At 56.0% G+C, this 54,732-nt stretch carries 56 protein-coding genes and 1 tRNA gene (1 of these 57 cut by a window edge); 19 read left to right on the top strand and 38 right to left on the bottom strand.

Annotated elements, in window-relative coordinates; all coding sequences use genetic code 11:
* Nucleotides 1–60 precede the first annotated feature (60 nt).
* From ACTG3X_RS03445 to ACTG3X_RS03435, 3 genes are read right to left on the bottom strand one after another with little or no spacing between them, the layout of a single operon-like run.
* Nucleotides 61–1,431 carry a glutamate--cysteine ligase gene (locus ACTG3X_RS03445; protein WP_439109837.1) on the bottom strand — a complete coding sequence of 457 codons (1,371 nt, stop codon included), beginning with the start codon at nucleotides 1,429–1,431 and terminating at the stop codon, nucleotides 61–63.
* A gap of 30 nt (nucleotides 1,432–1,461) precedes the next feature.
* Nucleotides 1,462–2,001 carry a hypothetical protein gene (locus tag ACTG3X_RS03440; protein WP_439109836.1) on the bottom strand — a complete coding sequence of 180 codons (540 nt, stop codon included), beginning with the start codon at nucleotides 1,999–2,001 and terminating at the stop codon, nucleotides 1,462–1,464.
* Nucleotides 1,998–2,732 carry a 16S rRNA (uracil(1498)-N(3))-methyltransferase gene (locus ACTG3X_RS03435; RefSeq protein ID WP_439109835.1) on the bottom strand — a complete coding sequence of 245 codons (735 nt, stop codon included), beginning with the start codon at nucleotides 2,730–2,732 and terminating at the stop codon, nucleotides 1,998–2,000. Before ACTG3X_RS03435 ends, ACTG3X_RS03440 begins: the two co-directional genes overlap by 4 nt.
* Nucleotides 2,733–2,744: 12 nt before the next feature.
* Between ACTG3X_RS03435 and ubiA the strand changes: the two genes are divergently transcribed.
* Genes ubiA through ACTG3X_RS03420 form a run of 3 tightly spaced genes read left to right on the top strand, consistent with a single transcriptional unit; the run spans nucleotide 2,745 to nucleotide 6,023 of the window.
* Nucleotides 2,745–3,716 carry a 4-hydroxybenzoate octaprenyltransferase gene (gene ubiA / locus ACTG3X_RS03430; protein ID WP_439109834.1) on the top strand — a complete coding sequence of 324 codons (972 nt, stop codon included), beginning with the start codon at nucleotides 2,745–2,747 and terminating at the stop codon, nucleotides 3,714–3,716.
* A gap of 58 nt (nucleotides 3,717–3,774) precedes the next feature.
* Nucleotides 3,775–5,694 carry an OmpA family protein gene (locus ACTG3X_RS03425; RefSeq protein ID WP_439109833.1) on the top strand — a complete coding sequence of 640 codons (1,920 nt, stop codon included), beginning with the start codon at nucleotides 3,775–3,777 and terminating at the stop codon, nucleotides 5,692–5,694.
* On the top strand, nucleotides 5,691–6,023 hold the full coding sequence (locus ACTG3X_RS03420) for a hypothetical protein (protein ID WP_439109832.1): 333 nt from the start codon (nucleotides 5,691–5,693) through the stop codon (nucleotides 6,021–6,023). The genes ACTG3X_RS03425 and ACTG3X_RS03420 overlap by 4 nt, the downstream gene beginning before the upstream one ends.
* Here ACTG3X_RS03420 and ACTG3X_RS03415 read toward each other — a convergent pair.
* The 4 genes from ACTG3X_RS03415 to pgsA are packed head-to-tail and all read right to left on the bottom strand — an operon-like array spanning nucleotide 6,020 to nucleotide 8,538.
* Entirely contained in the window at nucleotides 6,020–7,177 is a 1,158-nt protein-coding gene (locus tag ACTG3X_RS03415; protein WP_439109905.1) for a winged helix-turn-helix domain-containing protein, read from the bottom strand. The two genes, ACTG3X_RS03420 and ACTG3X_RS03415, sit on opposite strands and share 4 nt — an antisense overlap.
* A complete protein-coding gene (locus ACTG3X_RS03410) occupies nucleotides 7,174–7,623 on the bottom strand; it encodes a molybdenum cofactor biosynthesis protein MoaE (protein WP_439109831.1) in 450 nt (149 codons plus the stop codon). The genes ACTG3X_RS03415 and ACTG3X_RS03410 overlap by 4 nt, the downstream gene beginning before the upstream one ends.
* Nucleotides 7,624–7,869 carry a molybdopterin converting factor subunit 1 gene (moaD, locus tag ACTG3X_RS03405; protein WP_439109830.1) on the bottom strand — a complete coding sequence of 82 codons (246 nt, stop codon included), beginning with the start codon at nucleotides 7,867–7,869 and terminating at the stop codon, nucleotides 7,624–7,626.
* Nucleotides 7,870–7,872: 3 nt separating this feature from the next.
* Entirely contained in the window at nucleotides 7,873–8,538 is a 666-nt protein-coding gene (pgsA, locus tag ACTG3X_RS03400; RefSeq protein ID WP_439109829.1) for a CDP-diacylglycerol--glycerol-3-phosphate 3-phosphatidyltransferase, read from the bottom strand.
* 184 nt (nucleotides 8,539–8,722) lie between these two features.
* On the opposite strand from pgsA, the gene ACTG3X_RS03395 reads away from it, so the two are divergent.
* Nucleotides 8,723–9,115 carry a BrnA antitoxin family protein gene (locus ACTG3X_RS03395; protein WP_439109828.1) on the top strand — a complete coding sequence of 131 codons (393 nt, stop codon included), beginning with the start codon at nucleotides 8,723–8,725 and terminating at the stop codon, nucleotides 9,113–9,115.
* Here ACTG3X_RS03395 and uvrC read toward each other — a convergent pair.
* From uvrC to ACTG3X_RS03360, 7 genes are all read right to left on the bottom strand, one after another.
* On the bottom strand, nucleotides 9,112–10,980 hold the full coding sequence (gene uvrC, locus ACTG3X_RS03390) for an excinuclease ABC subunit UvrC (protein ID WP_439109827.1): 1,869 nt from the start codon (nucleotides 10,978–10,980) through the stop codon (nucleotides 9,112–9,114). The two genes, ACTG3X_RS03395 and uvrC, sit on opposite strands and share 4 nt — an antisense overlap.
* 301 nt (nucleotides 10,981–11,281) lie before the next feature.
* A complete protein-coding gene (locus ACTG3X_RS03385) occupies nucleotides 11,282–12,061 on the bottom strand; it encodes an SDR family oxidoreductase (protein ID WP_439109826.1) in 780 nt (259 codons plus the stop codon).
* Entirely contained in the window at nucleotides 12,058–13,026 is a 969-nt protein-coding gene (locus ACTG3X_RS03380) for a calcium/sodium antiporter (protein ID WP_439109825.1), read from the bottom strand. The genes ACTG3X_RS03385 and ACTG3X_RS03380 overlap by 4 nt, the downstream gene beginning before the upstream one ends.
* A gap of 3 nt (nucleotides 13,027–13,029) precedes the next feature.
* Nucleotides 13,030–13,194 (bottom strand): hypothetical protein, encoded by a 165-nt coding sequence (locus tag ACTG3X_RS03375; protein ID WP_439109824.1) that lies wholly within the window; start codon nucleotides 13,192–13,194, stop codon nucleotides 13,030–13,032.
* Between the two features lie 4 nt (nucleotides 13,195–13,198).
* Nucleotides 13,199–13,996, bottom strand: a complete 798-nt coding sequence (locus ACTG3X_RS03370; protein WP_439109823.1) for a S49 family peptidase — start codon at nucleotides 13,994–13,996, stop codon at nucleotides 13,199–13,201.
* A gap of 100 nt (nucleotides 13,997–14,096) precedes the next feature.
* Nucleotides 14,097–14,858 carry an ABC transporter permease gene (locus ACTG3X_RS03365; RefSeq protein WP_439109822.1) on the bottom strand — a complete coding sequence of 254 codons (762 nt, stop codon included), beginning with the start codon at nucleotides 14,856–14,858 and terminating at the stop codon, nucleotides 14,097–14,099.
* Entirely contained in the window at nucleotides 14,855–15,793 is a 939-nt protein-coding gene (locus tag ACTG3X_RS03360; protein WP_439109821.1) for an ABC transporter ATP-binding protein, read from the bottom strand. Before ACTG3X_RS03360 ends, ACTG3X_RS03365 begins: the two co-directional genes overlap by 4 nt.
* A 132-nt stretch (nucleotides 15,794–15,925) precedes the next feature.
* Between ACTG3X_RS03360 and ACTG3X_RS03355 the strand changes: the two genes are divergently transcribed.
* On the top strand, nucleotides 15,926–16,906 hold the full coding sequence (locus ACTG3X_RS03355; RefSeq protein WP_439109820.1) for a DMT family transporter: 981 nt from the start codon (nucleotides 15,926–15,928) through the stop codon (nucleotides 16,904–16,906).
* A gap of 12 nt (nucleotides 16,907–16,918) precedes the next feature.
* Here ACTG3X_RS03355 and yidD read toward each other — a convergent pair whose 3' ends face one another.
* From yidD to rpmH, 3 genes are all read right to left on the bottom strand, one after another.
* Entirely contained in the window at nucleotides 16,919–17,140 is a 222-nt protein-coding gene (gene yidD / locus ACTG3X_RS03350; protein ID WP_439109819.1) for a membrane protein insertion efficiency factor YidD, read from the bottom strand.
* Complete coding sequence (gene rnpA / locus ACTG3X_RS03345; RefSeq protein ID WP_439109818.1) at nucleotides 17,137–17,490, bottom strand: ribonuclease P protein component; 354 nt, start codon at nucleotides 17,488–17,490, stop codon at nucleotides 17,137–17,139. The genes yidD and rnpA overlap by 4 nt, the downstream gene beginning before the upstream one ends.
* Nucleotides 17,491–17,590: 100 nt before the next feature.
* Entirely contained in the window at nucleotides 17,591–17,725 is a 135-nt protein-coding gene (gene rpmH / locus ACTG3X_RS03340; protein ID WP_048599009.1) for a 50S ribosomal protein L34, read from the bottom strand.
* A 291-nt stretch (nucleotides 17,726–18,016) separates the two neighbouring features.
* On the opposite strand from rpmH, the gene ACTG3X_RS03335 reads away from it, so the two are divergent.
* From ACTG3X_RS03335 to ACTG3X_RS03320, 4 genes are all read left to right on the top strand, one after another.
* Nucleotides 18,017–18,757 carry a TVP38/TMEM64 family protein gene (locus tag ACTG3X_RS03335; RefSeq protein ID WP_439109817.1) on the top strand — a complete coding sequence of 247 codons (741 nt, stop codon included), beginning with the start codon at nucleotides 18,017–18,019 and terminating at the stop codon, nucleotides 18,755–18,757.
* A gap of 26 nt (nucleotides 18,758–18,783) precedes the next feature.
* On the top strand, nucleotides 18,784–20,175 hold the full coding sequence (locus ACTG3X_RS03330) for a dihydrolipoyl dehydrogenase family protein (protein WP_439109816.1): 1,392 nt from the start codon (nucleotides 18,784–18,786) through the stop codon (nucleotides 20,173–20,175).
* A 15-nt stretch (nucleotides 20,176–20,190) separates the two neighbouring features.
* Nucleotides 20,191–21,561 (top strand): sensor histidine kinase, encoded by a 1,371-nt coding sequence (locus ACTG3X_RS03325; protein WP_439109815.1) that lies wholly within the window; start codon nucleotides 20,191–20,193, stop codon nucleotides 21,559–21,561.
* Between the two features lie 80 nt (nucleotides 21,562–21,641).
* Nucleotides 21,642–21,718: transfer RNA gene (locus ACTG3X_RS03320), tRNA-Arg, on the top strand.
* Between the two features lie 457 nt (nucleotides 21,719–22,175).
* Here the strand turns inward: ACTG3X_RS03320 and ACTG3X_RS03315 are convergent.
* The 5 genes from ACTG3X_RS03315 to ACTG3X_RS03295 form a co-directional block, all read right to left on the bottom strand.
* Nucleotides 22,176–22,709: a hypothetical protein gene (locus tag ACTG3X_RS03315; RefSeq protein WP_439109814.1), complete on the bottom strand. Its 534-nt coding sequence runs from the start codon at nucleotides 22,707–22,709 to the stop codon at nucleotides 22,176–22,178.
* Between the two features lie 468 nt (nucleotides 22,710–23,177).
* A complete protein-coding gene (locus ACTG3X_RS03310; protein ID WP_439109813.1) occupies nucleotides 23,178–23,597 on the bottom strand; it encodes a helix-turn-helix domain-containing protein in 420 nt (139 codons plus the stop codon).
* 129 nt (nucleotides 23,598–23,726) lie between these two features.
* Nucleotides 23,727–24,017: a winged helix domain-containing protein gene (locus ACTG3X_RS03305; protein ID WP_439109812.1), complete on the bottom strand. Its 291-nt coding sequence runs from the start codon at nucleotides 24,015–24,017 to the stop codon at nucleotides 23,727–23,729.
* Between the two features lie 99 nt (nucleotides 24,018–24,116).
* Nucleotides 24,117–24,302 (bottom strand): helix-turn-helix transcriptional regulator, encoded by a 186-nt coding sequence (locus tag ACTG3X_RS03300; RefSeq protein ID WP_439109811.1) that lies wholly within the window; start codon nucleotides 24,300–24,302, stop codon nucleotides 24,117–24,119.
* A 298-nt stretch (nucleotides 24,303–24,600) separates the two neighbouring features.
* Nucleotides 24,601–25,839 carry a tyrosine-type recombinase/integrase gene (locus ACTG3X_RS03295; RefSeq protein WP_439109810.1) on the bottom strand — a complete coding sequence of 413 codons (1,239 nt, stop codon included), beginning with the start codon at nucleotides 25,837–25,839 and terminating at the stop codon, nucleotides 24,601–24,603.
* Nucleotides 25,840–26,142: 303 nt separating this feature from the next.
* Between ACTG3X_RS03295 and ACTG3X_RS03290 the strand changes: the two genes are divergently transcribed.
* The 3 genes from ACTG3X_RS03290 to ACTG3X_RS03280 all read left to right on the top strand — a co-directional run bounded on the left by ACTG3X_RS03290 (nucleotide 26,143) and on the right by ACTG3X_RS03280 (nucleotide 29,931).
* Nucleotides 26,143–27,807, top strand: coding sequence for a phosphoethanolamine transferase (locus ACTG3X_RS03290; RefSeq protein WP_439109809.1), 1,665 nt, complete (start codon nucleotides 26,143–26,145; stop codon nucleotides 27,805–27,807).
* 109 nt (nucleotides 27,808–27,916) lie between these two features.
* Nucleotides 27,917–28,573 (top strand): response regulator transcription factor, encoded by a 657-nt coding sequence (locus tag ACTG3X_RS03285; RefSeq protein WP_439109808.1) that lies wholly within the window; start codon nucleotides 27,917–27,919, stop codon nucleotides 28,571–28,573.
* Entirely contained in the window at nucleotides 28,570–29,931 is a 1,362-nt protein-coding gene (locus tag ACTG3X_RS03280; protein ID WP_439109807.1) for a sensor histidine kinase, read from the top strand. Before ACTG3X_RS03285 ends, ACTG3X_RS03280 begins: the two co-directional genes overlap by 4 nt.
* A gap of 22 nt (nucleotides 29,932–29,953) precedes the next feature.
* On the opposite strand, the gene ACTG3X_RS03275 is transcribed toward ACTG3X_RS03280, so the two are convergent.
* On the bottom strand, nucleotides 29,954–30,550 hold the full coding sequence (locus ACTG3X_RS03275; RefSeq protein WP_439109806.1) for a TetR/AcrR family transcriptional regulator: 597 nt from the start codon (nucleotides 30,548–30,550) through the stop codon (nucleotides 29,954–29,956).
* A gap of 115 nt (nucleotides 30,551–30,665) precedes the next feature.
* Between ACTG3X_RS03275 and ACTG3X_RS03270 the strand changes: the two genes are divergently transcribed.
* A complete protein-coding gene (locus ACTG3X_RS03270; protein WP_439109805.1) occupies nucleotides 30,666–31,742 on the top strand; it encodes an efflux RND transporter periplasmic adaptor subunit in 1,077 nt (358 codons plus the stop codon).
* A 4-nt stretch (nucleotides 31,743–31,746) separates the two neighbouring features.
* Complete coding sequence (locus tag ACTG3X_RS03265) at nucleotides 31,747–34,818, top strand: efflux RND transporter permease subunit (RefSeq protein WP_439109804.1); 3,072 nt, start codon at nucleotides 31,747–31,749, stop codon at nucleotides 34,816–34,818.
* 41 nt (nucleotides 34,819–34,859) lie between these two features.
* Here the strand turns inward: ACTG3X_RS03265 and ACTG3X_RS03260 are convergent, their stop codons facing one another.
* From ACTG3X_RS03260 to ACTG3X_RS03210, 11 genes are all read right to left on the bottom strand, one after another.
* Nucleotides 34,860–37,982, bottom strand: coding sequence for an efflux RND transporter permease subunit (locus tag ACTG3X_RS03260; RefSeq protein WP_439109803.1), 3,123 nt, complete (start codon nucleotides 37,980–37,982; stop codon nucleotides 34,860–34,862).
* Nucleotides 37,979–39,088, bottom strand: a complete 1,110-nt coding sequence (locus ACTG3X_RS03255) for an efflux RND transporter periplasmic adaptor subunit (RefSeq protein ID WP_439109802.1) — start codon at nucleotides 39,086–39,088, stop codon at nucleotides 37,979–37,981. Before ACTG3X_RS03255 ends, ACTG3X_RS03260 begins: the two co-directional genes overlap by 4 nt.
* On the bottom strand, nucleotides 39,085–39,597 hold the full coding sequence (locus tag ACTG3X_RS03250) for a GbsR/MarR family transcriptional regulator (protein WP_439109801.1): 513 nt from the start codon (nucleotides 39,595–39,597) through the stop codon (nucleotides 39,085–39,087). The genes ACTG3X_RS03255 and ACTG3X_RS03250 overlap by 4 nt, the downstream gene beginning before the upstream one ends.
* Before the next feature lie 103 nt (nucleotides 39,598–39,700).
* Entirely contained in the window at nucleotides 39,701–40,726 is a 1,026-nt protein-coding gene (locus ACTG3X_RS03245; protein WP_439109800.1) for a histone deacetylase family protein, read from the bottom strand.
* A gap of 51 nt (nucleotides 40,727–40,777) precedes the next feature.
* A complete protein-coding gene (locus tag ACTG3X_RS03240; RefSeq protein ID WP_439109799.1) occupies nucleotides 40,778–41,704 on the bottom strand; it encodes a 3-keto-5-aminohexanoate cleavage protein in 927 nt (308 codons plus the stop codon).
* Between the two features lie 9 nt (nucleotides 41,705–41,713).
* Nucleotides 41,714–43,051, bottom strand: coding sequence for an aminotransferase family protein (locus ACTG3X_RS03235; protein WP_439109798.1), 1,338 nt, complete (start codon nucleotides 43,049–43,051; stop codon nucleotides 41,714–41,716).
* 11 nt (nucleotides 43,052–43,062) lie between these two features.
* Complete coding sequence (locus tag ACTG3X_RS03230; RefSeq protein WP_439109797.1) at nucleotides 43,063–43,824, bottom strand: amino acid ABC transporter ATP-binding protein; 762 nt, start codon at nucleotides 43,822–43,824, stop codon at nucleotides 43,063–43,065.
* 16 nt (nucleotides 43,825–43,840) lie between these two features.
* Nucleotides 43,841–44,497, bottom strand: a complete 657-nt coding sequence (locus ACTG3X_RS03225; RefSeq protein WP_439109796.1) for an amino acid ABC transporter permease — start codon at nucleotides 44,495–44,497, stop codon at nucleotides 43,841–43,843.
* Nucleotides 44,498–44,527: 30 nt separating this feature from the next.
* Entirely contained in the window at nucleotides 44,528–45,175 is a 648-nt protein-coding gene (locus ACTG3X_RS03220) for an amino acid ABC transporter permease (protein WP_439109795.1), read from the bottom strand.
* Nucleotides 45,176–45,187: 12 nt separating this feature from the next.
* Nucleotides 45,188–45,979, bottom strand: coding sequence for a creatininase family protein (locus tag ACTG3X_RS03215; RefSeq protein WP_439109794.1), 792 nt, complete (start codon nucleotides 45,977–45,979; stop codon nucleotides 45,188–45,190).
* A gap of 65 nt (nucleotides 45,980–46,044) precedes the next feature.
* Entirely contained in the window at nucleotides 46,045–46,833 is a 789-nt protein-coding gene (locus ACTG3X_RS03210) for a transporter substrate-binding domain-containing protein (RefSeq protein ID WP_439109793.1), read from the bottom strand.
* 140 nt (nucleotides 46,834–46,973) lie between these two features.
* On the opposite strand from ACTG3X_RS03210, the gene ACTG3X_RS03205 reads away from it, so the two are divergent.
* The gene (locus ACTG3X_RS03205; RefSeq protein WP_439109792.1) at nucleotides 46,974–47,933 is read left to right on the top strand and encodes a LysR family transcriptional regulator; all 960 of its coding nucleotides are present in this window, start codon (nucleotides 46,974–46,976) and stop codon (nucleotides 47,931–47,933) included.
* A gap of 7 nt (nucleotides 47,934–47,940) precedes the next feature.
* On the opposite strand, the gene ACTG3X_RS03200 is transcribed toward ACTG3X_RS03205, so the two are convergent.
* Complete coding sequence (locus ACTG3X_RS03200) at nucleotides 47,941–49,266, bottom strand: sulfatase-like hydrolase/transferase (RefSeq protein WP_439109791.1); 1,326 nt, start codon at nucleotides 49,264–49,266, stop codon at nucleotides 47,941–47,943.
* A gap of 160 nt (nucleotides 49,267–49,426) precedes the next feature.
* Here ACTG3X_RS03200 and ACTG3X_RS03195 point away from each other — a divergent pair, with 160 nt between their 5' ends.
* The 3 genes from ACTG3X_RS03195 to ACTG3X_RS03185 all read left to right on the top strand — a co-directional run bounded on the left by ACTG3X_RS03195 (nucleotide 49,427) and on the right by ACTG3X_RS03185 (nucleotide 52,430).
* Nucleotides 49,427–50,641 carry an anaerobic sulfatase maturase gene (locus ACTG3X_RS03195; protein ID WP_439109790.1) on the top strand — a complete coding sequence of 405 codons (1,215 nt, stop codon included), beginning with the start codon at nucleotides 49,427–49,429 and terminating at the stop codon, nucleotides 50,639–50,641.
* A gap of 105 nt (nucleotides 50,642–50,746) precedes the next feature.
* Nucleotides 50,747–52,063: an NAD(P)/FAD-dependent oxidoreductase gene (locus tag ACTG3X_RS03190; protein ID WP_439109789.1), complete on the top strand. Its 1,317-nt coding sequence runs from the start codon at nucleotides 50,747–50,749 to the stop codon at nucleotides 52,061–52,063.
* 10 nt (nucleotides 52,064–52,073) lie between these two features.
* A complete protein-coding gene (locus ACTG3X_RS03185) occupies nucleotides 52,074–52,430 on the top strand; it encodes a DUF5368 domain-containing protein (protein ID WP_439109788.1) in 357 nt (118 codons plus the stop codon).
* Between the two features lie 5 nt (nucleotides 52,431–52,435).
* On the opposite strand, the gene comE is transcribed toward ACTG3X_RS03185, so the two are convergent.
* From comE to ACTG3X_RS03170, 3 genes are all read right to left on the bottom strand, one after another.
* Nucleotides 52,436–52,990, bottom strand: coding sequence for a sulfopyruvate decarboxylase subunit beta (gene comE / locus ACTG3X_RS03180; RefSeq protein WP_439109787.1), 555 nt, complete (start codon nucleotides 52,988–52,990; stop codon nucleotides 52,436–52,438).
* Complete coding sequence (comD, locus tag ACTG3X_RS03175) at nucleotides 52,987–53,493, bottom strand: sulfopyruvate decarboxylase subunit alpha (RefSeq protein WP_439109786.1); 507 nt, start codon at nucleotides 53,491–53,493, stop codon at nucleotides 52,987–52,989. The genes comE and comD overlap by 4 nt, the downstream gene beginning before the upstream one ends.
* A gap of 103 nt (nucleotides 53,494–53,596) precedes the next feature.
* Complete coding sequence (locus ACTG3X_RS03170) at nucleotides 53,597–54,127, bottom strand: DUF3833 domain-containing protein (RefSeq protein ID WP_439109785.1); 531 nt, start codon at nucleotides 54,125–54,127, stop codon at nucleotides 53,597–53,599.
* A 138-nt stretch (nucleotides 54,128–54,265) separates the two neighbouring features.
* On the opposite strand from ACTG3X_RS03170, the gene ACTG3X_RS03165 reads away from it, so the two are divergent.
* Nucleotides 54,266–54,732, top strand: partial view of an aromatic ring-hydroxylating oxygenase subunit alpha gene (locus tag ACTG3X_RS03165; RefSeq protein ID WP_439109784.1) — the 5' end (the start) only. It continues 682 nt past the right edge of the window; the window shows 467 of its 1,149 coding nt (coding positions 1–467); it begins with the start codon at nucleotides 54,266–54,268; its stop codon lies beyond the right edge, outside the window.

Here is a 54,732-nt window from a genome sequence, read left to right as displayed (position 1 = left end):
CTGTGCACGCATGTCACCCCCCTGTTTCGGGTGGCCAAAAGCCGTTAACCCAAGCGTACGCTAGTAGGAGTAATCCGCATAAATGCGGCTCACATCACCACCCCAATCGCTCTTGTAGCGGCGCAAAAGCTCGTCTGCAGGCACTTCTCCGCTTTCCAGAGATTCCTTCAAAGCACTCAGGAAATGGGTTTCATCTGGAATCATCCCGCCCGCGCCCTCTTGCGCACGCGCCTTCAGTCCCGCCTCGGAAAGCGCCACAACTTCGCGGGCCAGATCATACATTTTGACGCCATGGGTTTCAGCCTGCAAACCCTGCTCAGACGCGGCAACACGCAGCGCCTCACGCGTCTCTACATCCCAGCCTTTTGTCAGCTCAAGTGCAGCATCCAGAGCGCCTTGATCATACATAAGGCCGACCCAGAAAGCAGGCAGCGCACAGAGCCTGCGCCACGGGCCACCATCGGCCCCGCGCATCTCCATATATTGCTTGATCCGCGCCTCGGGAAACAGCGTTGTCAGGTGGTCAGCCCAGTCGCTCAACGTGGGCATTTCGCCAGGCATCGCGGGCAGCTCACCCTTGAGGAAATCACGGAAAGACTGGCCTAACGCATTGATATACTTACCATCGCGGTAGACAAAATACATCGGCACGTCGAGCGCATATTCCACCCAGCGCTCAAAGCCGAAGCCCTCTTCAAACACAAACGGCACCATGCCCGTGCGCGCCGCATCAAGATCACGCCAGACGCGGCTGCGCCAGCTCTTGTGGCCATTGGGCTTGCCCTCAAAAAACGGCGAGTTGGCAAAGAGCGCCGTGGCAACAGGCTGTAGCGCAATCGCGGCGCGCATTTTCTGCACCATGTCGGCCTCGGAGGCGAAATCAAGGTTCACCTGAACCGTACAGGTGCGCCGCATCATATCGCGCCCCATCGTGCCGACTTTTTGCATGTAGTCGTTCATCAGAGTGTAGCGGCCCTTGGGCATGAGCGGCATTTGCTCATGAGTCCAGATGGGCGCAGCCCCAAGCCCGATAAAGCCCACGCCAACGGCATCGGCGATGTCTTTCACTTCCTTGAGGTGGATGTTCACCTCGTCACATGTCTGGTGGATGTTTTCCAAAGGCGCACCCGAAAGCTCCAGCTGCCCCCCTGGTTCAAGGCTCACATTGGCCCCATCCTTCTGCAATCCAACGATATTGTCGCCTTCAAACACAGGCTGCCAACCGTGCTTTTGCTGCAAGCCTTCCAGCACGGCACGCACCGAACGCTCACCCTCGTAAGGAATGGGTAACAATGTATCCTTACAGTAGCCAAACTTCTCGTGCTCGGTGCCAATGCGCCATTCGCTCTTTGGTTTGCAGCCCTTGGCCATATATTCGGCCAATTGCGCGTAATGTTCGATCGGGCCGCCGCCGGACTGAGGAATAGACATATGTAAGCTCCGATATGTTCGCGTGAGGCGTTAGGAGTGCAGCCGCGGGCGCGGCGTGTCAATGCGCACCAGCGCATCTTTGCGCCAAATAACGCGCGCGTGATCCGCCGCGCCGCGTTGCGCCGTCAACAACCGGTCGCTCGACAGCCCCGGAAGAGCGGCAAAAGCGTCAAACAGCGCAGCTGCGCCTTTGGCATTGGCAGGAATAACAAGTTCGGGCAGCCCCGCTTGCTTGAGCACCCAGACAGGCGGGTTGGGCCGCGCATCATAGACCAGCTCTGAAAGCTCGCGCACAGCAACCATGCCACCGTTCTCTGGTGCGAAGTAGCTGATCTGGCCTTCGACCACCTCAACAACCCCGCGCCCGCCCTCGCCGCGCGCAAACCACGCCCGTTGCAGAAAGGAAAACAGCAAAAGCCCCGACACAGCGACAACAATCGCCCCCAGCCACGGCAGCAAGCCACGCCCCGCCAAAACCCAGTAAGCCCCGAGCGCCAGAAAAAGCGCCGCAAGCAATACTTCTTTGTATTTGCTCAGTATTTTCTCAACTTCGGGTCTCACAAAGCTCATGTCCAGTCTCCCAGCGCCTGCTGCCAGACCGTGAGCGCAGCCACAGCCGCCGTATCCGCGCGCAGAATGCGCGGCCCAAGGCTGACAGGCTGCGCAAAAGCCGCCGCATGGAGCCGAGCGCGCTCGGCCGCAGAGAAGCCCCCCTCAGGCCCGATAAGCACCGCCCATGGCCCTGCGCCTACGGCCTTCAGCAAGGCCTGCGCATCGGCCTGCCCTGCGATGCCTTCGTCGCAAAACATCAGCTTGCGCCCCTCTGGCCAGCTGGCAAGAAGTGCTGAAAGCTTGGTTAAGTCACTGACTTCAGGAACAAAAGTTCCACCGCATTGCTCTGCAGCTTCCAGAGCATGGGCTTGCAACCGGTCTTGCCGGATCCGCTCCGCATTGGTGAAATCGGTCTGAACAGGCACAATCCGCGCCGCGCCCATTTCGGCCGCTTTCTCCACAATAAAATCGGTACGCGCCTTTTTGATCGGCGCAAATAGGAGCCAGAGATCAGGCGGATTGACCTGCGGACCGCGCAGATCGACACAGCGCAAACTGCCACCGCGTTTTCCCGCCTCGGTCACTTCAGCCAGCCATTCGCCATCTTTGCCATTAAAAACAGCAAGATGCGCCCCTATCTGTTGGCGCATAACGCCAAAAAGGTAGTGCGCCTGCGCTTTATCCAGCACGAGCGATTGCCCCGCCCCCAGCGGGTGATCTACAAACAATCTGATTTTCACATCTGTCATGGGCCAAAACATATGAGCAGCGAAAAGAATACGCCAGAGCAGAACGGACAAGTCGCCGATGCAGTACAAGGCAACTGGGTCGACCGCTACGCGCCTGCCGCCACGCGCCCCTACCTGCGACTGTCTCGCGCCGATCGCCCCATCGGCACATGGCTTCTGCTCATACCGTGCTGGTGGGGCCTCTTGCTTGCCATGCTGCACGACCGCCTTGTCACATGGCATGACCTCTGGATCTTTGTGGGCAGCGCCGCAGGGGCATGGCTGATGCGGGGGGCTGGCTGCACATGGAACGACATCAGCGACCGCGACTTTGACGGTGCGGTAGAGCGTACACGCTCACGCCCCATTCCATCAGGGCAAGTGACCGCGTCACAGGCCGCAATCTGGATGTGTATTCAAGCGCTTATTGCGTTTTGCATCCTGCTGACATTTAACACAGCGGCGGTTTGGCTGGGTGTCTTGGCGCTTGTGCCTGTGGCCATCTACCCGTTTGCCAAACGGTTCACATGGTGGCCCCAGGTCTTCCTCGGGTTGGCATTTAACTGGGGCGCACTTCTGGCTTGGACGGCCCACCGTGGTGCTCTAGAGGCCCCTGCGCTTTACCTTTATGCAGCGGGGATCGCGTGGACATTGTTCTACGACACAATTTATGCCCACCAGGATACGGAAGATGACGCGCTCATCGGGATCAAATCAACGGCGCGTCTGTTTGGGAGCCAGAGCCCCATGTGGCTGAGCCGCTTTATGGCTGCGACCGTCTCGCTTTTGGGCCTTGCCGTGATTGGTGCTATGCTAAGCAGTGCAAGCGGCCCCTTCGCAATGCTCATCGCCCTTGCAGGAGCCTGTGCAATGGGCTGGCACATGCTCTGGCAGCTCCGCCATTTTGATGCTGACGACAGTGGCAAGCTGGTCAAACTGTTCCGCTCTAACCGCGACGCCGGGTTTATCCCCCTGCTGTTTTTCGCCGTCGCACTGTTAGTGTGATTGAAACCTCAGATTTGACACCGTAAGAGTATGCCAACAATCGCTGAAAATAGGTCATATGCGCGTATCATCCCTCCTCATTGTTACCGGCACGTTTTTGAGCGCAGCTTTCTTATCATTCATCGCGGCCAGCTTTGCTGTGACGCTGGTGGAAGAAACTTCAGAATACAGCGTTCGCCAAGCTCTTGATTCCAAACAGCTTACATGGGCCGAAGTCGAGGCCGATGGCCTGCAGGTTTTGCTTATTGGCGTCGCGCCCTCTGAGGCAAAGCGCTTTGTCGCCATCAGCACAGCCGGAAGCGTCGTAGATGCAGCCCGCGTGATTGACGCAATGGATGTAGAAGCTCTCGCAGCTCTGGCCGCACCGCGCTTTTCCATCGAAATTCTGCGCAACGGTGATGAAGTCTCCCTGATCGGGCTTATTCCAAAGGGTGCCGATCGCGACGATCTGCTCAAGCGGTTGGCGCGTATTTCCAGCGATGAAGAGATCGCCGACCTGCTTGAAAGTGCCGATTATGACATTCCCGAGGGCTGGGACAATGCCGTTGACTTTGGCCTTGAGGCCCTAGAAGCGCTGCCCCGCTCAAAAATTTCGATTGATGCCCGCCGCGTCATGATCACGGCTATGACCGAAAGCGAAGACCGGAAAGATCGCGTTGAAAGCCGCCTGAAACGCAATACGCCGTCAGGCCTGCGCGTCGGCTTTGACATTTCTTCGCCACGCCCGGTGATCACCCCGTTTTCATTGCGCTTTTTGCAAGATGAGGCAGGCTCGCGGTTTGACAATTGCTCCGCCGACACAGAAGAAGCCCGCTCCAAAATCATCGGAGCCGCGCGCAAAGCCGGCCTAGATGGCGAGACAAGCTGCCGTGTCGGCCTTGGAGTCCCCTCGCCAAGTTGGGCGGATGCCGCCGCGCTCTCTATCGCCGCTGTTGCGGAGCTCAAGGGCGGTTCTGTGACCTTCTCTGATGCAGATGTGACGCTGATCTCGCCTGCGGGCACAGACCAGCGCGAGTTTGACCGCGTGGTTGGCTCCCTTGAAAACAGTTTGCCCGATGTCTTCGCATTGCACGCGGTTCTCACGCCTGACCCCTCTGACCCAAGCCAAGGCCCCGCCGAGTTTGTGGCCACGCTCAGCCCCGAGGGGCTTATCCAGCTCAATGGCCGCCTGAACGATGAAATCGTGGCACAAACAGCAGAGAGCTTTGCAACCGCCCGATTTGGCAGCGCGACAGTCAGCAACCGCGCACGCACGGACGAAACCCTCCCGGGCGACTGGCCTCTGCGTGTTCTCTCAGGTCTGGAGGCACTCTCCCTCCTCTCAAACGGTTCGGCACGTGTCACAGCTGACGACATCACTGTGACAGGCAACACGGGTAGCACAGAAGCGCGCTCCGAAATTACCAAGCTGTTGTCAGACAAACTGGGCGAAGGTGCACGCTTCTCTGTTGATGTAACCTATCTTGAAAAACTTGACCCTATTGCCAGCATGCTTACGCCTGACGAATGCGAAGCGAAGATTGCTGATATCCTTGCCGTTCGTCAGATCAGCTTTGAGCCAGGCAGTGGCACCGTAGATGCGAGTTCAACAGGAACGCTTGACGAAATCGCCGATGTGCTTGGCAACTGTGTCGAGCTGCGCATGGTCGTCGCTGGCCACACCGATAGCCAAGGGCGCGAAGAAATGAACGAGGCGCTCTCCAAATCACGGGCGCTCGCTGTTCTGAACGCTATGCGTGACAGGCGTATCGTGACGAGCGGCTTTGAAGCCATCGGGTATGGCGAAACACAGCCGATAGCCACGAACGATACAGAAGAAGGCCGCGAAGCAAACCGACGTATCGAGTTTAAGCTGGTTCGGCCCGAGGCTATCGCAAGCGAAGAAACAACGCTTGAAAGCACAGAACAAACTGGTGCATCAGACACCGAAGAAAACGCCGCGGACGATGCGGCGACGCGCGAGGGCCAAGATCAATGACACGCACCGAGTTTATTGTCGCAACGGCGATCATCCTGTTCATCGCCTTCTGCATGGGTTGGTTTGTAAACTGGCTGGTTCACCGCTTCACGCGCGTGTCGCGGGGCGACATGGAAGAGCTAGAGAAAATGGCGCAAGAGCTTCACGAGGCTGAAGAAACGCGTGATCAGGCGATTACATATCTGCAGCAACGCGAGGCAGAGCTGACGAACCAGCTCTCCCAAACGGAAGCAGAGCTTTCCGCGGCGATGGAAGGGCTGCGCGACGCGCGCCATGAAGCCGAGGAAATGCGCGCCTATGTCGAGCGTGTGAGCGCAGGCAACACCTAATCAGGCGCCCATTCAAGGCTGGCGAAGCGCGCAAATCTTCTCAGCTCGCTTTCCCATTTGCTGTGCCGAACACGGCCCCATTTCACACCTGCTTCAGGCCAAAGATTGGCGACATGCAATGTGCCTGCTTTGCGATCAGCCTTTAGCTCGGCACGCCCGACAAAACGTGTCCCCTCAAGAATAGGGTAGACATAGTAGCCCCAGATCCGCCTGGCTTGAGGGACAAATATTTCATTGCGATAGTCAAACCCGAAAAGCTGCAAGCAGCGTTTCCTGTCCCTTATGGCGGGGTCAAAAGGGTTTAATATCCGTAGCTTAGCCTCAGGGCGACCGAGCGTATCAAGCCGCATTTCCAGCGACGGCAAAGCCCACTTTGACACCAAACTGCCATCCGCCAAGATGACCTCGACCTCCCTCAGAGAAGCCTTTGTTTGCGCGACCCAGTCCTTTACCTCTGCGGCGCTCAGAACGCCCCAGAACCGTTGAATCTCCCCCGTATTGGCAAAGCCCAAACGCTTGAGCGCAGCTCTGCAGAGGCGGTCAATTTGCTCGCTCTGGCTGAGGGGTGCCTCTCGAAAGCTGGGCGGAAAAACACGTTCGGCCAGATCATAATACTTCACAAAGTTCTCACGATGGCTGGTTGCAAGCTCGCCCGCGTACCACATGAAATCAAGCGCCAGTTTGTGGGGAGGCCGCTGCCACATCTGCGAGGGTTTTGGACCCTTGCTTTCAAAGTCTTTTGTACTGAGCGGGCCTTCTTGGGCGATACGCGCTTTGATTGCCGCCCGCCCCTCAGCGTCGGGCATGTTTTTCCACCAGTTGGCCTTCAAAATCTTCTCGGCGTGCCGCGCAAATTGCATTTGCCATATCGGTAAAAACTGCACTGGAATAAGGCTGGCATCATGCGTGAAATGTTCGAAAAAATAACGCTCTTTCAAATGGTTACCAAGGCATCCCGGGCGGTACGCTTGGTTGCGCGACCAAACAATATGGTCATGCGCGCGCTCTATGTGGCGGATTGAATCAAGCTGGACAAAGCCCAACTCCTCGCCAATTTTCAGAGTATCTCCAGTGCCTCGTTCTGCGTTTAACAGCCCATGATGATCGAGCCAAAGGCTGCGTGCGGTGGTGTTGTTCAGGCGCAGTGCCGTCACTGCTGCCAACGTGTGAGCGCGTCTTCGTCTTCCTCGCGGGCAGCAACCCACCCCGCCCCATCTCGAGAGACTTCCTTTTTCCAGAACGGCGCGCGCGATTTGAGAAAATCCATCAAAAACTCCGCCGCTTCAAAAGCATCTTTTCGATGACGTGCGGCTGTCGCAACCATCATAATCATTTCACCCACTCGGATTTTACCATAGCGGTGAATGATCATTGCGTCTTCAAGTGACCATTTGGTTAACGCATCAGTCGCAATCTGACCTAGCGCCGCTTCTGTCATGCCCGGGTAGTGCTCGATGTCCATATATTCAAGCGTCCCTTCAGGCGTGTTGCGCACGATACCTGTGAAGGTCACGACAGCGCCAGACGCGCTTGTTTTCTCTGCAAATCCAGCAGCTTCACACCCCAGATCAAACGGCTCCTGTTGAACACGAATGTCCATTTAGCCCCCCGTCATCGGCGGGAAAAAGGCAACCTCACGAGCGCCTGCCAGCGACGTATCAAAGCCAACAAGCTCTTGGTCTACGGCCACGCGGAGCGCCGATAAATCTGCGAATGCAGCCGCATAGCGCTCTTCGCGGGCGATGAGCTCGGCCACGAGGTCAGCAACCGTTTCAGCCTGTGTCTCAACCGTTTCACGAGGCAAGCCAATTCGCTCACGCACCCATGCAAAGTAAAGCACATCCATCGCTCAATCCTTTAGGTATGGCATTGATTTCTTGAAGTAATCCCAGCCAGTGATCAGCGTCAGAATAGCGGCAAGCCACAGCAACACCACGCCGGTTTGACCTGCAAGATACATGCCTTCGGCCTTCCAACGCAGGCCGAGCAGGTCTTCTTCATCGCCATTCAGGATGGCGTCAAACAAGGCATCGTCCATGCCCCAAGCGGCCATAACGAGGTAATGCTCGAAGATGCCTTTGGAAAAAAGCACAGCAATTGCAACCATTTGGAGGGTGGTTTTCCACTTGGCGAGCTTGGTGACCTTGAGGGTTCCGGCTGTGTCTCCGAGAAACTCGCGCAGGCCAGATACGAAAACCTCGCGGAAGAGAATAAAGGTGGCCGGCAACACAAGCCATGGTGTCCAACTGTTATCAGCATACCCTATGATGATCATAAGGGCGATGACGACCATGGCTTTGTCAGCAATCGGGTCAAGCATCGCGCCGAGCTTGGTTTCTTGCTTCCACGTACGGGCGAGATAGCCGTCAAACCAGTCGGTTATGGCCGCCGTGACAAACAGGATTAGCGCAAACCAATCTGCATAAGGTCTTGTAAAGTAAAGAAACATAACCGCCACCGAGGGGGCAGCAAGCAGGCGCAAGACCGTGAGGGTATTGGGTATGTTCCAGATCATTTCAATACGCTTTTACCGCGCTTTTTCGCGTGGTGAAAGCGCCAATCTTTGGGGTGTGGCTTACAGTGGGGCAAGCTGTGCATACGGCAGTATGGACAGGTCGTGAGGCCGCGCGCAGCACTATGGGCTTGTTAACGGCCCCTTGCCAGTCTGGCGACAAAGCAGATCACAGATGAGGCGCGCCATGGCACGTATGACGAAGGAAACCGCACGGCTGACTATGATGGAGGAGCTGAAGGCCCTACAGGAAGAGCTGCTGCGCGACTGGACGGACAGGTCTATTCCCAAAGACTGGAACGGCTCTATCAGCGCCTTTGGCCACACCGTGCGCAAAGAGAAGATTTCGATTCGTCTGGATGAAGATATGCTGCGCTGGTTTCGCGCGCTCGGGCCGGGCTATCAGGCCAAGATCAACATGGTGTTGCGGATATACTGGACAGGGATCATCAGCGGGATGGTGCGCGCGCACTATGAGGAGACGCAGGTAACACCCGTGTTCAGCGAGATGATCTTGCGAAAGGCAGAGCTGGGCCGCCTTGAGCGGGAGCGACGCGCAAAAGAAGGTTGGGGCGATTAGCCCTTTTCGTGAAAATAGTCATAGATCGTCTCGGCAATCGTATCCGAAATGCCCTCAACGGCCTTCAAATCGGCCAAGGCGGCGCGGCTGACGGCTTTGGCGCTGCCAAAATGTGTGAGCAGCGCGCGTTTGCGCGTGGCGCCCACGCCGGGCACATCATCAAGCGGCGTGCTGCTGATCGCCTTTGAGCGCTTGGCGCGGTGCGTTCCAATGGCAAAGCGGTGGGCCTCATCGCGCATCCGTTGCACAAAGTAGAGCACAGGGTCGTTGTGCCTGAGCGCGAAGGGTGGCTTGCCTGTGCGGTAGAACTCTTCTTTGCCAGCGTCGCGGTCTACGCCCTTGGCGACCCCGACCATGGGGATCTCGGACACACCCATCTTGTCCATGATCGCGCGCACGGCAGAGACCTGACCTATCCCACCGTCAATCAGCAAAAGGTCAGGCCAGAGGCCCTCCTTTTTTTGCGGGTCTTCTTTGATCAGGCGTTTAAAGCGGCGCTCCAGCACTTCTTTCATCATCCCGAAGTCATCTCCCGGGGTGATATCATCTCCCTTGATGTTGAACTTGCGGTAGTGATTTTTCATGAAGCCGTCAGGGCCCGCGACAATCATCGCGCCGACAGCATGTGCACCCTGGATGTGACTGTTGTCATAGACCTCGATACGCTGCGGCGTTGCGGGCAAGGAGAAGGCCTCGGCCACCCCTTTGAGCAGCTTGGCTTGTGTGGCGGTTTCGGCTGACTTGCGGGCAAGGCTTTGCTGGGCGTTGCGGGCAGCGCTTTCGACCAGCTCGGCTTTCTCGCCCCGTTGCGGCACCATGATCTCGACTTTGCGCTGCGCTTTTTCGCTGAGCGCTTCGGCCATCAGCTCGACGTTTTCCAACGGGTGCGACAGCAAGAGCAAACGTGGCGGCTCTTTGCTGTCATAAAACTGGCCGATGAACGCCTCCAGAACTTCGGAGGCGTCGATCTCGTCAGAGCCGACACGGGGGTAGAAGTCGCGGTTGCCCCAGTTTTGGTTGGCGCGGATAAAGAAGACCTGCACACAGGCCTGCCCCTTATCCATATGCAGCGCAATAACATCGGCCTCGGGCGTGGAGCGCGGGTTGATGCCTTGGGCGGTCTGCACTTGGGTGAGCGCTTTGATGCGGTCACGCAGAACAGCCGCCTTTTCAAACTCCATCGCCTCGGAAGCGAGTTGCATGTCAGCGCCAAGCTTGTCTTGCAGATCGGTTGAGCGGCCAGACAGGTAGCGCTCGGCGTCGCGCACATGCTCGCGGTATTCGGCGGCAGTAACTTTGCCCACGCAGGGGCCAGAGCAGCGTTTGATCTGATATTGCAGGCAGGGGCGCGTGCGGCCCTCAAATTCGCTGTCAGAGCAGTTGCGCAACAGAAAGACGCGCTGGAGCTGCGCAAGGCTGCGCGTTACGGCTCCGGCCGAGGCGAACGGGCCATAGTAGCGGCCCCTCTCCTTCTTGGCACCGCGGTGCTTCTTGATCATCGGGAAGTCGTGATCTGTGACGAGGATATTGGGGAAGCTCTTATCGTCGCGCAGGAGCACGTTGTATTTGGGCTTGAGCTGCTTGATGAGGTTCTGCTCTAGCAGCAGCGCTTCTGTTTCTGTCTTGGTTGTCAGAAACATCATGGTCGCTGTTTCCGAGATCATCCGTGCGATCCGGCCAGAATGCCCATTGGGGCGAGCATAGTTAGACACGCGCGCCTTTAAGTTGCGCGCCTTGCCCACATAGAGCACCCGCGCCTGCGTATCGAGCATACGGTAGACACCCGGTGCACCGCTGAGCGACTTCACATAGTCAGCGATGACCTGATGGCCTGTCGGAATATTTTGCGGCTCTGTCTCACTCATCTCGGTCGTGTCTCGATTCGTCTTGGTGGCTGCAATGTTCGCCCCTGAGGGGCAAGAGGAAAGCTGTCCCCGATTCCTGTGGATAAGTCTGAGTATAACCTACGGTGAAGCGGGATTTCCTTTTGTTTTTCGCCCCTTTGATTGATCTGCCTAAAAAATATGCGCAAACATAACATATTGTTTTTGCTTGATTTTTTTATTGCAAATTTACAACTCATTGGTTTCGTTAGGTTTTTCTCAAGTTTTTGTGACACTCAAGACGGCCAGTGCAAAACTTACATACGAGATACAGTAGTTGGACCTACTCAACGCCCAAAACATCAGGCGTTTGCCATGCGAGATGCTGGCCACCATCAACGCAGAGAAGCTGCCCTGTGACGGCTGGCGCATCTAGAAAGTAGCCAAGCGCTGCTGTGATATCCTCGGCGTTTGCACCGCGCTCAAGCACAGTGTTTTCTCTCTGGCGGGCAAAGTGGCTCTCCGTCTGGCGCGCGCCTTGCAGTGTCGGGCCTGGCCCAATGGCATTGACCCGTATCGCAGGTGCCAGACCTTGCGCCGCTGTTTGCGTAAGCGCCCAAAGCCCCATCTTGGCGATGGTATAGGTGCTAAACTCGGGTGTGAGCTTGCGCACGCGCTGATCAACCATATTGATGACGAGCGAACTCGCCATCGGCTCGCCGCGTGCATCGGTACTCGCGGGGGGCGCTTGGCGCGCGAAGGCCTGCGTGAGCACATAGGGCGCGCGCAAGTTCGAGCCGATGTGACGATCCCAGCTTTCACGCGTGGCGGAGTGGATCGTATCGTATTCAAAGATCGAGGCGTTGTTTATGAGGCAGGTGAGTGGCTGGCCCAAAGCCTCGGCCGCCCGTGCCACGAGACCTTCAGTGGCCGCCTCGTCAAGCAAGTTGGCCCCGAGCGCGACGGCATCAGCCCCCGCAGCTTTCAGCTCTGCCACCAGCGCGTCGGCCTCGGCAGAAGACGTGTTGTAGTGGATCGCAACGGCATAGCCACGCGCGGCAAGGAAGCGGGACATGGCCGCGCCAAGGCGCTGTGCGCCCCCGGTTACGAGCGCCGCGCTCATGCCATCACCACAACGGTGATATAGGCGATGTAGAGCGCCACCAGCAGAATACCCCAACCCCGCGTGATATCACGCTTGAGGAAAACAAACGGCACCAGAAGCAGTGAAGACGCGAGCATGACCCAGAGATCAAACTGCAGGAACTGGCGGTCGACCGGTATGTCACCCAGCAGGGCGGTGATGCCGATGATTGCGAGCAGGTTGAACATATTGGAGCCGATGACGTTGCCCAGAGCCACATCGGCCTGACGGCGCAGCGCGGCCATGACCGTTGTTGCCAGCTCGGGCAAAGACGTGCCAAGCGCAACCAGCGTGAGGCCGATCACTGTCTCGGTGACGCCAAACTCACGGGCGATATTGACCGAGCTATCGACGAGAATATCGGCCCCCAGTGGCAGACCAACGAGCCCGAGGCCTAGAAAGACGATGATCTTCCACCATGGTAGCTCCGGATCTGCGCCTTCCAGCTCTTCGATGTCGTCCGCGCCCATGGCCGCTTCGGCGGCGCGGGCTTCGCGGCGGTGGTTGCGGGCGTGTAGAAAGCTATCTGTCAGCACCGCAGCAAGCGCTGCCAGAAGCACAAGACCCGCCAGCGCGTCAAACACGCCACGAAAGGCGAGGCCGATAAAGAGCACCGAGCTTGCGATCATGTAGATGTAATTTTTGCGGCTATCGCATTCGGACGTGTGCATCGCAGCCAAGAGCGCGGGAAAGCCTAGAACCATCAGGATATTGGCGGTGTTTGAGCCGACGACATTGCCCATCGCAATGCCCGGGGCATTGTCCATCAAAGCCTTGATCGCAATGAGCAGCTCAGGTGCAGATGTTCCGAAGGCAACGATTGTCAGCGAGACAATCAGCGCAGGAATGCCCACACGCAGGGCCAAATTCACGGCGCCGCGCACGAGGCTGTCGCCTGCGAGCAGCAATATCACCAAACCCAGCGAGGCAAGCAGCCAATCCATGTATTACCCTTTTGTCTTGCAGGGGCATGGCCCCTTGCCGATACGAAAGCGCTTGCACTTGGGGCAACGCTTGTCGGCGATTTGTTTCGCGCCTGGCACCTTCAATTTGCCGAACATGGCCAACACGCCCATGCCGACAAGGAAAAGTGAGACGATCTTGAATATCATGGGCCTAAAGCCCGAAGCGGGCAAATTGCGCCCGCTCTTCTACTGCGGCCAAACCATCATCAATGATTTGCGCGCCAAAGCGGGACAAGAACGGCTTTTTGCGGCCATAGCGCATGAGCCTGACCTTATCGCCATAAAGCTCTTTGAGCTTTGGCTCGAGGTGGGCGATGCCATCAATCAAGCCCAACTCCTGCGCGCGCCCCGCGAGCCAGAACTCGCCCGTGAACAGCTCGGCTGTTTCATCAAGCTTGCCTGCGCGGCGGGTCTTTACGTGGTCGATGAACAGGCTGTGCATATCCTCAAGGAGCGCTTTCAGGCGCGTCACGTCCTCAGGCTTTTCTTTTTGAAACGGATCCAGCGTCGACTTGGACTTGCCGGCTGTATAGACGCGCCGCTCAACGCCTTGGCGGGCGAGCAGCTCATGGGCGCCAAAGCCTGCCGAAATCACACCGATTGAACCAATGATGCTGCCACCATCGGCCCAGATGTCATCCGCGGCGGAGGCGAGCCAATATCCGCCAGATGCAGCCACATCCTCGACAAAGGCGTGAACGGGAATTTGCTTTTCATCAGCCAAACGACGGATGCGCGCCGCGATGAGCGCGGACTGCACGGGCGAGCCACCCGGAGAGTTCAGGATAAGCGCTACCGCTTTAGGCTTGCCCTTGCGAAAGGCCTTTTCGATGAGCGGGGCCAAGGCCTCGTCTGACAGGCTGCCGCGTGTGCCAGAGGCAATTGTCCCAGCGAGACGCAGAACTGCGACGCGGGGCTGCTTTTTGAGAAAGGGCAATTTCAGTGTCATAAATGTCCATGTAAAGCCGCGAGTGGAGGTAAACAAGAGAGGCCCCCGCTGGCGCGCAAATCTTTTGTGAAAAAAGCCTTTTTGATAGGATTTTGACCTCTCAAGGCTTCAATCTGTACCCTGACTTGAAGATCCAGCCGATGATGACAAGGCAAGCGCCCGTAAATCCGGCAATGGCGAGCAAGGACAGCCCGATCGGCACATCAGCCGCGCCATAAAAGGACCAACGGAACCCTGAGATGAGATAGACCACCGGATTGAACAGCGAGACCGTTTGCCAAATGGCAGGCAACATCGTGATGGAGTAGAACGCACCGCCCAGAAAGATAAGCGGCGTCAGCACCAACAGCGGGATCAGCTGCAGCTGCTCGAAGTTCCCTGCCCAAATCCCGATGATAAAGCCAAAGAGCGCAAAGCTCAGGCAGGTGAGCACAAGAAAGGCCACCATCGCCATGGGGTGGGCGATGTGCAGATCAATGAAAAACGATGCTGTCGCCAAGATCATCACCCCGATGAAGAGCGCCTTTGTGGCTGCGGCCCCGACATAGCCGAGCACGATCTCCAGAAAGTTGATAGGGGCTGACAACAGCTCGTAGATCGTGCCTGTGAATTTTGGGAAATATATCCCGAAGCTCGCGTTGGAGATCGACTGGGTCATGACCGAAAGCATGATAAGCCCCGGCACGATGAAGGCTGCGTAGCTCACGCCCTCGACCTCCTGGATACGGCTGCCGATGGCTGTGCCGAAGACGACAAAGTAAAGTGATGTCGAGATGATTGGCGAAATGAAGCTCTGCACAAATGTGCGGAAAAACCGCGTCATTTCAGAGCTGTAGATAGCCCAGACCGCTTGCCAGTTCATGCTGCGCCCTCCTGTGGAGCTTCGGCTGTGAGGCCAACAAAAATATCTTCCAGACTGGACTGTGTGGTCTTCAGATCTGCAAGTTTGAGGCCCGCTTGTGACAGGTCAGCCAGAAGCGCGGTGATGCCTGTGCCCTCACCCTTGGTGTCGTAGGTGTAAACCAGTGTCGCGCCATCATCGGCCAGTGCCAAATCATAGGTGGCGAGCCTATCAGGCACAGCCTGCACAGGCGCGCGGAGCGAGATGCGCAGCTCTTTGCTGCCCATCCGCTCCATCAGGGCGTCTTTGCCTTCTACAAGGAGAAGCGCGCCCTTGTTGATCACACCGATGCGGTCGGCAATGGCCTCGGCCTCTTCGATGTAGTGGGTTGTCAAAATGATGGTGACACCATCGGCCTTAAGCTTGGCGACAGTTTCCCACATATCACGGCGCAACTCGACATCGACACCTGCGGTTGGCTCATCAAGGAAAAGCACACGAGGCTCATGCGCCAGCGCCTTTGCAATCAGCACCCGACGCTTCATCCCGCCAGAGAGCTGGCGCGTGCGGTTGTCGCGCTTGTCCCAGAGGGACAGTTGCTTCAGGATCTGTTCGATCTTGGCATCGTCGCGCTTCAGGCCAAAGAGCCCGCGCGAGAAGCGGACTGTGTCGATCACCTTGGTGAAAGGTTCGAGGGCTATCTCCTGCGGGACAAGCCCGACAAGCCGACGCGCGGCGCGATAATCGGCAACGATATCGTGCCCCCCGATCCGCGCCTGCCCGCCAGACGGCGACACAAGGCCACAGAGCACCGAGATCAGCGTGGTTTTGCCCGCGCCATTGGGGCCAAGCAAAGCCAGAATTTCGCCCTGCCCGATGTTGAGCGAGACACCCTTGAGCGCTTTAAATCCGCCCTCGTATGTTTTTTGAAGATTGTCGATTTCGACAAAGGCCATAGTGTGCCCTCCTGTTCGATTGCCGACCCTATCCTGCGACCTCGCCACGCGAAACCGCGAAAAGCGCTTTTGTCGCAAAACGGCGCGCGCCGTCGCTTGCCGCCTGTTAACAGGTTATCGAAAGGAGGCCTGATGACCGAAGCTTTGAACCGCCCCGCTGCGGGTATCTTGTTTGTGATCGCGGGTATTCTTGCGATCAGTGTGAATGATGTGCTGATCAAGCTTCTATCAGGGGGCTACCCCTTACACGAGATGGTCTTCATCCGCTCGGGAATCGGCATTTGCTTCAGCCTTGTTCTGGTGCAGCTTGAGGGCGGATGGCATATCTTGCGGACCAAAACGCCGGGGCTGCACCTATTGCGCGGTACGTTCGTTGTGCTGTCCAATCTCAGCTACTTTGCAGCCCTTGCCGTTTTGCCACTGGCTGATGCCACGGCGCTTTTCTTTGTTGCGCCTTTGATGATCACGCTGCTGTCGATCCCGATTTTGGGCGAAACTGTCGGCCCCTGGCGCTTGGGCGCGGTGATCGTCGGGTTTCTGGGGGTTCTGCTCATGCTGCTCGCGTGGCGCGGGGACAGTGCCCCGCAAGATGTGTCTTGGTTTGTGTTGATCCTGCCAATGTTTGCTGCGCTCACCTACGCGCTCAACCAGCTGATGACCCGCAAGCTTGGTGTGAGCAGCAAGGCCAGTGCAATGGCTGTCTATATTCAGGGACTGTTCGTCCTCGTCTCCCTCGGATTTTTCCTCGTCGCAGGCGACGGCCGCTACGCTGAGGGCGCGACAAACGAAAGCGTGGTGTTTTTGCTGCGCGCCTGGGTTTGGCCAGACGGCAGCGACCGCTGGCTCTTTTTGGGGCTGGGCCTCAACGCGGCGATCATTGGCTACTGCTTGGGGCAAGCCTACCGCCTTGCGAGTGCGGCCACGGTGGCGCCGTTTGAATACCTTGGCCTGCCTTTGGCAGTGCTTTGGGGCTGGATCATCTGGGCAGAATTCCCCGCGCCTCTGGTGCTTGCAGGAATTGCGCTGATCATGGGGTCGGGGCTGTTTGTGTTTGTGCGCGAACGACTCAAGAGCCGACCGATGATCAAGAGGCGCGTGCACAGGCGCTATTGACCAAACCCCGTTTCAGTCCGGAACGTTATCGATCCCGCTGCTGCCCCACGGGTGGCAGCGCAGAATACGGCGCACCATGAGGTAGGTGCCTTTGATGCCGCCATGCTTTCGCAAGGCCTCCATGCCGTAGGCAGAACAGGTCGGATGAAAGCGGCAGCTGTGGCCCACCCACGGGCTGAACACGAGGCGATAAAAGCGCACAGGCAGCGATATGATGAATGCGAGGGGGGTCATGTGCTATGCAGCTTGGCAAGCGCGTAGGCAAGATCACCCTTCAGCGCCTCAAAGTCGCGATTGGCTGTCGCATCAAAGCGCCCGATCAGCACATAGTCATAGCCCACCAACCCCGAGAGCGGCAGCACCGCGCGGGCGATCTCCCGCAGGCGGCGCTTGGCCCGGTTGCGCGCCACAGCGTTGCCCACCTTTTTTGAACAGGTAAACCCGACGCGCCACGGCGCATCATCGCCGCGCGCACGTGCCTGTACCATCAGCCCTTTGGTGCCGCATTTGGCTGCCCGCGAAGCCGCGAGAAACTCGGCGCGTTTTTTGAGAACTGGCAAGGGTGCTGTCATGGTCGGGATCATCACGCTTCACTCTAGGATGAACAAGCGAAAACCGCCTGAGAGTCTCTCAAGCGGTTCGATATTTTTCGCAATCCAATGCCCCCGAAGGAGCAAGGCCAGCTTACGCGCTCAGCGACTTGCGGCCACGCGCACGACGTGCGTTCAGGATCTTGCGGCCCGCTTTTGTCGCCATACGTGAACGAAAGCCGTGACGGCGCTTGCGAACGAGGTTGCTTGGTTGGTAGGTGCGCTTCATCGCTCCGTCTCCGAATTGTAAGGCAGGCGTGCGAGTCGCACGGATGCCTCGTGAATACTTGAAGCCGCTCTATATGCGGCGGTTTCTGGGCTGTCAAACCCGTAGCGAAAAGATTTAGCCGAAATTGCAACAAAATGCGCAGCGAGACGGCCCGTTTTGTTACAGTATCCTAATTATAGGCCTGTAACATCACGAAAATGCGGGTGGACGATCAACGGGCTGTGAGACCCCTTGGGTTTTGCGGCCAATCTGCGCAGGTTGAGGTCAACACACTCACAGTGGAATGGAACAATGACTGATATGTCAAAGAGCGCAGAATCACCCAAATCCTCGTTAGCACGCCTGCTGCCGCTTGCCGCCATCGGCCTGGCCGCAGTCTTTGGGGCGATATATCTGCGCGACTATCTGAGCTTTGAGGCTCTACAGCAAAACCGCGAAGCGCTTATTGCCTTTCGGGATGCCAACTTTCTGCTCACCGCATTGGTCTTTGTGACCGCCTATGTGATGATTGTAGCCTTCTCCTTGCCGGGCGCAACGATTGCGACGCTCACAGGCGGGTTTCTCTTTGCGACCTTCCCGGGCGCTTTGTTTAATGTCACGGGCGCAACGCTTGGCGCGACAGTGATTTTTCTGGCCGCCCGATGGGGCCTTGGCGCCAAGCTGGGCGCAAAGCTGCAAGCCAGTGACGGCAAGATCAAGGCCATCAAAGACGGGATTGACGAGAACCAGTGGTCGATGCTGTTTCTGATCCGCCTTGTGCCTGCTGTCCCGTTTTTTGTGGCAAACCTTTTGCCTGCGTTTCTTGATGTGCCTCTGCGCCGCTTTGTGATCAGCACATTTTTCGGGATCATCCCCGGCGCGGTGGTTTACACCTCTGTTGGCGCGGGGCTTGGTGAGGTGTTTGCGCGCGGCGAAACGCCTGATCTTGGCATCATTTTTGAGCCGCATATTCTTTTGCCTATCTTGGGGCTGGCTGTACTGGCCGCACTTCCCATCGCCATTAAGGCACTGCGTGGCGGCAAAGCGCTTTGAGCGCTGCCGACCTGAAAGGACTGACCATGGAAAAAGTAAAAACCGACCTTCTGGTGATTGGCGCTGGCTCTGGCGGGCTGTCTGTTGCCGCGGGCGCGGCCCAAATGGGCGCCGATGTGGTGCTGCTTGAGGGGCATAAGATGGGTGGCGACTGCCTCAACTATGGGTGCGTTCCCTCAAAAGCCCTGCTCTCGGAGGCCAAGAAGGCCCATGCAAAAGGGACAAGCCCCGCAAAAGCCTATCCCGAGGCGATGGCCCATGTGCACTCTGTCATCGCAACCATTGCGCCACATGATTCTGTTGAGCGCTTTGAAGGGCTGGGTGTGCGCGTCATCTCGGAGTTTGGGCAATTTACAGGGCCAGACACCGTTGCGGCAGGCAACTACGAAATCAGCGCGCGGCGTATTGTGATTGCCACAGGATCGGCCCCGCTTGTGCCGCCCATTCCGGGCCTTGAAGCTGTACCCTATGAGACGAACGAGACCATCTTCGAGCTGCGCAAGCGGCCTGAGCACCTTCTCATTATCGGAGGAGGGCCAATTGGGATGGAAATGGCGCAAGCTCACCGCAGGCTGGGCTGCGCGGTGACCGTGATTGAAGGGGCGAAAGCCCTAGGCAAGGATGACCCGGAGGCCGCGGCTGTCTTGATCGAGGCTCTGCGGAACGAGGGCATTGTGATTGAAGAAGATGCGCTGGCGGCTGAAGTGCGCGGCACAACGGGCGCGATTGAAGTGGAGGCCAAGGACGGGCGCGTCTTTAAGGGCTCGCACCTTTTGATAGCGGTCGGGCGCAAGGCCAACACCGACAAGCTGAACCTTGCCGCAGCAGGCATCGACCCCTCGCGCAACGGCATCAAGGTGAATGCCGCGCTCAAGACAAGCAACCCGCGCGTCTACGCCATTGGCGATGTGGCCGGCGGACTGCAATTTACCCACGTGGCGGGCTATCATGCGGGCATTGTTATTCGCTCGGCTCTTTTCGGGCTGCCCTCAAAAGCCAGCGAGGCGCATATTCCTTGGGCGACCTATACCAGCCCGGAACTTGCCCAAGTGGGCCTCACAGAAGCACAGGCCAAGGAGCGGCACGGAGAGGCGCTTGAGGTTGTGCGCTTTGACTACGCGGGAAATGACCGCGCCATCGCAGAGGGCCACACCACAGGCTTTGCCAAGGTGATGATCGTGAAGGGGCGTCCCGTGGGAGCCACGATTGTGGGGCATCAGGCGGGTGAGCTGATCAACACATGGGCGCTCGCGCTGGCCAACAAGCTTAAGATGGGCCAGATTGCGGCGATGGTTGCCCCCTACCCCACAATTGGCGAAATCAACAAGCGCGTCGCTGGAGCCTATTTCTCTCCCCGGTTGTTTGAGAGTAAGATGGTCAAAAGGGTTGTCGGCGCAATTCAGCGCTTTCTGCCATAAGAGGTCGTGCAGCTTATGTTTAACACGCTTTCAGGGCGCTTTCTGGTTTTGACAGTTATTTTTGTCATGCTTGCAGAAATCCTGATCTTTGTGCCTTCGATTGCACGGTTTCGCGAAGACTATCTGCTGAGCCGCCTTGAGCGGGGGCAGATCGCCTCGCTTGCCTTGCTTGCCGATGACATGATCGGGGCGGATCTGGAAGAAGAGCTGTTGCGCAACGCCGAGGTCTTTAACGTGGTGCTCAGGCGCAATGAGGCGCGGCAACTGATCCTCTCGGCACCAATGCCAAAGCCGATCGATGCCACCTATGATCTGCGCGACGCCTCAGCGCTTGTGCTTATTCGCGATGCGATGGCACGCCTCTTTGATACAGAAGACCGTGTTATCCGTGTGATCGGAAACCCTGTGCGTGAGGCAGGCTTGCTCATTGAGGTCTCGATGGAGACCGCTGATTTGCGCGCTGCGATGATCGACTACGGGTTGCGCATTCTCGTGCTGTCCGCCGTGATTTCGATCTTTACGGCGGTCCTGCTGTTTTTGGCGGTGCGAATGCTGCTGGTCAGGCCCATCAAGAAAGTTGTCGAAGATATTCAGGCCTATGCGGCCAACCCGGAAGATGCGAACCGCATCATCCAGCCCTCTGCCAGCGTATCAGAGCTGCGGGAAGCAGAAGAAGCGCTGCAAAGCCTCGAGACCCAACTCACCAGCGCCCTGAAACAAAAAGAACGCCTCGCACAGCTCGGCTCCGCTGTCGCAAAGGTCAGCCACGATCTGCGCAATATTCTCACCACAGCGCAGCTCTTCACCGACCGTATCGAGACAAGTGAGGACCCGAGCGTAAAGCGCATGGCCCCGAAACTCGTCAATTCGATCAGCCGCGCCGTCAAACTATGTGAAACCACACTGACCTTTGGCAAGGCCGAAGAACCTGCGCCTAAATTGAGTATACTCTCGCTGAACGAGCTTGTGGACGATGTGTTTGAGGCCGAACAGCTCACACGCAGCGACGGCGAGATTGCCTTTGTGAGCCAAGTACCAGACCGTTTCACCCTCAGAGCTGACACAGAGCAGCTTTACCGCGTGATCAGCAACCTTGTGCGCAACGCGCGCCAAGCGCTTGAAACGGCAGCTCAGAGCGGTGAGGTTCGCGTCTCGGCTCAGGATGTGAACGGCATGATCGAGATCATCGTGAGCGATACGGGCCCCGGCCTGCCAGACAAAGCGCGCAAACACCTGTTTGAAGCCTTTCACGGCGGGGCACGCAAAGGCGGCTCAGGGCTTGGGCTTGCGATCGCTGCCGAGCTTGTGCGGGGCCATGGGGGCGAACTGTCGCTTCTGCGCTCTGACAGCAACGGCACCTCTTTTGCCATTCGCCTCAAGCGTTAACGGGGCCTGAGATTAATTTTGGATTATTTGCGAAAACCTGCTTGCAAAGCCCCAGCGCAAGGCTTAATCCCCACCCTCACGGACCGATAGCTCAGCTGGATAGAGTACCTGACTACGAATCAGGGGGTCGGGGGTTCGAATCCTCCTCGGTCCGCCACTTCCCCTTATTTTATTGAATAAAAACAATAATTTAGCGGATTTGCGGATTTTGCGTCCCCCAATATATCCCCCAATTTGATTTTGATGGTCTGCACCTAAAGCGGAAAAATGCCCCGAACTGCACGCGCAAGAAACTCGCTGGTATGTGCGGTTCCAGCATGGGCGCGCTGAACTTTTAGCCTGCCCCCCGCATAGCCATGAAAAGCGCCGCTCAAAATTGCCGCAAGCTATCACGACACTGCCTGAGCATATCCCCAAGCGCTTTACGCTCGGCTTGAGCCGCTTGGGATCTGTCCCCATGGCGGTAGGCGGGGTTTGCCTGCCCCGTGCCATGCCCTCCCCCAGCGCCGTGCATCCGACATACGGCCCACCCCCGAACCGCTGGGCTTTTGCAGGGTTTGCCCGTTCTTTTGCTATGAGCGCGGCAACGCTTGGCTAAGTGCATGGGGTTGGCGTCATGTTTTTGCATCTACCCGCCCCCCGTGGCTCACCTCGCCAACGATAGCCTGCCCACCGCTTTCAACCGTCACGCGTTCGACTCGCACCACTTGCTTGCCGCCGTGGCGATAGCGCTTCAGGGTTTCCATTTGAGCGCTGAAGGTGCGGGCCAGCTTGTTCAAGGCCCGCTCGGCTGCATCCTGTTGCCGTATGTTGTCGCAATGGTTCAAGCGTCGCGCCATTTGGAAGGTGTGTTGATGTATCGCAGCCATTTGGGCCAGCAAGAGCGCCTCGGCTGGATCGCGTGGTTCCATGGCGTCGACAAAGCCTAGAACCGCATTGGTGGCGTCTGCGTCGGTAGCTTTAGTGTATGCCCCAAGCAAAGCCGCTTGGCCGACCAGCGCGCTAAAGGTAGCTGTGTTGCCCGTGGCTTCTATCAAGCGTTTGCAATCACCTTCCATTCCTATGGATAGCTTGCCGCCATGCTCGCCACCTATGAAGGAAACCGAAGGCGGCTTGCGGGTCTCTGTCTTGGCTGGGTTGTTTGTCATGGGCTTACCTTTCAAACGTCTGTGAAGGGGTGGGGGTGGCTCAAAGTCTGAGCGCTTCGCATTGGGAACCGACGGGGGGAGCCAAAAACGCTCATCCACAATTGGGAGATTTGCGCAGGCTGCTATCGATCGACTTGGCCTTGCTTATCACCACAAGAGATAGGCAGGCCCGTTTGACCAAAACCCAGCGCAATTTTGCGAGTGCGATAAACGCGCTGTGTGAGGTTTATGCGCCTCTCTCTGCACGCTCGCACTGCCACCCTTTCAACCCGTCGATACAAAGCGCAAAACACTTCGCCAGATGCCCAAATATTCGCACATTCCAGAGCCTCTGTCCAAGGTGCGCGTTAGCCCTTGAGAGCTGGTATATTAGTGATACGCCTGAGAACCCGTCGCAAAAATCCAGCGCGTTCCTGACGGGTGCTAACGTGAACCTGCCAAGTGCGCGCTGGTGTTGTAGCGGCCCCGTCAGTTATTTGACGGGTCCGAGTTAGAACCGTGTTTTGTTTTTGCAGGCGGCTTCCATAGCCTGAAGTCAAAGGTTGCGGGGTCTTTGCCTTGAAACTTGTTTCGGGGCTTTGTTGTTAGCCGCCAATCGTGTGCGCGGCGCGAATACCAGTTGCCCTGCGTCTCCAAAACAAGGAACCCCTTTTCAGCCAGCTCGACATAGGCACGTTGCACAGTTGCCTTACCCAAGCCCAAGATCTCGGCTGCCTCGTTTAACGACAAGTGCAGCCTGCCATTGTTGCCACCGCTGTAACGGGTGTGAAGCTCTAACCAGACTTTGACCGCGGCCCCAGAAAGGGACCGCCATGCAGGCGAACGTAGCTGCGCATATGGGAGGGCTGTATATTGCTCTTTATCAGGTGTCCGCTTGCTCTTACCCATGCAGCTTTGCCTCCCAGCGGGCTTCTAAGGCCCTTGTGCGTGCGATAGGTTCGGGAAAGCCGTGCTTGCGCATGATCTGCTGTATCATCGCTGATAAAGGCGCTGGGTGCGCTCTGTGGCGCGCCCCAATCATTGCTTCACCTTTGCACAATTATGGCCAAGGCTTACAGCGCTGCGCAGCCTGTAGCGCGCATGAATCCCAGGATACGGCCCGTCGTGCTGCTCCATTTCGGTATCGATTGTGAAACCCATTTTGCGCAGTGAGTGGACATAGGCCGCAAGCCGCAAAGCGGGATGCTCAAGAGACGTTATGCCCCTGCCCTTGGCTTCTAAAAGAGCGTGCATGGTTTGACCAATTCGGCCCGAAAGCGAGATATAGCGGGGGCGTTCGCCGCCCTTCAAAGTGACGTCGATATTCATGATTTACCTCATGGAAAAATGAGGCGCGATGCGTTAGGACTTATGTTGTGTAGACTACCCCAGCGCCCGCGACCTCGTTACAGGGGAGCGGGTGTTGGTTTATCTAGCCATTTGTCCTGTATTGGGACGGCTAGACAGCCATTCTTGCAGGTCGGCTTCACGCCATCCGACTGCACGCTTTCCAAGCTTCACGGGCCTTGGAAATGCCCCATCAGCGATTTGAGCATATATCGTGGAACGGGAAAGGCCCGTTGCCTGTTTTACATCGTTTAACCTGAAAATCATTACTGCTGCTTTCCTTCATATTTGCAAAACGCGTTCATTTCACACTCTTTCGGAAGTAACTGGTAAGCGCAAAAGGGCCACACACTTTTTTCCCGCTTTCGTCGATTCCAGTGTTTGCCCACTGGGCCGACATTTGCGTTTTAGCATCTGTCGTCCGACATTGATTGCCTACGTCCTTGAGCAACCATAGTGATACTATAACTTGAGCACCCCCAAAATCGGCACCCATAAAAACGCATGAAAATACAACGAGTTAAAATTTATATCGAAAGCGCTCAGATTTGAACGGTCAGCAAGACTATCGGACACCAGCTCCCAACGTTGCAATTCTCGTCACACTAGAATCTTGCGATGAAACATAGCCCGCCCAACGCTCCATAAGCGCCCGCCGTTTTTCAAACAGATCAGACCGCGCATAAGCGGCCTCGGCTTTATTCTGGATAGTGTGAGCAAGCGCCGCCTCTGAAACCTCACGCGGCGTCGTTGTGCGTTCCTGACACCACGTCTTGAATGAGGTGCGAAAGCCGTGAACGTCCACGGCATAGCCCAACTCTTTCACCAGCTTAGATAGGGTCATATCTGAGAGCGCCTTGCCTGTGACGCTCGGAAAAACCAGCCCTGTTCCATCCCCCAGCGCCCTCGCGGCTTCCAGCACTTCCAAAGCACGGCCAGACAGGGGGACGCGGTGTTCTTTGTTGGCCTTCATGCGCTGAGCGGGGATTGTCCACTCAGCATTTTCGAGATCGATCTCGGACCAATCAGCCAAGCGCGCCTCGCCAGAGCGGCAAGCCGTCAGCACGACAAACTCAAGTGCCAGCTTTGTGGCGTCATATGCACGGGATGCTCGGACCACCTCAAGACAGCCCGAAACCTCGCCATATGGAAGCGACTTGCGGTGTTTGACAGGTTGCTTTTGCTTTGGAAGCGCTTGGGAAATGGCCTCGGCTGGATTGTCTTGTCGCCAGCCGTTCGCCACGGCCCACTTCATAACCGTGCCAATGCGCTGGCGAACCCGCTTTGCCGTCTCTGGCTTCTCTAGCCATATGGGCTGCAAAACGGCCAGCACATCTGCTGTTGTCACCTCTGAGACCTTGAGCTTGCCCATACGGGGGAAAGTGTAGGTTTCGAGCGTGGCGAGGAATTGCGCCGCGTGTTTCTTGTTGCGCCAGTTAGGTTCGTGGATCTTGTGGACCTTGCGCGCCGCTTCCTCAAAAGTCAGTAGCGCCTTGGCCGTGCGCTTGATCTGCAAAGGGTCGCCACCAGAGCGGGCCAGTTTGCGATTTTCGAGAGCTTGCTCTCTTGCATCAGCCAGCGACACCAAAGAAGCCGCGCCCAATCCAATCTCGCTGCGCTTACCGCGTATCATGATGCGCTGGACCCAACGCTTTGCGCCCGACGCGTCCACCTTTAGAAACAGACCGTGACCATCCGTATACTTACCTTGCTTGGAAACGGTTCGGACAAAAGCCGCTGATAGCGCCTTTTCAGGCCGCTTCTTAGGTTCGGTTCCTTCATTCCGAGAAATTGCGTCCGCCATTCCGTCCCCCAATATTAGTAGGAATATGGAGGACAGCGCTGGACTAATCAAGACATAAAACCCTTATAAATATGGGAATTTAATGCTTTTCTGGACACTCTCGGAAGTCTATTTAGCAGATCCTCGGTCCGCCACTTCCCCCCTAAATTCCCAATTCATAGTATTTAAATCCGCGTTTGGCGTGCTGTGTTGTGCGTCGGTTTCTGATTTGGAAGTCCACAAACTTGAACAGGCGCGAAACCGTAAGGTTGGCGTAAGGTTGCTATGGTGAAGACCGCTCAAACAAGAGCGAAGATCAGAACCATGACACCCTATCAAACCATCAAAGCCCCCCTCCTTCGATTTCGGAGCGCATTCCAGCTTTCGCCTTTCGGGCTGGCCGTGCTGACAATTGCCTACATTTTTTGCGCCAGCAACGCGACTTTCTGGTCGATCGGTGCAGAGGTTTTTACGGGGCACATTGTATCATTCACAGCCTTTGTGGCCGCTATTTTTCTGCTGACACTGGCGTTTTTCAGCCTCTTTGCCTTCCCTTGGACGGCGAAGCCCTTTCTCATCTCCATGATCATGCTGAGCGCTGTGACATCATATTACATGGATACGCTCGGTGTGGTGATCGACCGCGACATGATCCAGAATGTGATGGTGACAACGATAACCGAGTCAAAGCATTTGTTGACGGTCGGGTTTGTCAGCCATGTTTTCATATTCGGGGTCATTCCATCCGCAGCTCTTGCGCTTGTCCGGATGAAACGGTTCGGCCCCTTCAGAACACTCGCAACGCCGTTTGTTGTGACCACCTTAAGCCTCGCGCTCAGTGCCGGCCTACTCATGTCCGATCTGAAGTCATATTCCTCGATTTTGCGCGAACGCAAAGATTACATGAGCAGCTTTCAGCCCGGCGCGCCGATTGTCGGGGCCGTACGCTTTGCAAAAATGATGAGGCGCTCAGCCAACATTAAAGTGGTCGCCGTTGGCGAAGATGCAAAAAAGGGAGCCGCTTATGGGGGCCAGAAGAAACCGCTACTGACCATTGTGGTGGCTGGTGAAACGGCTCGCTCACAGAATTTCAGTCTGAACGGATACGCGGTTGAGACAAACCCAAAGCTCGCCGCCTTGCCGGTTATCAGCTTTTCCGATGTGAATTCCTGTGGCACCGCAACAGCTACATCCCTTCCCTGTATGTTTTCGAAATTTGATCGCAGCTCATACTCTTTTGAGAAGGGCATATCGCATCATAGTGTTCTGGATGTGCTCGACCATGCCGGGCTTCATGTGGAATGGTGGGACAACAACACAGGTGACAAGAGCATCGCTGCGCGTTTGCCCAAACGGTCTTTCACCCATATTGAAGATACCGCGTTTTGTGACGGAGGCGAATGTATAGACGGCGTTTTCCTTCAGGCGCTGAAAGACTATGCTGCCACGATCACGCAAGATACAGTGCTGGTGCTCCACCAGATCGGAAGCCACGGGCCAACATATTACCTACGCTATCCGCCCGAATTTGAACGCTTCAAGCCGGCGTGCCGTACCGCCGAATTTAAGAACTGCACACCTGCCGAGATCACAAATGCTTATGACAACACGATTGCTTACACAGATGAAGTACTGGCCGAAACGATAGGCTTTCTGAACGCCCAAGAGAACCTTTCAACCGCCTTGCTCTATGTGTCAGATCACGGTGAATCTCTGGGCGAAGGCGGGCTATATCTTCATGGCTCACCATACTTCATGGCCCCAGAATACCAAACCAAGGTTCCGATGATCTTATGGATGTCAGAAACGTTCAAAACCCAGTTTGGCATAAACACTGGCTGCCTGAGCGACAAAGCGAAAAGCGCGCTGTCTCATGATAATTTGTTCCATTCTCTTCTCGGGATGCTGGATATCGAGACAGAGGCGCGCGACCCAAGCCTTGATCTTTTTGCCACCTGCCGTGAGCCTGCAAGGCTAGCGCAGAACTAGACGCAACAAGCCCGCCCCCTTAAGCCTCTTTTGGGGTGCCGTATGTCTGGCATCCCGCCCCATTTCATATATGCTTCCGATAAGCATACCACAAAGGCACAGGCCTCTCATGCGCATCTTGTTGATTGAAGACGAAGCAGCACTCGCGCGCCCATTGCGTGAGCATTTGGAAGCGGAGCATCACATTGTCGAGTGGTTCACCACACTGGATGAAGCCCTCAGTGCCATTCTGACGCTGGAGTACGACATTATTTTACTCGACCTGCAACTGCCCGATGGCGACGGCCTTTCGCTTCTGAGTAAGGTACGGGATCGGCACATCAGAACACCCGTCATCATCCTGACTGCGCGCGACAAGGTGTCTGACAGGATTGACGGATTGAACCGTGGTGCAGACGACTATGTCATCAAACCCTTTGATCTGAACGAAGTGACAGCCCGCATTCATACGGTGTGTCGGCGCAGTACAGACCAGCTGACCCAGACAAGCTTGGTGCGTGATCTCAGCATTTGCCTGGCCGATCGCAGCGTGAGCCGCCAAGGACGGGATATTCGCCTCACCTCAAAAGAGTGGAGTGTTTTGGAAGTGCTTTTACGCCGCCCCTCAAAAATTGTGCCCAAGGAAAGCCTGGAAGCTGCTGTCTACGCCTTCGGAGACGAAGTCGAAAGCAACGCACTTGAGGCCCATATCAGCCGCCTACGCGCGAAACTGGGCAAAGACCTGATCGTCACGCATCGCGGTTTGGGTTACCTGCTACAACCATGAAGACCCGCCCCGATAGCCTGTTGAACACACTCTTTCGCGCCCTGCTCCTGCCAGGAATTGTGGCGGCGGCTCTGGGTGTGGCTCTTATCGTCAATCTGGCGAAAAACGAATATGATGAGCTTCAGGATATGTCTGCAGTCACGAGAGCACATTTGCTTTTGGAAGTCCTCCGCGCCCAAAGCAAACTCGGCGACCTGTCTGATATGCCGCCAGACTTCAACCCGCTCTCATTTGAGCTTGGCTTGCTCAGCTCCGACGAGAGAACGTCTTTTTGGGTTCTGGATGGACAAGGCCAAATCATTTTACGCTCAGATCAAGCCGACGACGCTCTACTTGCGGCAAGCTTAAGCGGCAAGATCGTGACAGCGTCCAAGCATAGGATCACACACGTCAGCTCGAAGGACGCCTCCCTGAGCGTTGTGACCGCAACCCCGCTGGTCGAACGCAACGAAGCCATCTTGGATGTGATGATTGGCGTGATATCCGGCTTTATATTGCTCGGTCTTTTTGTGGCATTTGCGGCGTATCGGGCGTTGCGCCGCTCGGCCGCTGTGATCATCGATCTGAGCGCGGATATTGAACGGAAAGGCGCACATGACCTGTCGCCGATAGACCGGAAAAACACATTCGCAGAGATCTCTCCCGCCATCGACACGATAGATACGCTGATGTCGCGACTGGATACCGCGCTGAAAGCTGAGCAGGCCTTTGCAACCAATGCAGCGCATGAGCTGCGCACACCTGTGGCGATCTGCGTTGCACATGTTCAGCGTTTGCAGGCAAAGCTGCGCGACCCTGACGCCGCCGAGAGCGCCGCAGAAATCGAGCACGGCCTGAAACGCCTCACACGGCTTATAGAGAGGCTGCTGCAAATGTCGCGTGCACAATCTGGCTTGGGTGTCAGCGAAGAAGCGTCGGACATAACACCAGTCGTTACGCTCCTGCTTCGCGAGCTTAAAGAACGCGCAGGAGCGACTGAAGCGCTTGTCATTCATCCGCCAGAGGGCATCTGGATGAGCAATGTCGATCCTGACGCCCTCGGAATTATCTTGAACAACCTTTTTGACAACGCCCTCAAACACGCCACGGTGCATACACCCATCACGGTGGATGCAAGCCAAACGGGGCACATTATTGTCTCGAACGATTGCCAGCCTCTTTCCGCAAGCGCACTGGACACGATCAAGCAGCGGTTCGCCAGAAACTCGCCACTGTCAGAGGGGTTTGGCATTGGCCTATCAATCGTTCAGGAGCTTTGCACGCAATCTGGCAGCCAGCTTCACCTGGCCTCTCCCCGAGAAGGGGAGGAGCGCGGGTTTAGCGCGACTCTGGCCTTGCCTATTTCAGAGCCACGCTAGCCCTGACACAGCGCCCAAAATGTTACACCGCGTGCATACGCAAAATTGTTTCCACAGCACGCCGCGTGCGCGTCTCAACATCTGGATAAGGGACTTTGACCACACCCAATTGAACGCGAACAAGCCCCATCCCTTCAAGCAAGCCAATCAGGTCTTCGGCAATGTCCATCGCATCAGTTGTATCTGACAGAATGCCCGCGCTTTGCGCCGCAGCAAACATCTTGGAAAAGTCACGCTGCGTTTGCCCATAGGCCGCATCAAAAAACGTCTTGCCAAGATCGGGGTTACTGCGGGCTTCCTCATGGATCACGCGCGCAAATTCGAGTGTATCAGACGCGTTAAGAAAGGTCAGAAGCTTGAGCCCATACTGGATCAGGGCCGCCTTCAGCTGAACAAGCGTTTCGGTTTGAGGGGGCACCGCTTCTCGGAACTTGGCCGCTTCGGCTTCCGTCACGCAGCGCAAAATATCTGACATGTTGCGATAGTGACGATAGATTGACGCCTTGGACACCGCCGCCTCGCGCGCCAGCAGATCTGTGGAAACGCGTTCGAACCCGTGCTCAAAGAACAACTGTCTGGCAGCGCAAAGAATGCGGTCTTGTGGTGATTGCTTGGCCATACTGTATCTGTAGTTTGATCTTGCGCGCATTAAAAGTACTAAACCGTACCGTTTTGTCTTGTCATCCAGACTGCATGCACTAGGTACGCAAGGGTACACACATAAAGGCTTGCAAATGAAACTGATCCTCTCACTCGCAGCAACGCTCGCTTTGGTGAGCCCTCTACAGGCTCAGCAAACCGAGACACTCACGCCATCAGGCGAGGTTGCGCCCATGCGCGCCGTGAAGCTGCTCCGCGCTGGTGGGGAGGCCGCACAGCTTGAGCGGGTTTTCTTCGGACAAGTTGCCGCGCGCGAAACGGTGGATCTGTCGTTCAAGGTCGGCGGTCAGCTGACGATGTTTGACGCTCAGGAAGGGCAGTTTCTGGAGGACGGTGTTGCTTTTGCAGTCCTGGATCTGGCTCCCTTTGAGCGCGCTCTTGAGCGGGCAACGCTGCAGCTTGAGCAAGCCAATCGAGACTTTGCCCGTGCCCAGACACTCGTAAAATCAAACGTAGGCTCAGAAACCCAAGCCGAAAACGCAGCAACAGCCCGCGACTTGGCAGCTGTCTCGCTCCAAGAGGCCAAAGACGCGCTTGAGGATGCAACACTCACCACGCCCTTTCGCGCGCTTGTGGCCTCGCGCCTGACACCCAACTTTGCCAATGTTGCCCCCGGGCAACCTGTTGTCCGCCTTCATGATATGTCGGAAGTGCGTGTTGAAATTGATGTCCCTGAGCGGCTGTTCCAGAGTCTTTCCAACGTGGCGGGCATCAGCTTTGTTGGCACTTCTCCATTGTTTGAGGGTGAAGTACCCTTGGCGCTGCGCGAATTTAACGCCGAAACCCAGAACATCGGCCAAAGCTACCGCGTGACGCTGGCCTTGCCATCAACCGAAGTGCCCTCCGCGATCATTCCAGGCGCTTCGATGACCGTCACGGCCCGTCTGGGATATGCCGACAGTGCCGCCATCGAACTGCCGCCCTCAGCGGTTGCTATGAACAGCGATGGCGCTCAGGTCATGGTCTACACTCCGAACGAAGGCGACGAGAACGGAACCGTAAGCTGGCAGGCCGTAGGCGTCAGCTCAAGCAATGGCACACAGATCATGGTGACAGGCCTTGAACCCAGCCAATTGATCGTGGGGGCTGGCCTGCAACAGCTGCGTGACGGTGAAACCGTGCGCCCCTTTGTTGGCATGAGTGTGGAGTAAAGCCATGAAGATCGCGCGCTTTTCCATCCAGTATCCTATCTACACGTGGCTCTTCATGCTCTTTGCTGTCTTTGGGGGCGCAATCGGTTATTTGTCTGTTGGCAAGCTTGAAGACCCCACATTTACCCTCAAGTCCGCATTGGTGATTACGCCCTACCCCGGTGCAACGGCAGCCGAAGTGGCAACCGAGCTTTCAGAAGTTCTGGAAGCTGAAATCCAGCAGATGGATGAGGTGAAAACGGTTAAGTCACGCAATACCCAAGGCAGCTCTGTTATCGAGGTTGAAGTCGAAGACCAGTTTGACGGCGATGAATTGCCCCAGATCTGGGATGATCTGCGCGACCGTGTCGAAGATGCACAACGCGCGCTGCCTGCGGGGGCTTTGCCCTCTATTGTAAACGACGACTTCGGAGATGTGTTCGGCATTCTCTACGCGGTGTCAGCACCCGGCTTTTCCGATGCCGAGATATGGGATATCGCAACCTTTATGCGGCGGGATTTGTTGACCGTTGAGGGGGTTGCCAATGTAGAAATCAAGGGCCTTCCTGAAGAAGCGATCTTTGTTGAACCATCCTCTCAAATTGTCTCCTCTCTAGGCATAGATCCTGGGCTGATTATCGGAGCGATCAGCGCGTCAACCGCGATCAACCCCACAGGTTTTGTGAACAACGGCAGCGCCAACTTGCGCATCGAAGGGCCTTCGGCCGAAGATAGCGTGAGCGAGATCAGCGGTCTGACTTTCGGGTTTCAAGGGGAGGTTATGAACCTGCTCGACATCGCCGAGGTCAGCCGAGGCCGTGTGGACGACCCCGAGCATATTTTGCGCCACAATGGTCAGGAAGTGTTTACGCTCGGAATTTCGGGCTTGCTCTCTGAAAACATTGTGAGCGTTGGCCAAAGGGTTGAAGCCGAGTTGAAGGTTCTGGAGGAGTTCCTGCCTGTTGGTGTCACCGTAACACCCATCTATGAGCAACACCGCGTGGTTTCAGACGCCAATGACAGCTTCCTGATTTCACTGGCACTTTCGGTGGCTGTCGTGATCGGGGTTTTGGCTCTGTTCATGGGGCCACGTGCGGCGGTTGTTGTGGGTGTTTCTCTCTTGCTCACCGTTATGTCGACGTTCTTTTTCATGTACCTCTTTGACGTCAAGGTCGAGCGCATCAGCCTTGGCGCGCTCATCATCGCAATGGGTATGCTGGTGGACAACGGAATTGTGATTGCAGAAGGCATGCAGCAGGAAATGCGCAAAGGCCGCTCATCGCGGGATGCGGCTGACAGCGCTGCTCAAAAAACCCAGATCCCTCTTCTGGGGGCAACAGTCATCGGCATCATGGCCTTTGCGGGTATCGGCTTGTCGCCCGATGCAACCGGTGAATTCATGTTCTCTCTCTTTGCCGTCATCGCGATCTCGCTTTTGCTATCGTGGTTTGTCGCAGTCACCGTGACCCCGCTTTTGGGGCATTACCTCTTCAAAACCGGTGGCTTGGTTGGCGACGACACGGGCTACAATGGCCCTGTGTTTCGAGCCTATGGCAGCTTGGTGCGCGGTGCTCTTAGGCTGCGCTGGCTCGTTATTATCGGCTTGCTCGGAACCACTGTCGCCTGTGTGATGGCCTTTGGTCAGGTGAAGCAGCAGTTCTTTCCGCCTGCAACAACGCCTTTATTTTATGTCGAGTACAAGGCAAGCCAAGGCACCGCGATTGGCGATGTATCCGCGGACCTAGCCGTCATTGAAGAGTGGTTGCTCGCGCGTGACGATGTCGAGGCTGTCACCTCAACCATAGGGCAAGGCCTCACGCGCTTCATTCTGACCTACAATCCAGCGCGCCAAGACAGCTCTTATGGCCAGCTGGTGATCCGGGCCAAGGAGGCGAGCGCAATCCCGGCTTTGCGCGCGGAGCTTGATCAATTTGGGATCAATGCCCTTCCTTGGGTAGAGCTACAAACCAAACGTATCATCTATGGGCCGCCCGTCAGCTCCGATATTGAGGCGCGCTTCTCTGGCCCCGACCCCGAGGTTCTGCGCGCTCTGGCGGCACAAGCGATAGACGTTTTGCACAATGCCACCCCGCGCCTGCATAGCGAGCACACCGACTGGCGCGAACGTGAGATTGTGACACGCCCCCTCTATGCTGAAGATCGCGCCCAAGCGGCGGGCATCGGGCGGAGTGATGTTGCCAATGCCATTGCACTCGCGACCAACGGCATCCCTGCAGGGACCTACCGCGAACGCGACCGACTGATTGATATCGTCGTGCGCACCCCCCGCAGCGAAACCGAGCGGGACGGGCAACTGCTTGACCAGATCGTCTACTCAAACGCCATTGGCGGCTACCTGCCCTTGAGCCAAGTGATTGACGGCTTCGCTGTCTTGGCGGAAGACCCCGTCATCGAGCGGCGCAACCGTGTGCCAACGATCACGGTTCAAGCCAATGTCATTGACGGGCTCACGCCACCGACTGTCTTTGCAGAAGTGCGTTCGCTCATCGAAGCGATTGAGGTTCCATCAGGCTACCGCCTTGAGTGGGGCGGAGAGTTCGAGAGCGCAGGCGAAGCGCAGGCATCTCTTGGTCGGCAAATGCCGCTGGCTTTCGGCACGATGCTTCTGATCACCCTGTTGCTCTTTGGCAAGCTACGCCAGACTGCCGTGATCTGGACGATTGTACCAATGGCTGTGAATGGCGTTGCGCTTGGGCTTCTGTTTGCCAATCTGGCTTTCAGCTTCACTGCGATGCTGGGCCTCTTGTCGCTCTCGGGGATGTTGATCAAGAATGCGATCGTTTTGGTGGAAGAGATCGACGCCCAAAAGGATGCGGGCTTGCCGCAAGATCAAGCCATTGTCACAGCCAGCGTGAGCCGTTTGCGACCCGTTGTCTTGGCCGCAGGCACAACCATTTTGGGGATGTTGCCCCTGTTGGCCGACGGGTTCTTTGCCGCGATGGCCGTCACCATCATGGGTGGTCTTGGCTTTGCATCAATCCTTACGTTGATTGGCGTTCCTGTGTTGTATCACACCTACCTCGCCAAAGAGAGGCGCGCAGATCAGCTCGCGGCGAAAGGGCTGGCGACGGCATAGTCGCCCCCTTTAACTTTCGTATTTCCAAAAGCCTTTGGCCCTTATCGGGCCAAAGGCTTTTGTCTTTGAGCGCGTGTTTCCTTGCGCTCTCCAAGGATAAGCATGGCGGGTGTGACCACCAAAGTCAGGATCGTCGCAACAACCAAGCCACCTGCGATCGCAGAAGACAGCTCTGTCCACCACTGGGTCGAAGGCGCCCCATAGACAATATCGCGGGTGAAGAAATTGAGGTTAAGGCCGATGACCATTGGCATTAGTCCAAGAGCGGTCGTGACCGATGTCAAAATGACAGGGCGCAACCGCTGCGCACCAGTTCTCAAGGCCGCCTCCAAGGGGGCTTGCCCCTGTCGCTTCAAGTCATTGTAGGTATCAATCAGAACGATGTTGTTGTTTACAACAATACCCGCCAACGCAATCACTCCGATCCCCCCCATGACAATCCCGAAGGGGCGGCCTGTGACAATCAGGCCCAGAAGCACGCCAGCAATTGAAAAGATAATCGCGCTCATAACGACGAAGGCTTGCTGAAAATTGTTAAACTGAACCAGCAAGATCACAAACATCATAAAGATCGCGGCCACAAACGCCCCGACAAGGAAGGTCATACTCTCGGCCTGATCTTCGGCCTCGCCAGCAAAGCTGAAAGACACATCATCAGGCAGCTCTGCAGCCTCCAGTGCGGCGCCAAGCGCAAGAACTTGATCGTTCACAAGAACATCTGCCGCGACGTTGGCCTCGATTGTTGTCACGCGTTTTTCATCAATCCGACGGATTATCCCCGTACGCTCGGAAGGCTCAAACGTGACAAAGTTAGAGATCGGCACAAGCCCTGAAGATGTGGGGACGCGCAGGCTTGCCAGTGCAGAGAGTGACCGCTCTTCACGAGGGAAGCGGACCCGGATATCAAGAGACCCGTCGATGTCATCGGGGCGATAATCGGCAACGGTGATACCCTGTGTGAGCAGCTGGACCGCTTGGCCCAGCAAGCTGACATCCGCTCCAAAGCGTGCCGCTTCGGCACGGTTGACCAATATCGAGACCTCAACACCCGGGACAGGGCGCGTATCAGTCACGTCGGTAAATCCGCCGAGACCATCCATGATCTCCCGAATTTGCGCGACTGCGTCGGCCTGACTTTCAGGATTGCGGGATGTCACTTGCAGGTTAACAGGCTTCCCTGCTGCGGGGCCGCCGCTCTCGGTTTGAACCTGTACATCAATGCCAGCTATATCCGCCACGCTTTCGCGAATATCATCGCCAATTTCAACAGCCGTGCGGCGGGTGTCCCAAGGCGTTAATTCCAACTGAAGCGTGCCGATGGTTTCTTCATCGCCCTGCCCTGCGCTCATCATGGAGCGCGCGTAAATGCTGGCGATTTCGTCATAGGGCAGCAAGCGGTCTTCCACCGCACGCACCAACGCATCACGCTCAAAAATTGAAAAATTGTCACGAGCGCGCACTTGGACTTGCATAAAATCTGGCTCAACGGAGGGAAAGAACGTGACGCCTTTGCCAAAGCTGCCATAGGCCCCAAAGCCGCCAAGGAGCAAAGCAACCGCCAACAAGAGTGTCGTGCCCGGGCGCAAGATCGCCCATTCCAGGACACGCAGATAGCGCCCTGTAAAGCCACCTATGGTACGCGGGTCGCCAAACTCTGCGGCGTGGAGCGCGGCCTTGGCAGCCGCCGTCTGCGGCTGACGTTTCCCGATCAACCCACCCGCCACCGGAATAAACACAAGCGCCATAAACAACGATGCAAAGAGCGTCAGGATCACCGTGATCGGCAGGAACTTCATAAACTCACCCACCATACCCTGCCAAAACAAGAGCGGAAAAAAGACACTCAGGGTCGTCGCGGTCGAAGCAATAATCGGCCAGGACATGCGCTTTGCAGCAAAGGCATATGCCTCTTTGGGGGGAGCACCTTCCTGCAGTTTTCGGTCCGCCAACTCTGTCGTGACAATGGCTCCGTCCACGAGCATCCCAACAACCAAAATCAAAGAGAAAAGCACCACAATATTCATTGTGTAGCCCATGGCCCAAAGGGCAATCACCCCAGCCAAAAAAGCGCCCGGGATAGAAAGGCCAACCAAGATAGCCGAACGCCCGCCAAGTGCCAGAACGATCACGATCATCACAAGAATAACAGCTGCAATAACGTTGGCTTCAAGATCGCTCAGCATATCTTTGACCTGCTTGCTTTGGTCTTGAAGGTAGGTGATCTCAACGTTCTCCGGCCAGTTCGGGCGCAAAGCCTCTACCCGCTCTTTTACAGCATCCACAGTTTCGATGATATTGGCGCCTGAGCGCTTGGTGATCTCCAGCGCCAAGGCCGGCTGGCCATTGATACGTGCAAATGAACTCGGGTCTTCAAACGTGCGCCTGATGGTTGCGACATCTCCGAATGTGACCACTGCATTGCCCCGTACTTTGACGGGCATAGCCATCACATCTTCCAAGTCTTCAATCAAACCAGGCACTTTAAGAACAATCCGGCCTGATCCTGTTTCGATCGCACCGGCAGCAATAAGGCGGTTGTTGCGCTGGATCTGCCCAATCAGTTCATCAAACGACAGGTTATAGGTTTGAAACACCGTTGGATCGATCAGCACCTCCAGAAATTCAAAGCGCTGGCCTCCTATTTCGGCTTCCAACACCCCCGAAAGACCTTCGATTTCGTCTTGCAGCTCTTCGGCAAGAGTGTTGAGCGTGCGCTCAGGCACCGGGCCTGACAATATCGCCGTAATAATCGGAAAGAGAGCTGTATTGATTTCGGTGATGGTGATGTCTTCGGCGTCTGCGGGCAAATCGCCTTGCGCACGATCAGCCGCTTCGCGCACTTTGTCCAAAGCTTCCTGATTGTCTCCACCTGGTATAAATTCAAGCTGGATACTGGCAAAGCCCTCGGTGGCATCTGACTTCATACTGTCCAGACCAGAGATGCTCGCGAATTCGGTTTCCATGGGCTCAAGCAGGAGGCGCTCAGCATCAGACGGGCTGATCCCATCGAGACTGGTCGAGACATAGAATAATGGCAGAGGAACCTCAGGGTTGGCCTCTTTCGGGATCGCTACATAGGCATAAGCGCCAACCGCGAGCACCATGACAAGTGCAAGTATGACGACGCGTGACCGTGAGAATGCCGCCTCGATAAGCGCATTCATTGGGTGACCTCCGCAACAGAGGGGGCAACCACCTCACCCGCATTCACATAGCCCTGCCCCACAGTGATCACATCAGCTTTTTCTGGAAGGCCCGTGACCCAAATCCCGTCAATTTGCGCTTTGACCACCTGAATTGGGAAAAACTCGACGGTGTTATCGGCGTTCACAGTTTTGACGCCAAGAGTGCCTTCCGTATTGAGGGATACGATAGACGGCGACAGGAAATGGGCCACAGTCTCGCCTGTCGGAATCAGCACTTCGGCCGAAATACCCGCAGGAATTTTGCCATCAGCATTCTCGACTTCCACTTCAGCGAGGAATGTTCTGGTTTCTGCTGCTGCGGAACTCCCGACAAAAGTAACCGTCCCCTCGCGCACTTCACCGGTGATAAACTGCACCGTGGCTGACTGCCCCACAGCAAGCCGCGTCAGCGACTGCTGTGGCACCTGAATTGCCACCGTGAGCGGGGTGATATCAACCAAACGCCCGACATTGGCCCCTGTTGAAACAAACTCTCCTTCATCCAGATCCAGCGTTTCAATGCGGCCCGCAAAAGGCGCGGTTATCGTCAAGGCATCCGCGTCGCGTTCTGCATCGGCCACCTCGGACTGCGCGGCCGCCAGTGTTGTGCGCGCCTGGATCACACGGTCGGTTGTGGCCACACCCCGTTCAAGCAGCTGTTCTGCATTCGCCAGTTCGCGCTGTGCGCGCGCCAGCTCTTCTTTGGCACGGTTCAGGTCTGCAGTGCTGCTCGTCGCATCAAAGCGGGCAATGATTGCGCCTGCAACGACGTCCTCCCCTTTGGATACAAAGACTTCTGCAATGTCGCCCGATGTCTCTGCACGCAACATCGTGTCACGATCAGGCAAGGCTTGCCCCTCAGCTTGGTAGAACTGGCCGACAGTTTCAGACACAGATGATGTCACGGCAACGGCAACAGGCATGAGCTCTTCGCGCTCTACGACAGGCGCTGCGTCTTCGGAGGGGAAGATAAAGCCGCTGCCCATCCACGCAACAATGGCGACAACCAACGCGGCAGCAATCCATGTGGAGCGGGACGCCCCTGTGTCTGAGGCGAAGGTCACTGCGTCTGGCTCTTTGGTCATTTGCTTTTATCCTTGGACGTCTGCGGCTGTTTTGAAGCGGGTTTATTCCGCGCGTTGGTCAGCTCTTGTAGGGCGACGGCAACCGCAGAATCTAAAGATGCGTAAAAATCCGCGTACTCTTTCAGTCTCTCCACGGCATCTGCATCAGAGGGAAGCGATGCTATCGTATCGGCGATGTCATCACGCGTGGATTGTGTGCGCTTCTGGATACCCTCAAGCATGGTTGCGTAAGGGTTCGGGGCGAGCTGAAAGAAATCTTGCCGCTCTCCCGGCTTGGTCATGCGCTTGATCAAGCCGCGCTCTTCAAGAAGCCGAATGCTGCTGCTGATGCTTGCGCGGCTGACCTGTAGGCGCGTAGCGAGATCTCCGAAGGACACCATCTCTCCGTCAAAAATCAGAAGCCCGAACACACGGCCAGCAATGCGCGGCAATCCTTCTGCCTGAGAAATCAGGCCCGACTTTTCAATAAAGCCACTCCTGACCGCCTCAAACGACACTTTATCTGACATCTGATACCTCGTTTTTGTTGAGGCAGATATAGACTGGCGACAGATGCAGTCAAGTTTGTTCAGTCAATACTAAACAAATCGTGATGATCTGGTCAGCTAGACGCTAAGAAGCCGCTTCATAGCCCCTCAGCGCCGATGTGAGATTGTCGCCCAACGCGTCACAGAGGTAGCCACCTTCTTGTACAAAAAGACAAGGCATCCCCAGCCCTGCTATTGCCGCCGTGATTTGGCCAAATCCACCAGTCGTGATAGCCAAGCCTTTGAACGGATCATTGACATAGGCATCAAGCCCCAGAGCCACCACAAGAACATCCGCTCCGAAGGCGTCTATGCGGTCCAGAGCCCGCTCTAATGCCTTGAGATAGGCCGCATCATCTGTGCCGCGCACCAATGGGATGTTCAGATTATAGCCAAGCCCACGCCCCTCACCGCGCTCATGCGCGTGCCCCCAAAAGAACGGATAAAAGCGTTCGGGATCTGCATGCAGAGAGACAGTTAAAACATCATCTCGGTCATAGAATATCCCTTGCGTACCGTTGCCATGATGGACATCGACGTCAAGAATTGCCGCGCGCAGACCTTTGCTACGCAGCCGCTCTGCTGCGATCGCAGAATTGTTCAGAAAACAAAACCCGCCCGCAAGATCACCGAAAGCGTGGTGTCCCGGAGGGCGGCAGAGCGCATACGCGGCGGGCTCACCCGCATGAAGCAAATCAGCACCTGTAATTGCAGATTGTGCCGACCAGTAGCTCGCATCCCAAGTTCCAGCCGCAATCGGACAGGCGGTATCGGCTTGATGAAACCCCGCTTGCCCAACTGCTGACTTTGGATAACTATCGTTGCGACTTGCGGGGTGTATATTCGGGATGACCTCGTCGCCGCCACCTTCAATTCGCATCCAGCGTGTGTGAATTGTCTGAAGAAACGTGAGATACTCGGGGGAATGCAGCGCTGCGATGGGTCCAAGCCCCGCATCTTCCGGGCTATGCATCTCGCAACCCGCCGCTTTCGCCCCCGCCAACAAACGCTCGATCCGCTCAGGCTGCTCGGGATTGGGCAGAACAGTGCCATTGGCCATAAAGTGGCGCGGCTCGTGCTTCCGTTGTCTGGCGTCGAAGATAGCTTTCATTAGACTTCTTTCTTGGTCTTGCCTGTTGGAGAGTGTGCCAAGAGGCACATATCAAATCGCGGTTCTGTCACCGCCCTTGAGATCAAGCATCACGCGCGCCTCTTGAGGTGAGGCCACGGTACGCCCCAAATCTTCAACAATGCGGCGGATCTTTACAACTTGCTCTGCGTTGGTCTTTGCCAATTGCCCCCGAGCAATCATAAGACTGTCCTCAAGGCCGACACGGACATGCCCACCCAGAATAGCAGACATGGTAATCAGTGGAATTTGATGCCGACCGGCGGCCAAGACAGAGAATTCATAATCCTGCCCAAAAAGTTTGTCGGCAATAAGCTTCATGTGAGTGAGGTTTTCAGGGTCCGGGCCAATGCCGCCCAGAACGCCAAATACAAACTGAATAAAGATTGGGCCCTGCACCAAGCCACGGTCAACAAAGTGACGCAGCATGTAGAGATGGCTCACATCGTAGCATTCAAACTCAAACCGTGCGCCGCGTTTTTCACCCATTTCATGCAGCACATGAACCATATCTCGGGGCGTATTCTTGAAAACGAGGTCGTCAGAGCCTTCAAGAAAAGGCTGCTCCCAATCATATTTCCACTCAGTGATCCGCTCGGCAGCGGGGTAAAGCGCAAAATTCATCGTGCCCATGTTTAGCGAGCACATTTCTGGCTCTGCCTGCTTGGGCGCCGCGAGGCGGGCCTCCAATGTCATCGTTGCGCTACCCCCCGTAGAGATATTGAGAACCGCATCAGAGCGCTGCTTGATCTGCGGCAGGAACGCCCCAAAATGGGCAGGGTCTGCCGAGGGTCGCCCAGTTTCGGGATCGCGGGCATGTAAATGCAAAATCGCAGCCCCTGCTTCCGCCGCACCCACAGAGTGTTCTGTGATGTCTTCTGCCGTGATAGGCAGATGGGGCGACATGGAAGGGGTGTGAATAGAGCCTGTTATCGCGCAGGTGATAATGATTTTTGACATGGGGCTGCCTTATGCTGCGCCTGAATATTCTGGAATTTCGGCCATATATTGAGCCAAAGACGCCGCAAGAATATCAGCGATGTCGTCGAGTTGGTTTTCGGTCACAATCATCGGTGGACAGACAAGGAAATGATCACCAGATGCGCCCCCACGGGTCCGCCGTGAATAAATGATGAGGCCATTGTCATAAGCGATATCAACAAGGCGTGAATGCGCATGAAGCTCGGGCGGCAAAGGCTCTTTGCTCGTGCGATCTTTCATAAGCTCAAACGCCGTCAAAAGGCCTTTGCCGCGCACATCGCCTATAAGCGGATATTGCTGCATCAGGCTTTGTAGCCGCTCGGCGAGCTTGTCGCCCATTGTCGCCGCGTTTTTCACAAGGCCAAGTGCTTCAATTTGCTCAATCACAGCACAGCCTGCCGCGCATGCAAGCGGATTACCTGCATAGGTAAAGCCGTGAATGAAGCCGCCAGAGGCCATCACCGCCTCGACGATGTCGTCTCGGGCAACCATGGCGCCAAGGGGCACATATCCACCGCCAAAGCCCTTGGACAAAGCGATCAGATCAGGTGCAACGTCCCAGTGCTCTGCCCCAAAAAAACGGCCTGTGCGCCCCCCTCCTGTCATGACTTCGTCATGAACAAGCAAGACGCCATGGCGTGTGCAAATGTCCCGTATACGCTGCATATACCCTGCTGGCGGAACAAGCGCCCCAGTGGATGCGCCTCCGATGGGTTCAACGATAAAAGCCAGCACCGTGCCCGGCCCTTCTTCAAGGATCTTCGCCTCCAGCATATCAGCATAATGCTGGCCCGTCGCCTCGTCGTTGGGGTCAAGCCCATCAAGATAGGCGCGTGGCGCAGGGATCTTGGGCATAGCTTTCATCATCGGATCAAACGGGGCTGTCATTGGGGCATATCCGGTGATCGCCAAAGCGCCGAGCGTGCAGCCATGGTAGCTTGGATAGCGCGAGATGACTTTGTAACGCTGCGCCTCTCCTTGTGTGAGCGCGTACTGTCGTGCCATTTTGAGCGCGCTTTCAACAGCCTCTGAACCTCCCGAAACAAAGAACACCTTGTTCAGCCCCTCTGGCGCAAGTGCTGCTGTCATGGACGCGAGCTTCTCGGAAGATTCCGTTTGGAAATGAAGCCGGTAGCCAAAGGTCGAGCTCTCCATTTGAGTTCGCATCGCCGCCAGAACAGCTGGGTTCGAATGGCCGATATTGCTAACCATCGCACCAGAAGAACCGTCGATGTAGCGTTTGCCATCCTGGCCCCACATGTAGATGCCTTCGGCTCGCTCAAGCAGAGGGCGCGGGGATTTGGTTTGATAAAAAAGATTGCTCATGTTGGTGGCTTTCAGCGGCTCAGGTGTTTGCGCAGGAAATTACGGGTTCGTTCTTCCTTCGGGTTTTGGAAGATCACGGACGGCGGGCCTTCTTCGACCACAACACCCTGATCCATAAACAGAACACGGTCACAGACCGATGCTGCAAAATCCATTTCATGTGTCACAATGATCATGGTCATATGCTCTTCGGCGAGCTGCTTCATGACCAGATTCACCTCTTCAACAAGCTCGGGGTCGAGCGCAGATGTCGCCTCGTCAAAGAGCATCACCTTTGGCTTCATCGCAAGCGCACGTGCAATCGCCACACGCTGCTTTTGCCCGCCTGAAAGGCGCGAGGGGAACTCGTCAATCTTTTCTGACAGCCCGACTTTGGCCAGCTGTTCCTCGGCGAGCTGGTTGGCCTCCTCCTCGGAAAGGCCTTTCAGCATCCTCGGGGCAAGGGTGATATTTCCGCGTACCGTAAGATGCGGGAACAAATTGAAATGCTGGAATACCATACCAATATCTTGGCGTACCTGATTGACGTGCGCCTCATATTGTCGATGCGGTAGTGTCTTGTTGATCTGGACACCCTCGAGCCACACTTCGCCACCTGTCAGCGGGTCAAGTTCGTTGATGGCACGCAAGAGTGTTGACTTACCCGACCCCGACGGCCCGATAATCGCAACGATCTGGCCGCGCTCCACAGTGAGGTTGATGTCTTTGAGCACTTTCAGCGCACCAAAACTCTTAGCGGCATTCTTGATAGTGACGAAGGCTTTGTCAGTCATGTGATGTCTCCCAGTCTCAACGCGACGCAGCAATGCGGCGTTCAAGACGGCGCAAGCCCGCCTCTAGCGCGAGGTTGATGATGTAGTAGCAAAATGCTGCCGCGAGATAGAACTCAAAGGGGCGATACGTGCGGCTGATCGCTTGCTGCGCAGCCAGTGTGAGCTCCATAACGCCTATCACCGAAACCAACGCAGAGTCCTTCAAAAGCGCGATCATATTATTGCCCATAGGCGGGATGACCGCGCGTACAGCCTGAGGAATAATGATGCGGCGCAGCGTTTGCCCCCGCGAGAGACCAAGGGTCCGCGCGCCCTCATACTGGCCTTTATCAACCGACAAAATCGAGGCTTGGATCAACTCCGAATTATACACTGCAAAATGAAGCCCGAGGCCTATAACGCCGGCCACAAAAGCAGGCAGGTCAATACCTATCTCGATAAGGCCAAAGTAAATCAGGAAAAGCTGCAACAAGAGTGGCGTCCCCATAAACAGGAATGCAAACGCTCGCATCGGCAGCCGCAGCGACCAGTGCCCGTAGAGCGCGACAACAGCAAAGACGATCCCACCGAAGAAGCTCAAAATGCCCGCGCAAATTGTGATGGCAGCGGTCCAACCTGCGCCCATGAGAAGGATGCCGAAAAAGCTCGGTACCACTGTGAAATCAAGCCCCATAGCGGCTACTCCTTATGTGGTGCATAGCAATCATACGATCCGCGCCCGACGGTCCAGCCAGCTGATGCCTTGGCCCACAGCATAGATAATGATCATGTAAAGAAGGCCCGAGAGCAGAAACATTTCAAACGGCTTATACGTCGAACCGATAAATCTCTGCGCGGTATACGTCAGCTCGACAACAGAGATCGGCGCAACTAGCGCTGTCCCTTTGATCAATGCATTGATGTTCACGCCCAAGGGCCGGATCATCATCCGTGCAGCCTGTGGCAGAATAACTTTTCGCATTGTTTCCCAGCGGCTCAAGCCGAGGGTGCGGGCGGCTTCGGTCTGGCCTTTATCGACCGACACAATCGCGCCGCGTATCGTTTCTGTCATGTAGGCCCCGATGTTGACGCCAAGTGCAATTGTCCCCGCCGAGAAACTATCAAGCTGAATGCCAACTTGGGGGCCTCCAAAGTAGAGGATGAAAACCTGAATCAACGCAGGGGTGCCGCGAAACACACTGACATAGACCGCCGCGGCCCAGCGCAATGGAGCCAAGCGCGACAGGCGCGCAGCAGCGCCCAAAGAGCCGCAGGCAAGGCCCAGCAGAGCCGTGAGAACCGACAGCTGAATCGTGACCCAAGCCGCTTCAAGGAAAAAGGGATAAACCCGCAAAATCAGATCAGTGTCCACGACGCCGCCCTTTCAATGGTGATCTTTGCGCGGCAAGATCGGCAGCGCGCGGATTTCGTGGACAAGGGCAGTGGTCTCTTCGATCGCAGCCTCCAAAAACAGTCTGCCTGTTTCAGGGTCTGCCACTGTCGGATCGCCCATCGTCCCGTCAGGGGAAACTTCAGACCACCAGCGCATCAACATCGCGCCTCCGCCGCCGCCTGCAAGGTCAAGGTTGAAAAACTGACTGTCAGGATTGTGACTGTTTTGAGTGCTGGCCTTCTCGATAGTCACACGCTCTGGATGCAAGTGCATGTACATCGCGGCTTCAAATTCTCCTGCGTGCGCGATACCGCCAATGTCGGACTTACGTATCTCATTGATGCGCGCTGACATCAGGTTCCAATAGGAGGCTGAGACACAGATAATGCCTGTCTCGATAACAGTTTTACGTGCGGCCAGATCCAGCACGGGGTGGTTGGAGCCGTGCGAATTGAGAAGCAGGATACGCCGAAACCCGTGATACGCGAGCGACTTCGTGATGTCGGTCACAAAGGCCAGCAGCGTCTCAGGCTGGATCCAGATCACACCGGGGAAATCTTTGTGATGTTCGTTAAAACCGTAGGGCACAGGCGGCATAACAAACACAGCCTCGGGCGCAGCTTTGGCCACACCTTCGGCCACGGCCATACCAAGTACTGTGTCTGTATCCAGCGGCATATGCGGACCATGATCTTCGGTTGCGGATACATTAAGGATCACAACGCGGTCCTTGTCTGCGTCGCGCACCTCTTCCCAAGTCAGATGTCCATAGGTGGTTGTCACGCTGAAAGCCTCACGATCAAGTTGGAATGTGCGCCTGCCGAGGCTTGCCCCCGGCAGGCAGGCGTTTAGCGGATATCGCCACCAACCCATTCCTCGGCAATCGCGAGGTATGTGCCGTCTTCCATCATATCATCGAGGGCTTTTTGCATCGCTGCTGCCAGCTCGGGATTGTTTTCGCGGATCGCAATGCCCGCACCGATTGGCTCGGCCGACGGGTCGTTTACGATCGCCAGATCATACTGCCCCGCCTTCATCGCCAAGATCACAGGAATGGAGTCATTCACGATTGCATCAACGCGACCATTCTGAAGCTCAAGAAGCAACTCGGGCAGCCCTTTGTATGTGTTGATGTTGTAACCCTGCTCGCGCGCCCACTCTTCGTGGGTCTCGCCAAGTGTCACCCCAACTTTCGCATCATCCAATTGTTCTACAGTCGTAATGTCCGACCCTGCTTTCGTGAAAATGGCGCGCTTGGTGCTGTAATACGGGCCAACAAAGTCGATAACTTTGTCACGTTCTTCCGTGATCGACATGGAGCCAACAACAGCGTCATACTTTTGGGCAAGCAAGCCGCCGATAATGCCGTCCCAGGCTGTTGTCACAACCTTCACTTCAAGGCCCATGCGCTTGGCGATTTCTGTGCCGATGGCCGGGTCAAAGCCGACAACTTCGTTTTGCTCGTTCACAAAGTTGAACGGCGGGTACTGTCCGCTCATCGCGATGGACAGGACACCGCGCTCTTTGATCTCGGCAAGTTCGTCTGCACTGGAAGCTTGTGGCGCAAAGCTCAAACCGACCATGGCAACGGCCCCCATGAGCATGTGGCGGCGGAGTAGTGTGAATGAGTTTTTCATATTTTTTCCCTGTTGTTGATTGTGCCTTCTATGAGAAGCGCGAGCTGAGTCGCCGCCCAGAGACACCGTAATCGAAAGGTTGCGCCGCATTCTCTCATAGGGCAAATAGATATTGTAAATTTCAAAAATAGACTGAATCAATGTTAAAGCCTTACGAGCATCGCTTCCCCTGGAACTTGGACTGGAATCTGCTGCGCACCTTCATGGTCGTTGTTGACCAAGGCGGGATCACACCCGCCGCGCACTTTTTGGGCTTAAAGCAGCCAACAATCAGCGCAGCACTCAAGCGACTGGAAGACATCACAGGGCGAAAGCTCATAAACCGCTCGCCCAAACACTTCAGTGTCACACCATGGGGCCAAGTGCTTTATGCTGAAGCAAGCTCCATCTTCGGAACCGTCACCCAGCTGCCCGATCTTATGGGAGGCCTGGAAGAAGAAGTGACGGGGCAGATCAGTATCGCCGTCGCCAGCCACGTTGTCTCACCCCATTTTGATGATGTTCTGACCCGTTTTAATGCCCAATATCCGGGCGCCACATATACCATTTCAACAATGGACAGCGCCGAAGTGATCGCACAGCTTTTGCAAAACCGCGTCACATTCGGAGTGTGCCTGTTCACCGAAGCCCCAAAAGGATTGGAGGCCCGCGTTCTTTATCGCGAGTTTTTCGGTCTGTTTTGCGGGCCCCAGCATCCGCTCTTTGGCCAAGCTCCGATTGATCTGAGCGCTTTAAAAAACGAAGATGCGGTGACCTTTCAAACAGACGAAATAAATGGCCCACTTTCGAGCGTAGCTCACATGCGTAAAAAGTTGGGCATGCGCGCCGCACCAAAAGGTCTGTCGTCCAATCTCCCCGAGGTCCGCCGCATGATCGTTGCAAATATCGGGATTGGCGCGCTGCCTGTGCATGTTGCCAAGCGGGATGTCGAGGCCGGGCTATTGTGGCAGGTCCCCCCCTACAAAGCGCTGCCTGCCATTGATATTCACATGCTCTCCAACACGCGCCGCAGCCTGAACAGGGCTGAGCAAGCCCTTCTCGGCATGCTGAACGACCACTTGGACCAAGTCTCACTGGAAGAGCGCACGTATAAAGCCTGAATGAGCCCTATGGCGCAGCCTCGCTTGCAGCAATATCAAAGCCGTATTCCAAGCAACAAGCAGCGTGCACTGCCTTCATTGAGGCATATTCGGGGTGGTCTGGCCCCAAATCACGAGTCTGCCACCAGTCTTTGGCAAGATCAAAAAATTGTGTGGATCCGTCCGCATAGCGGATGAAACGATACCTGCCTTTGCGCACACTGGCACTGTTGTCATAAAAAGTGGGCACCGCCCGATCAGGTACGCGCTCCCAGTTGACTTGAGGCCTGAGCGACCGCCCGACACCGCCCTCAAGCGGCGGCAAGTCCAAGTAGTCCATCACAGTCGGGCCAACATCCAGTAGCGCGACCGGATCACTCACCACTTGCGCGACGGGCTGATCAGGGTCGTGGATAATGAGAGGAACATTGGCCACCTGCTCCCACAGCGTGTGTTTGCGAAAGCGGTTGCGCTCACCCAGATGTAGCCCATGATCAGACAGAATAATGACCAGGGTATTGTCCGCATGCGGTGACGCCTTAATCGCATCCCAGACACGCCCCAAATGATGGTCCGTATGGGTCAGCGCAGAAAAGTAATTGCGCACGCTTTTGCGCCATTGCTGAAAGTTGCTACTGTCAATGTTGTGCGTGTTCGTAAGCTCCATAAACGCACTTTCATCAAACCCGTCGCGCCACGCTTTGGGTTTGCGAATGTTCTTCTCATCATAAATTTCCTTGAAACGTCGAGGCGTAATCCAAGGGCCATGGGGGCCGAAGAAGCCCACCTCACGATAAAACGGAGCGTCATCCTTATAGTTCTTCAAAAAACGGGCGATGGAGTTGGCTGACTGATGATCATAAAATCTTGGATCATCCCTTTCATTTCGCGCAGCCTTACCACCGCGCAAACCGCCAAACTCCATGCTGATATGATCAGGTATCTGCCAATCACCCCGGAATTTCTTAGGCTTATCGGAGAAAAGTGCGTTGTGCACCTCATCGTCAAGAGCCGCATATCCCTGCATAACCTTGCCACCCGACGAGCAATAGAACCCGTTTTTCTTGAGCTGGTATGGCCACATTGCCTCGGCTGGTATCTTCTCAAAGTAGTTCTTGTAAGGGCCCGTAACACCCGACTGATGCGGCGCAAGGCCAGACATAAAGCTGGCGCGCGAAGGGCTGCAAATGGGAGCTTGGCAATAGGCCGCTTGAAACGCGGTCGACTGGGCACAAATTCGGTCTAAATTTGGTGTTTGAAGCGCCTCCCCAAAAACCGTTTTATACTTCCAAAATGCAACTGCATCGTCAAAACTGATCAATACAACATTCTTCTTTGGGGCTTGAGAAACCATGACTGCCTCGTAAACAACTTATCTTTGAGCGGATGCATCAGAGCCGCTTCGTTCCCCCAGACCTAGCCCGCTTTGGGGCATTGGTCTATGCGACAGGCCCTCAGATTGCCAAGGTGCGCGGTTTAGGCCACAAAGAAACCGTCCGAGACAGGAGCGCAACATGACCCCCCTGCCATTCAGCATCATGACAAAGCCCATTGGGCCTCGCTGTAATATTGACTGTAAGTATTGCTATTACCTTGAGAAAGAGAAGCTCTACCCAAGCGAGAAGAAATTTCGCATGAGTGACGAGGTTCTGGAGCGCTATATCGAGCAGACCATAGCCGCAGCGCTTGAAGCAAAAATGCCCGAAGCTCACTTTGCATGGCAAGGCGGTGAGCCAACGATGCTGGGCGTCGATTATTTTCGCAAAATTGTGACCTTCCAGAAAAAGCATGCGCCAAGCGACATGCCTGTGAGCAACGCGCTGCAGACCAATGGCATGCTGCTTGACGATGCGTGGGGCACATTTCTTGCAGAAAACGGGTTTCTCGTCGGGTTGAGTATCGACGGCCCCAAACCCGTGCATGACAAGTACCGCGTTGATCGTGCAGGGCGGCCCACCTTTGACGCCGTCATGCGCGGACTTGAAATCCTTAAGGCAAACGGTGTCCAGCACAACGCCCTCACAACAGTACACCGCGCCAATAGCGCCAAAGGCAAGGAGGTCTACCGCTTCCTCAAAAACTTGGGTTTTGACCACATCCAGTTTATTCCCATCGTTGAACGCACAGGGACATCAGGGCTGGCAAGTGCCCCTCAGGTTGATATGGACCCAACCAACAAAATAAGCGCATGGAGCGTGGCGCCGCGTGCTTACGGCAAGTTCCTCTGCGATGTTTTTGACGCTTGGTACAAAGCAGACGTAGGTAGGGTATCGGTACAGTTTTTTGATGTGCAACTTGGGCTTTGGGCGGGGCACCCTTCTTCGCTCTGCGTTTTTGCTGAGACATGCGGCAATAGCTTGGCATTGGAGCATGACGGCAGCCTCTACGCCTGTGATCACTATGTTTATCCAGATTACAAGCTTGGAAACATCACTCAGACGCCGATGAAAGACATGCTCTGGAGTGATCGACAGGTTGAATTTGGCACCGATAAACAGGCCACTCTGACAGCACAATGTCGCGCCTGTGAGTTTCGGTTTGCCTGCAATGGCGGCTGCCCAAAACACCGCTTTGCCAAGGCGAAAGACGGCGAAGCAGGGCATAACTATTTTTGTGAGAGCTATACCGCATTCTTCAGGCACGCCGGAGACCGACTTCAGAAAATGGCATGGCAGCTTAACAATGGCATGCCGCCGACAGGCCCCGCAGCCAAAGGGGACATCCTCTAGATTTCACCAAATCAGAGCCAGTCCCCTGTTCCACTGACTTGACCTGCATCAAAACCTCCTGCCGAAACATATTCTATAATGGGCATGTGAAGTGGAGGAATACTCATGCACGATTCGAATTTTACACCCTCGCGCAGAGGCTTTCTTAGCTTGGCTGCTGGTGCGGGTGCGCTCGGGCTTACAGGCGCGGCCAAGCCCGCCAAGGCCGCAGTGAAAACAAACGCAAATATCCTGATACTGGGCGCTGGCGCTGCAGGGGCTGCTTTGGCAAACCGCCTGACAGAACGGCTCGACGGCGCACAGATCACCCTTGTGGATGGCCGCAAAGAGCATTGGTACCAGCCCGGATTTTCGCTGATTGCAGCAGGGCTGAAGCCCGCAAAATATTCGGTGAGCCAGACCACTGACTGGCTCCCTAAAAACGCCACCCTCAAGCAGGACTGGGCCGCCAATATTGACCCCGAGAGCCGCAAGGTGGCCCTGCAAAGTGGGGAAATCCTGAGCTATGATTACCTGATCGTTGCAACAGGCCTGACACTTGATCACGATGCGATTGAAGGCTTCAGCCTTGATATGGTTGGTGAAAATGGCATCGGTGCACTTTATGCTGGGCCAGAGTATGCTGCGCGCACGTGGACAGCAGCCTCAAAGTACATCGAAGATGGCGGCGTTGGGCTCTTCACCCGCCCCGCAACCGAAATGAAATGCGCAGGCGCGCCGCTCAAACACACATTCCTGATTGACGATCTGGCCCGCAAAGCAGGCGGTCGTGGCAAGATGGACGTCCGCTACATGGCCAACAACAACAGCCTTTTTGGCGTGCCGATTGTATCAGAAAAAGTGCGGATGCTCTTTGGTGATCGCGAGATCAACCCCGACTATTCGCATGTTTTGAAAGGCATTGACGCGGGCGCGAAGCGCGCAACATTTGAAACGCCTGAAGGTACAGTGGAGCGCGACTACGACTACATTCATGTCATCCCGCCCCAGCGCGCACCTGATGTTGTGCGCCAGTCGGGCCTTAGCTGGGCTGACAAATGGGTTGGTGAAGGCTGGATGGAAGTTGATAAAGCGACTTTGCGACACAACCGCTACCCCGAAGTCTTCGCGCTTGGCGATGTTGCTGGCGTTCCGAAGGGGAAGACGGCGGCGAGTGTGAAGTGGCAAGTGCCTGTTGTGGAAGAACATCTTGTGGCGCAGATTTCAGGCGATACGACAGATGCCGCCTACAACGGCTACACCTCTTGCCCCCTGATCACCCAAGTTGGGCGCGCGATGCTTGTCGAGTTTGATTACAACAACAATCTCACCCCCTCCTTCCCCGGCATTATCGCGCCGCTGGAGGAACTCTGGATCAGCTGGCTGATGAAAGAAGTCGCCCTAAAAGCCACGTATAACGCCATGTTGCGCGGCAAAGCGTAAGGAGAAAACCATGCAAGATCTGACAGTTACAACACTCATCGCCGTGTTTGAGGAAATTTTTGGGCGCACCCTGTTTTGGGCAATGGTCACAGCCGCTGCGCTGGTGACTGTGGCATATGTCTACGTGCTGATCCGCGACCGCAGCGTAAGCTGGCGCAAGTTTCTCTGGGCGCAGCTCTCTATGCCCATCGGCGCAATCGCGGCAGTTTTGTTCGTCCAGGGCATGACCCGCTCCGGCTTTTCAGACATCGGCGGACCGATTGATGTGGTCGTCTTACTGGGTGTGGCTGCGGGTGGGGCTGTGGGTATGGCAATCTGTATATACACCGTCCAGTCACTTTTCTGGCGACCAGACGGTGAAACCTGAGCCAATCAGCGCGCCACTTCCGTCATAAAGCGGTCGCGAATGATGACAGGGTCCATGGTGATGACCGGCATCTTCGCATTGCCACTGTCACACTTCACAACGATCACGGTCATTTCGCCGCTGTCCAGAGCCTCTTGTAGCACGCGGCCTGTATCGGCATCGCGGCACTCGATGACGCGTTCGCAGCCGCAGGCTTCAGCCACTTTCGCGAGCGAGGTTTTCTTGCCCGTGTATGTGGGCTGATCGCCCGTGGAGCCATATGATCCGTTGTCGATGATCATCAGGATGTAGTTGTTGGCCACATTGTTGGCGATGGTCGGCAAAGTCCCCATGTTGGTGAGGATCGAGCCGTCGCCATCAATGACAACCACGGGTTTGGGCTGCACAAGCGCGAGGCCGAGGCCGATACTTGAAGCCAGCCCCATTGTGCCAAGCATGTAGAAGTTACTCGGCTGGTCATCAATCGCGTGAAGCTCTTGGCTGGGGATACCGATATTGCACACCACAAGTTGGTCACGCAGGATCGGAGCGATTTCTTTCAGGATTTCAGAACGGATCATTGGTCGCCATAGCCTCCCCAGAAGTTGGCATCGGTCAGGATCGCCACAGGTTTGTTGCACATGAATGTGTATTTCAGGATCATGTCGAGCTCTTCGACATCGGACTGTTTGTGGAAATGGTACGTCGGAATGTTCATCTGCGCGAGGAGCGCTTTGGTGTGAACCGCCATTTCAACCTGACACGCCACCGGCTCGCGCAGCTCGCCACGATAGCTGATCAGCATCGGCAGTGGCATTCTGTAATACTGTATGAGCGTGGCCAAGGTATTGATCGTCACACCTATGGCTGTGTTTTGCATGATGATGGCCGGGCGCTTCCCTCCCATCCACGCCCCCGCGCAAAGGCCCATGCCTTCGTCTTCCTTGTTGGATGGGATGTGAAATATTTCATCCCTCTGGTCTATCTCTTCAATGACACCTGCAAGCTGCTTACAGGGCACAGTGGTGACAAACGAAATGTCATTGGCCACCAAATCATCGGTGATTTTTTTATCAATATTCATGCAGATCCTCCCGAGCGCATAGCTAACTATGGGGCGGGATTCACATTTCGCTCAAGAAAACTTCACACAGCAGAGCTTGTTTTAAGATTGCCTGAAAGCAGGCTTATTGCTTTTCGAACATAATCGTCACCGTGCCAAGGCGCACGCCGAAGCGCTCGACATAAGCAATATTGAGCAAACGGTTGTCAGAGAGCAGCCACATCCAGTCATCAAACTCAGCGCGCATCGTGCCGCCTTTGTCAGGTTGGGGCAGATCAATGGTATAGCGCCAATTGAACCTGTCGCCGGCTTCCTGCCCTGTCGCCTCACCGATGACACCCTCAGCAGAGCCGCGCCACGTGTCGTCTCCTGTCTTGGTCAGCGTCCAGATACGCTGCTCTGTTGTTCCGCTCGCGTAAGTGAAATCTTCTGTCAGGGTAAGCACCTGCCCGTCCCATTCTCCGAGCATATCAACCCTGAAGCGCTGACGCACTTTGCCGAACCTGTCTTGAAATTGGCCATAGGCCACAAACTGACCATCAAAAAACTGCTCAAGGTCAAGCTTGCGCTCTGACAAGGCAGGGTCATCAAACGAAGGCTTCCCGGAACACGCGGCCAGAAGAACGAGAGCAAATGTGAGCAAAATTTGTTTCATAGAGAGCTTACGCCGCAGCCGCGACAACCGATGAAAAACTGCGCCAAGCGGTCGCGGGCAGAAAAGCCGTGTCGCGGTGAGAAAAGTTTTACCACCGATCCAGGGGTATTCTCGCTCAAGCTTTCTGGAGGACAGACCATGACAACCAACATTTCAAGCGTGATGCGCCCTGTGGAAACGGCCAATGGCCTGCCCAACGAACATTATGTTGATGAACGGGTCTTTCTGGAGGAGCGCGACGCCGTTTTGTACAACAACTGGTCGGGTATCGGCGTTGAAGCCGATGTTCCCGAAAACGGCGATGCGAAACCGATCGAGTTCCTCGGGATGCCGCTCTTGCTGATCCGCGACAAAGACGGCCAAGTACGCGTGTTCCAGAACACCTGCCGCCACCGTGGCATGATTCTCGTGTCAGAACCAAAAAAGATCGAAGGCGCGATCCGCTGCCCCTATCACTCCTGGTGCTACTCGACCAAAGGCGAGCTTGTGGCAACGCCACACGTGGGCGGGCCTGGTATGAACACCCACAAAGACATGCCACGCAGCGAGCTGGGGCTTTATGAGGTGCCTAGCTACATCTGGCTGGGGGTTGTGTTCATCAATGC

The organism is Lentibacter sp. (assembly GCF_965658795.1).
Lineage (GTDB): Bacteria > Pseudomonadota > Alphaproteobacteria > Rhodobacterales > Rhodobacteraceae > Lentibacter.
The sequence above is the reverse complement of the archived record's forward strand: the minus strand, read 5'-3'. Positions and strand labels throughout refer to the sequence as shown.

What these genes read in the sequence shown, in the direction of transcription:
- ACTG3X_RS03445 (WP_439109837.1), bottom strand. Translation starts at nt 1,431, where the DNA reads ATGTCTATTCCTCAGTCCGGCGGCGGCCCGATCGAACATTACGCGCAA.
- ACTG3X_RS03440 (WP_439109836.1), bottom strand. Translation starts at nt 2,001, where the DNA reads ATGAGCTTTGTGAGACCCGAAGTTGAGAAAATACTGAGCAAATACAAA.
- ACTG3X_RS03435 (WP_439109835.1), bottom strand. Translation starts at nt 2,732, where the DNA reads ATGACAGATGTGAAAATCAGATTGTTTGTAGATCACCCGCTGGGGGCG.
- ubiA (WP_439109834.1), top strand. Translation starts at nt 2,745, where the DNA reads ATGAGCAGCGAAAAGAATACGCCAGAGCAGAACGGACAAGTCGCCGAT.
- ACTG3X_RS03425 (WP_439109833.1), top strand. Translation starts at nt 3,775, where the DNA reads ATGCGCGTATCATCCCTCCTCATTGTTACCGGCACGTTTTTGAGCGCA.
- ACTG3X_RS03420 (WP_439109832.1), top strand. Translation starts at nt 5,691, where the DNA reads ATGACACGCACCGAGTTTATTGTCGCAACGGCGATCATCCTGTTCATC.
- ACTG3X_RS03410 (WP_439109831.1), bottom strand. Translation starts at nt 7,623, where the DNA reads ATGGACATTCGTGTTCAACAGGAGCCGTTTGATCTGGGGTGTGAAGCT.
- moaD (WP_439109830.1), bottom strand. Translation starts at nt 7,869, where the DNA reads ATGGATGTGCTTTACTTTGCATGGGTGCGTGAGCGAATTGGCTTGCCT.
- pgsA (WP_439109829.1), bottom strand. Translation starts at nt 8,538, where the DNA reads ATGATCTGGAACATACCCAATACCCTCACGGTCTTGCGCCTGCTTGCT.
- ACTG3X_RS03395 (WP_439109828.1), top strand. Translation starts at nt 8,723, where the DNA reads ATGGCACGTATGACGAAGGAAACCGCACGGCTGACTATGATGGAGGAG.
- uvrC (WP_439109827.1), bottom strand. Translation starts at nt 10,980, where the DNA reads ATGAGTGAGACAGAGCCGCAAAATATTCCGACAGGCCATCAGGTCATC.
- ACTG3X_RS03385 (WP_439109826.1), bottom strand. Translation starts at nt 12,061, where the DNA reads ATGAGCGCGGCGCTCGTAACCGGGGGCGCACAGCGCCTTGGCGCGGCC.
- ACTG3X_RS03380 (WP_439109825.1), bottom strand. Translation starts at nt 13,026, where the DNA reads ATGGATTGGCTGCTTGCCTCGCTGGGTTTGGTGATATTGCTGCTCGCA.
- ACTG3X_RS03375 (WP_439109824.1), bottom strand. Translation starts at nt 13,194, where the DNA reads ATGATATTCAAGATCGTCTCACTTTTCCTTGTCGGCATGGGCGTGTTG.
- ACTG3X_RS03370 (WP_439109823.1), bottom strand. Translation starts at nt 13,996, where the DNA reads ATGACACTGAAATTGCCCTTTCTCAAAAAGCAGCCCCGCGTCGCAGTT.
- ACTG3X_RS03365 (WP_439109822.1), bottom strand. Translation starts at nt 14,858, where the DNA reads ATGAACTGGCAAGCGGTCTGGGCTATCTACAGCTCTGAAATGACGCGG.
- ACTG3X_RS03360 (WP_439109821.1), bottom strand. Translation starts at nt 15,793, where the DNA reads ATGGCCTTTGTCGAAATCGACAATCTTCAAAAAACATACGAGGGCGGA.
- ACTG3X_RS03355 (WP_439109820.1), top strand. Translation starts at nt 15,926, where the DNA reads ATGACCGAAGCTTTGAACCGCCCCGCTGCGGGTATCTTGTTTGTGATC.
- yidD (WP_439109819.1), bottom strand. Translation starts at nt 17,140, where the DNA reads ATGACCCCCCTCGCATTCATCATATCGCTGCCTGTGCGCTTTTATCGC.
- rnpA (WP_439109818.1), bottom strand. Translation starts at nt 17,490, where the DNA reads ATGATCCCGACCATGACAGCACCCTTGCCAGTTCTCAAAAAACGCGCC.
- rpmH (WP_048599009.1), bottom strand. Translation starts at nt 17,725, where the DNA reads ATGAAGCGCACCTACCAACCAAGCAACCTCGTTCGCAAGCGCCGTCAC.
- ACTG3X_RS03335 (WP_439109817.1), top strand. Translation starts at nt 18,017, where the DNA reads ATGACTGATATGTCAAAGAGCGCAGAATCACCCAAATCCTCGTTAGCA.
- ACTG3X_RS03330 (WP_439109816.1), top strand. Translation starts at nt 18,784, where the DNA reads ATGGAAAAAGTAAAAACCGACCTTCTGGTGATTGGCGCTGGCTCTGGC.
- ACTG3X_RS03325 (WP_439109815.1), top strand. Translation starts at nt 20,191, where the DNA reads ATGTTTAACACGCTTTCAGGGCGCTTTCTGGTTTTGACAGTTATTTTT.
- ACTG3X_RS03315 (WP_439109814.1), bottom strand. Translation starts at nt 22,709, where the DNA reads ATGACAAACAACCCAGCCAAGACAGAGACCCGCAAGCCGCCTTCGGTT.
- ACTG3X_RS03310 (WP_439109813.1), bottom strand. Translation starts at nt 23,597, where the DNA reads ATGGGTAAGAGCAAGCGGACACCTGATAAAGAGCAATATACAGCCCTC.
- ACTG3X_RS03305 (WP_439109812.1), bottom strand. Translation starts at nt 24,017, where the DNA reads ATGAATATCGACGTCACTTTGAAGGGCGGCGAACGCCCCCGCTATATC.
- ACTG3X_RS03300 (WP_439109811.1), bottom strand. Translation starts at nt 24,302, where the DNA reads ATGATTTTCAGGTTAAACGATGTAAAACAGGCAACGGGCCTTTCCCGT.
- ACTG3X_RS03295 (WP_439109810.1), bottom strand. Translation starts at nt 25,839, where the DNA reads ATGGCGGACGCAATTTCTCGGAATGAAGGAACCGAACCTAAGAAGCGG.
- ACTG3X_RS03290 (WP_439109809.1), top strand. Translation starts at nt 26,143, where the DNA reads ATGACACCCTATCAAACCATCAAAGCCCCCCTCCTTCGATTTCGGAGC.
- ACTG3X_RS03285 (WP_439109808.1), top strand. Translation starts at nt 27,917, where the DNA reads ATGCGCATCTTGTTGATTGAAGACGAAGCAGCACTCGCGCGCCCATTG.
- ACTG3X_RS03280 (WP_439109807.1), top strand. Translation starts at nt 28,570, where the DNA reads ATGAAGACCCGCCCCGATAGCCTGTTGAACACACTCTTTCGCGCCCTG.
- ACTG3X_RS03275 (WP_439109806.1), bottom strand. Translation starts at nt 30,550, where the DNA reads ATGGCCAAGCAATCACCACAAGACCGCATTCTTTGCGCTGCCAGACAG.
- ACTG3X_RS03270 (WP_439109805.1), top strand. Translation starts at nt 30,666, where the DNA reads ATGAAACTGATCCTCTCACTCGCAGCAACGCTCGCTTTGGTGAGCCCT.
- ACTG3X_RS03265 (WP_439109804.1), top strand. Translation starts at nt 31,747, where the DNA reads ATGAAGATCGCGCGCTTTTCCATCCAGTATCCTATCTACACGTGGCTC.
- ACTG3X_RS03260 (WP_439109803.1), bottom strand. Translation starts at nt 37,982, where the DNA reads ATGAATGCGCTTATCGAGGCGGCATTCTCACGGTCACGCGTCGTCATA.
- ACTG3X_RS03255 (WP_439109802.1), bottom strand. Translation starts at nt 39,088, where the DNA reads ATGACCAAAGAGCCAGACGCAGTGACCTTCGCCTCAGACACAGGGGCG.
- ACTG3X_RS03250 (WP_439109801.1), bottom strand. Translation starts at nt 39,597, where the DNA reads ATGTCAGATAAAGTGTCGTTTGAGGCGGTCAGGAGTGGCTTTATTGAA.
- ACTG3X_RS03245 (WP_439109800.1), bottom strand. Translation starts at nt 40,726, where the DNA reads ATGAAAGCTATCTTCGACGCCAGACAACGGAAGCACGAGCCGCGCCAC.
- ACTG3X_RS03240 (WP_439109799.1), bottom strand. Translation starts at nt 41,704, where the DNA reads ATGTCAAAAATCATTATCACCTGCGCGATAACAGGCTCTATTCACACC.
- ACTG3X_RS03235 (WP_439109798.1), bottom strand. Translation starts at nt 43,051, where the DNA reads ATGAGCAATCTTTTTTATCAAACCAAATCCCCGCGCCCTCTGCTTGAG.
- ACTG3X_RS03230 (WP_439109797.1), bottom strand. Translation starts at nt 43,824, where the DNA reads ATGACTGACAAAGCCTTCGTCACTATCAAGAATGCCGCTAAGAGTTTT.
- ACTG3X_RS03225 (WP_439109796.1), bottom strand. Translation starts at nt 44,497, where the DNA reads ATGGGGCTTGATTTCACAGTGGTACCGAGCTTTTTCGGCATCCTTCTC.
- ACTG3X_RS03210 (WP_439109793.1), bottom strand. Translation starts at nt 46,833, where the DNA reads ATGAAAAACTCATTCACACTACTCCGCCGCCACATGCTCATGGGGGCC.
- ACTG3X_RS03205 (WP_439109792.1), top strand. Translation starts at nt 46,974, where the DNA reads ATGTTAAAGCCTTACGAGCATCGCTTCCCCTGGAACTTGGACTGGAAT.
- ACTG3X_RS03200 (WP_439109791.1), bottom strand. Translation starts at nt 49,266, where the DNA reads ATGGTTTCTCAAGCCCCAAAGAAGAATGTTGTATTGATCAGTTTTGAC.
- ACTG3X_RS03195 (WP_439109790.1), top strand. Translation starts at nt 49,427, where the DNA reads ATGACCCCCCTGCCATTCAGCATCATGACAAAGCCCATTGGGCCTCGC.
- ACTG3X_RS03190 (WP_439109789.1), top strand. Translation starts at nt 50,747, where the DNA reads ATGCACGATTCGAATTTTACACCCTCGCGCAGAGGCTTTCTTAGCTTG.
- ACTG3X_RS03185 (WP_439109788.1), top strand. Translation starts at nt 52,074, where the DNA reads ATGCAAGATCTGACAGTTACAACACTCATCGCCGTGTTTGAGGAAATT.
- comE (WP_439109787.1), bottom strand. Translation starts at nt 52,990, where the DNA reads ATGATCCGTTCTGAAATCCTGAAAGAAATCGCTCCGATCCTGCGTGAC.
- comD (WP_439109786.1), bottom strand. Translation starts at nt 53,493, where the DNA reads ATGAATATTGATAAAAAAATCACCGATGATTTGGTGGCCAATGACATT.
- ACTG3X_RS03170 (WP_439109785.1), bottom strand. Translation starts at nt 54,127, where the DNA reads ATGAAACAAATTTTGCTCACATTTGCTCTCGTTCTTCTGGCCGCGTGT.